The organism is Candidatus Omnitrophota bacterium (genome assembly GCA_040755155.1).
GTDB lineage: Bacteria > Hinthialibacterota > Hinthialibacteria > Hinthialibacterales > Hinthialibacteraceae > JBFMBP01.
On record JBFMBP010000127.1, the window covers coordinates 1 to 57,671 of the forward strand.

General features: G+C 50.1%; 41 protein-coding genes and 1 tRNA gene (1 of these 42 running past the window's edge). 19 read left to right on the forward strand and 23 right to left on the reverse strand.

Annotation, left to right across the window (positions count from 1 at the left end; genetic code table 11):
- Positions 1-133 precede the first annotated feature (133 nt).
- The gene (locus AB1656_18710; protein MEW6237419.1) at positions 134-400 is read right to left on the reverse strand and encodes a DUF2281 domain-containing protein; all 267 of its coding nucleotides are present in this window, start codon (positions 398-400) and stop codon (positions 134-136) included.
- 287 nt (positions 401-687) lie between these two features.
- Here AB1656_18710 and AB1656_18715 point away from each other — a divergent pair, with 287 nt between their 5' ends.
- Together AB1656_18715 and AB1656_18720 are read left to right on the forward strand one after the other, a co-directional pair.
- Positions 688-897: a hypothetical protein gene (locus tag AB1656_18715; GenBank protein MEW6237420.1), complete on the forward strand. Its 210-nt coding sequence runs from the start codon at positions 688-690 to the stop codon at positions 895-897.
- On the forward strand, positions 897-1,154 hold the full coding sequence (locus AB1656_18720) for a type II toxin-antitoxin system RelE/ParE family toxin (protein ID MEW6237421.1): 258 nt from the start codon (positions 897-899) through the stop codon (positions 1,152-1,154). The genes AB1656_18715 and AB1656_18720 overlap by 1 nt, the downstream gene beginning before the upstream one ends.
- A gap of 258 nt (positions 1,155-1,412) precedes the next feature.
- Here AB1656_18720 and AB1656_18725 read toward each other — a convergent pair whose 3' ends face one another.
- The 5 genes from AB1656_18725 to AB1656_18745 form a co-directional block, all read right to left on the reverse strand.
- Positions 1,413-1,841, reverse strand: a complete 429-nt coding sequence (locus AB1656_18725) for a type II toxin-antitoxin system VapC family toxin (protein MEW6237422.1) — start codon at positions 1,839-1,841, stop codon at positions 1,413-1,415.
- Positions 1,838-2,095 carry a hypothetical protein gene (locus AB1656_18730; protein MEW6237423.1) on the reverse strand — a complete coding sequence of 86 codons (258 nt, stop codon included), beginning with the start codon at positions 2,093-2,095 and terminating at the stop codon, positions 1,838-1,840. The genes AB1656_18725 and AB1656_18730 overlap by 4 nt, the downstream gene beginning before the upstream one ends.
- Positions 2,096-2,342: 247 nt before the next feature.
- A complete protein-coding gene (locus AB1656_18735; protein ID MEW6237424.1) occupies positions 2,343-4,211 on the reverse strand; it encodes a formylglycine-generating enzyme family protein in 1,869 nt (622 codons plus the stop codon).
- A gap of 258 nt (positions 4,212-4,469) precedes the next feature.
- Positions 4,470-4,543, reverse strand: a tRNA-Pro gene (locus AB1656_18740).
- A gap of 84 nt (positions 4,544-4,627) precedes the next feature.
- Complete coding sequence (locus AB1656_18745; GenBank protein MEW6237425.1) at positions 4,628-5,296, reverse strand: prepilin-type N-terminal cleavage/methylation domain-containing protein; 669 nt, start codon at positions 5,294-5,296, stop codon at positions 4,628-4,630.
- Positions 5,297-5,611: 315 nt separating this feature from the next.
- Here AB1656_18745 and AB1656_18750 point away from each other — a divergent pair, with 315 nt between their 5' ends.
- The 6 genes from AB1656_18750 to accC all read left to right on the forward strand — a co-directional run bounded on the left by AB1656_18750 (position 5,612) and on the right by accC (position 14,694).
- The gene (locus AB1656_18750) at positions 5,612-6,802 is read left to right on the forward strand and encodes a SpoIIE family protein phosphatase (protein ID MEW6237426.1); all 1,191 of its coding nucleotides are present in this window, start codon (positions 5,612-5,614) and stop codon (positions 6,800-6,802) included.
- A 185-nt stretch (positions 6,803-6,987) separates the two neighbouring features.
- Entirely contained in the window at positions 6,988-8,574 is a 1,587-nt protein-coding gene (locus AB1656_18755; GenBank protein ID MEW6237427.1) for a hypothetical protein, read from the forward strand.
- Between the two features lie 116 nt (positions 8,575-8,690).
- A complete protein-coding gene (locus AB1656_18760) occupies positions 8,691-10,055 on the forward strand; it encodes a beta-galactosidase (GenBank protein ID MEW6237428.1) in 1,365 nt (454 codons plus the stop codon).
- Positions 10,056-10,089: 34 nt separating this feature from the next.
- Positions 10,090-12,378 carry a GxGYxYP domain-containing protein gene (locus tag AB1656_18765; GenBank protein MEW6237429.1) on the forward strand — a complete coding sequence of 763 codons (2,289 nt, stop codon included), beginning with the start codon at positions 10,090-10,092 and terminating at the stop codon, positions 12,376-12,378.
- A 182-nt stretch (positions 12,379-12,560) separates the two neighbouring features.
- Complete coding sequence (accB, locus tag AB1656_18770; protein MEW6237430.1) at positions 12,561-13,100, forward strand: acetyl-CoA carboxylase biotin carboxyl carrier protein; 540 nt, start codon at positions 12,561-12,563, stop codon at positions 13,098-13,100.
- A gap of 229 nt (positions 13,101-13,329) precedes the next feature.
- On the forward strand, positions 13,330-14,694 hold the full coding sequence (gene accC, locus AB1656_18775) for an acetyl-CoA carboxylase biotin carboxylase subunit (GenBank protein ID MEW6237431.1): 1,365 nt from the start codon (positions 13,330-13,332) through the stop codon (positions 14,692-14,694).
- A 140-nt stretch (positions 14,695-14,834) separates the two neighbouring features.
- On the opposite strand, the gene AB1656_18780 is transcribed toward accC, so the two are convergent.
- The 4 genes from AB1656_18780 to AB1656_18795 all read right to left on the reverse strand — a co-directional run bounded on the left by AB1656_18780 (position 14,835) and on the right by AB1656_18795 (position 22,378).
- On the reverse strand, positions 14,835-16,043 hold the full coding sequence (locus AB1656_18780; protein MEW6237432.1) for a hypothetical protein: 1,209 nt from the start codon (positions 16,041-16,043) through the stop codon (positions 14,835-14,837).
- 31 nt (positions 16,044-16,074) lie between these two features.
- Positions 16,075-19,020: a hypothetical protein gene (locus tag AB1656_18785; protein ID MEW6237433.1), complete on the reverse strand. Its 2,946-nt coding sequence runs from the start codon at positions 19,018-19,020 to the stop codon at positions 16,075-16,077.
- A 259-nt stretch (positions 19,021-19,279) separates the two neighbouring features.
- The gene (locus AB1656_18790) at positions 19,280-21,079 is read right to left on the reverse strand and encodes a glycosyltransferase (protein ID MEW6237434.1); all 1,800 of its coding nucleotides are present in this window, start codon (positions 21,077-21,079) and stop codon (positions 19,280-19,282) included.
- 66 nt (positions 21,080-21,145) lie between these two features.
- Positions 21,146-22,378, reverse strand: a complete 1,233-nt coding sequence (locus AB1656_18795; GenBank protein ID MEW6237435.1) for a VCBS repeat-containing protein — start codon at positions 22,376-22,378, stop codon at positions 21,146-21,148.
- Positions 22,379-22,634: 256 nt separating this feature from the next.
- On the opposite strand from AB1656_18795, the gene AB1656_18800 reads away from it, so the two are divergent.
- On the forward strand, positions 22,635-23,405 hold the full coding sequence (locus AB1656_18800) for a ThuA domain-containing protein (GenBank protein MEW6237436.1): 771 nt from the start codon (positions 22,635-22,637) through the stop codon (positions 23,403-23,405).
- A 66-nt stretch (positions 23,406-23,471) separates the two neighbouring features.
- Here the strand turns inward: AB1656_18800 and AB1656_18805 are convergent, their stop codons facing one another.
- A complete protein-coding gene (locus tag AB1656_18805) occupies positions 23,472-26,633 on the reverse strand; it encodes a PAS domain S-box protein (protein ID MEW6237437.1) in 3,162 nt (1,053 codons plus the stop codon).
- Positions 26,634-27,224: 591 nt separating this feature from the next.
- Between AB1656_18805 and AB1656_18810 the strand changes: the two genes are divergently transcribed.
- Complete coding sequence (locus tag AB1656_18810; protein ID MEW6237438.1) at positions 27,225-28,784, forward strand: ATP-binding protein; 1,560 nt, start codon at positions 27,225-27,227, stop codon at positions 28,782-28,784.
- Positions 28,785-28,979: 195 nt separating this feature from the next.
- A complete protein-coding gene (locus tag AB1656_18815; GenBank protein ID MEW6237439.1) occupies positions 28,980-30,365 on the forward strand; it encodes a sigma-54 dependent transcriptional regulator in 1,386 nt (461 codons plus the stop codon).
- 165 nt (positions 30,366-30,530) lie between these two features.
- On the opposite strand, the gene AB1656_18820 is transcribed toward AB1656_18815, so the two are convergent.
- A complete protein-coding gene (locus AB1656_18820) occupies positions 30,531-32,561 on the reverse strand; it encodes an OmcA/MtrC family decaheme c-type cytochrome (GenBank protein MEW6237440.1) in 2,031 nt (676 codons plus the stop codon).
- 479 nt (positions 32,562-33,040) lie between these two features.
- Positions 33,041-33,499 (reverse strand): hypothetical protein, encoded by a 459-nt coding sequence (locus tag AB1656_18825; GenBank protein ID MEW6237441.1) that lies wholly within the window; start codon positions 33,497-33,499, stop codon positions 33,041-33,043.
- Positions 33,500-33,742: 243 nt separating this feature from the next.
- Here AB1656_18825 and AB1656_18830 point away from each other — a divergent pair, with 243 nt between their 5' ends.
- Positions 33,743-34,996: a hypothetical protein gene (locus AB1656_18830; protein ID MEW6237442.1), complete on the forward strand. Its 1,254-nt coding sequence runs from the start codon at positions 33,743-33,745 to the stop codon at positions 34,994-34,996.
- Positions 34,997-35,003: 7 nt separating this feature from the next.
- On the opposite strand, the gene AB1656_18835 is transcribed toward AB1656_18830, so the two are convergent.
- Entirely contained in the window at positions 35,004-35,591 is a 588-nt protein-coding gene (locus AB1656_18835; GenBank protein MEW6237443.1) for a Uma2 family endonuclease, read from the reverse strand.
- A gap of 32 nt (positions 35,592-35,623) precedes the next feature.
- Entirely contained in the window at positions 35,624-37,831 is a 2,208-nt protein-coding gene (locus AB1656_18840) for a UvrD-helicase domain-containing protein (GenBank protein MEW6237444.1), read from the reverse strand.
- A gap of 189 nt (positions 37,832-38,020) precedes the next feature.
- Here AB1656_18840 and AB1656_18845 point away from each other — a divergent pair, with 189 nt between their 5' ends.
- The 3 genes from AB1656_18845 (at position 38,021) to AB1656_18855 (ending at position 40,284) form a co-directional block, all read left to right on the forward strand.
- Positions 38,021-39,136, forward strand: coding sequence for a glycoside hydrolase family 172 protein (locus AB1656_18845; GenBank protein ID MEW6237445.1), 1,116 nt, complete (start codon positions 38,021-38,023; stop codon positions 39,134-39,136).
- A gap of 2 nt (positions 39,137-39,138) precedes the next feature.
- Positions 39,139-39,480: a preQ(1) synthase gene (gene queF / locus AB1656_18850; GenBank protein ID MEW6237446.1), complete on the forward strand. Its 342-nt coding sequence runs from the start codon at positions 39,139-39,141 to the stop codon at positions 39,478-39,480.
- Between the two features lie 321 nt (positions 39,481-39,801).
- Complete coding sequence (locus AB1656_18855; GenBank protein ID MEW6237447.1) at positions 39,802-40,284, forward strand: hypothetical protein; 483 nt, start codon at positions 39,802-39,804, stop codon at positions 40,282-40,284.
- 44 nt (positions 40,285-40,328) lie between these two features.
- Here the strand turns inward: AB1656_18855 and AB1656_18860 are convergent, their stop codons facing one another.
- From AB1656_18860 to AB1656_18870, 3 genes are all read right to left on the reverse strand, one after another.
- A complete protein-coding gene (locus AB1656_18860; GenBank protein ID MEW6237448.1) occupies positions 40,329-42,212 on the reverse strand; it encodes an ATP-binding protein in 1,884 nt (627 codons plus the stop codon).
- 95 nt (positions 42,213-42,307) lie between these two features.
- Complete coding sequence (locus tag AB1656_18865) at positions 42,308-43,177, reverse strand: hypothetical protein (GenBank protein MEW6237449.1); 870 nt, start codon at positions 43,175-43,177, stop codon at positions 42,308-42,310.
- Positions 43,178-43,509: 332 nt separating this feature from the next.
- Positions 43,510-43,941 carry a hypothetical protein gene (locus AB1656_18870; protein ID MEW6237450.1) on the reverse strand — a complete coding sequence of 144 codons (432 nt, stop codon included), beginning with the start codon at positions 43,939-43,941 and terminating at the stop codon, positions 43,510-43,512.
- Between the two features lie 342 nt (positions 43,942-44,283).
- On the opposite strand from AB1656_18870, the gene AB1656_18875 reads away from it, so the two are divergent.
- The gene (locus tag AB1656_18875) at positions 44,284-46,572 is read left to right on the forward strand and encodes a hypothetical protein (GenBank protein MEW6237451.1); all 2,289 of its coding nucleotides are present in this window, start codon (positions 44,284-44,286) and stop codon (positions 46,570-46,572) included.
- A 447-nt stretch (positions 46,573-47,019) separates the two neighbouring features.
- Here AB1656_18875 and AB1656_18880 read toward each other — a convergent pair whose 3' ends face one another.
- On the reverse strand, positions 47,020-50,433 hold the full coding sequence (locus tag AB1656_18880; GenBank protein ID MEW6237452.1) for a S41 family peptidase: 3,414 nt from the start codon (positions 50,431-50,433) through the stop codon (positions 47,020-47,022).
- 278 nt (positions 50,434-50,711) lie between these two features.
- On the opposite strand from AB1656_18880, the gene AB1656_18885 reads away from it, so the two are divergent.
- Positions 50,712-52,667, forward strand: a complete 1,956-nt coding sequence (locus tag AB1656_18885; GenBank protein MEW6237453.1) for an oligopeptide transporter, OPT family — start codon at positions 50,712-50,714, stop codon at positions 52,665-52,667.
- Positions 52,668-52,839: 172 nt separating this feature from the next.
- On the forward strand, positions 52,840-53,511 hold the full coding sequence (locus AB1656_18890) for a hypothetical protein (GenBank protein MEW6237454.1): 672 nt from the start codon (positions 52,840-52,842) through the stop codon (positions 53,509-53,511).
- Between the two features lie 224 nt (positions 53,512-53,735).
- Here AB1656_18890 and AB1656_18895 read toward each other — a convergent pair whose 3' ends face one another.
- Both AB1656_18895 and AB1656_18900 read right to left on the reverse strand, forming a co-directional pair.
- Positions 53,736-55,148, reverse strand: a complete 1,413-nt coding sequence (locus tag AB1656_18895) for a TIGR01777 family oxidoreductase (protein ID MEW6237455.1) — start codon at positions 55,146-55,148, stop codon at positions 53,736-53,738.
- Between the two features lie 380 nt (positions 55,149-55,528).
- Complete coding sequence (locus AB1656_18900) at positions 55,529-55,702, reverse strand: type II toxin-antitoxin system HicB family antitoxin (GenBank protein ID MEW6237456.1); 174 nt, start codon at positions 55,700-55,702, stop codon at positions 55,529-55,531.
- A gap of 166 nt (positions 55,703-55,868) precedes the next feature.
- Here AB1656_18900 and AB1656_18905 point away from each other — a divergent pair, with 166 nt between their 5' ends.
- Entirely contained in the window at positions 55,869-56,156 is a 288-nt protein-coding gene (locus tag AB1656_18905; protein ID MEW6237457.1) for a hypothetical protein, read from the forward strand.
- Between the two features lie 101 nt (positions 56,157-56,257).
- On the opposite strand, the gene AB1656_18910 is transcribed toward AB1656_18905, so the two are convergent.
- The gene (locus AB1656_18910) at positions 56,258-56,992 is read right to left on the reverse strand and encodes a hypothetical protein (GenBank protein MEW6237458.1); all 735 of its coding nucleotides are present in this window, start codon (positions 56,990-56,992) and stop codon (positions 56,258-56,260) included.
- A gap of 119 nt (positions 56,993-57,111) precedes the next feature.
- Positions 57,112-57,671 carry the 3' portion of an RraA family protein gene (locus tag AB1656_18915; protein MEW6237459.1) on the reverse strand. 286 nt of this gene lie beyond the right edge of the window, so only the last 560 of its 846 coding nucleotides appear in the window; its start codon lies beyond the right edge, outside the window; its stop codon occupies positions 57,112-57,114.

Below are 57,671 nucleotides of genomic sequence, written 5' to 3' on the forward strand. Positions count from 1 at the left end.
TATATTTGTATAATGAGCCTCTTGCAAAAACTCTATAATTCCTCCCCCAAGCTTGGGGGAGGTTAGGAGGGGGTTGCCTTAAGTCTAATAAAATCAACCTCCCTCTAACTCCCCCCAAGCTTGGGGGGAGAATTTAAAAGCGGATTTTATTAATTTTGCAAGAGCCTCTAATATTTGGCATATAATCTTTGAAAACTTCTAAAGGTTCGTCGAAATCCTCCGCCATTTCAATAAGACCTTTGGCGCGCCCAAACTGCGATTTCCGGCGGGATTTCGCCACGGAGACCAGCTGGATCATTTGGTTTTCGTCTTTGCGGATGAATACCGATTCCCTTTGCAAGACCTTATCCTCCAAGTCAATCCGCATGGATGGATATTCCTTCAAATCCACTTGCGCCATGATTCGTCCCTCATCGTTGGATGATGGAAATAGTATAGCCTAAAGCTCCGAATATTTCTCTCCCATATCCATTCTTTATCCTGAGCATCCTTCCATCCTGGGCATCTAGATTCGGACAACCAGTGAATTCGCAAAGGCAGACTAAAACCTTGCCTTTGCCACCCGCCGCCGGTTCGAGAGAATAACACAAGAACCCGCGAGAAGATTAACTCAACCTTGTTCTTGGCGCCCCCCGCAATGTATAATGAATAGGAACATGAAAACTCGAAAAGGAGAATCTACCGATCATGGATGCCGCTGAAATCGTGATCCAGAAAGTGCGCCAACTCCCGCCCGAACAGATGCAAAAAGTCTTGGAATTTATTGATGGTTTGGATGACGATCTCGGATTGGATGAAGATGCAGCTATAGCCGAACGGCGTTATGAAACCATGAAAAACAGCGGGGGAAAAAACCTCGTCTCATCGGATGAAATGCGCCGTAGATTGGGTTTTTGATGAGATATCGAGTCCAATTCGATGCCTCCCTCGAGCACGAACTGGCGAAGATCGACTCCAAAACCGTTGCGCGCATTTTATCGGTTATCGAATCCCTCGCCGAAAATCCCCGCCCTCCCCGTTGCCTTAAACTCAAGGGAAAATCGAATTTATATCGCGTTCGCGTTGGCAACTTTCGCGTCATTTACGCCATAGAAGATTCTCTCAACCTTGTGGCGATTTTGCGAGTGGGCGACCGAAAAGATGCCTATCGTTGATTATCGTTGTCATCTTTTATCCTGAGCATCCTTTCATCCTGGATAGCATGATTCAGACAACCAGAGAATACGCAAGGGCAGACTAAAACATTGCTTATGCCACCCGCCTTTTGCGTTTTCGTGATTCAAACGACGCGGGTAAGAGATTCCCTTAATTTTCCATTGCGCGTATTAATTTATATTACATCTCACTTATTTAACAAGATGAAAATTATTGTTGTCCAATAAATATGCGGGGAATTACGCTATTGAATAACTCTATTTCGGCGCCTTTTCCACCCAGGCGATCAAATGGGCGTAATCGCTGGCTTTTACCCGCTCGTAAAATTTCCGGTCGGCGGTAACCACCATGGCGTCTCGATCCTCGGCTAGCGCAAGATAGAAACAATCGTAAATGGCATGACCGATGATATTGGCTAATTGAAAGGCGCGATGGGTTAATGAACTGGAATCGATGAGTTCGAGAGGTATTTCCTTAATTAATGTAGAATAACAGCGCCATCCGGCTTCTTCGCCAATTTCGTTTCTGGTAACTTTTTTCTGAATGGCGGCGAGGCATTCGTAGGCGATGAAATCCGGCGCAATGCGGGATATCTCCGGATTTAGAAAGCGAATAGCTTCCATGCGCTTGGTTTCGTTTATAATCCACTTGACCGCTACGCTGGCGTCGATGACATATGTTGTCATCGGCTGTCTCTCAAGGCTCGAATATCATCGGCGCAATCGCTGGGAACGGGACCAATTTCTTCCGCGAGGGCGTTGGCTTTGCGGATAAATTCTTCCACGCTTCGTTTTCGCTTTTGCGCGGTTTCTGCGATGGCCTGGCGGGTTTGAGGGTCGATGGATACCCCGTATTCCTCGGCCACGGTTCCAAGGCGGGCTAGAAATTCGGGATCGATGGGCTGGTTATGAGCAGTAAAATGGACAGTTAATTCGTTCATGAGATTATCTTTCTCGAACAGTCTCTAAAGTAATGATATTCGTGAAATAGCGACCTGGCAAGCAAAAAACGCTTTCCAATCGTTGACGCTGGTTCGAAATCGTCCGAATCAGGATCGTCAGGATTTTCAGGATGGCCAGGATGTTGTCGTCTTTTATCCTGAGCATCCTTTCATTCTGCCCATCATGATTCAGACAAGTTATCGATGGAGTAAAATATACTGACTATCCAGTTTTTCCGTATTGTCATTAATTCCTGACAAGGCGGAAGCCTATGTCGCTGCCTGAGTAATTTGAATTTCCGGAGGATCGACGAGCTGATCGCACAAGATTCTGTGTATCATTCCAACCGCCTCCCCTTAGCACGAGGTTATCTCCACCACCTGGGCCAGTTGGATCACTAGCTGGGTTTGTAAAATAATAATTCGCATACCAATCCTGACACCACTCATACACATTCCCGCTCATATCAAAGAGACCCAGCACATTTGGCTTCTTTAATCCAACTTCATGAGATGCACTCCCTGAATTACCATAATACCACGCATATTTATCTATTTCCTTATAATTAGTATCGTCCCCCCAATAAAACCTAGTTGTAGTTCCTGCACGGCAGGCATATTCCCATTCCGCTTCCGTCGGTAAGCGGAAGGTTCCTTGTCCCAGCTGGTTCAACTTCTTGATAAAACTCTGGCAATTGTTCCAGGAAACATTTATTGGATAGTTCGGTGACTCTGGATTGCTCCCCATCACTGCCAGCCACTGCGCCCGCGTTACCTCATATTTTCCCATGTAAAAAGGCTTAGTGATATTTACTAGATGTAATGGCCCTTCGTCCGATCTTCTATCCTTCTCATTATCCGGGCTGCCCATCATAAAAGAACCAGCCGGAATGTATTCCATATACAAAGGAACAGCGCCTTCAGGAAGACTCAACGGAACGATAATTTCACCTGGGTAAAGAGTCGGAGTTGGAGTTACAGGCGGCGTTGGAGTGACGGTTGGCGTAGGCGTAACCGTCGGCGTTGGCGTAGGATTAATCACACCCCAGTTTTTGACAACCAGATCATCGACAACAACGGAAGACGACACGTTAGGGCCGCCGTTTTGCACGATGGCATGAATGGGGACGCTGGGATTGTTGACGGTAAAATCTCCGCCGATGATTAGATGCTCCGGCTCCTTGCTTTTGGCGTCGGGAATATCCTTCTCGAAGCGGTAAACGCAGAGGCTTTGAAATCCATTCGACAATACAAACGCCAGCATTCCAGCGCCGGGAGACGTTTCGCGGTAGATATTGACTTCGCCTACAAGAGTCATGGGGAAAGAGTTTTCCACGCCTTGAATGATCGTTCCTACGTTGGCGGCGCTATTCTCCGGCTCGATGGACAGGCGGATGGCGATGTCCGATAGCGATTCGAAAAAGGGAGTAATGCGCCCGTCGTCGTCGTTGATATTGGCGATTAGTTTATCGACGCCCTTTTCGAACGAACCGTCCACTTCCAACCCAACGGATTGATTGCTGATGGACGGCGCCAAAGGCTTCACGCAAAGGTTATCCACATAAACAGTGCTGGTGAGCGAGGAATAGGGATAATTCACGATCTGCACGGCGATTTGCAGCCAGCCGGATGGCGGGCGGTAAATGAGGTTGAGCGAACGGTATTGCTCCACGGGAACCTCTTCGCCGGTGATGTTCGTATAGCCCAATTGGCCGTCCACGGGACAATTCAAAGCGATGAGAGCGATGGATACGTCCTTGCTGGAAGAACGGAAAGCGCCGGAAATAACCGCTAAAGAAGGCGCTTCCATCGCCACGTTGACGACGATCCAAACCCCTTCCCCCGGCGAGACGCGCACGGCCATGCCATTACCGTCCGTATAATATCCTTCGGGAATCGCTCCGAAAGAGATTTTACCGAAGCGGAAGCCCCCAGGCGGATCGGCGACCAGTTGATTCTCGGCGAGAGTGCTTCCGTTAAGATCGATCAAGCCGCCGGAAGCAGGAGGCTTCGGCGTAGCGGTGGGCGTAGGCGTTGGAAGATTATCTTGAGCGAATGCGGCGCAAACTACAAAGAGCAAGAAGAACGTTAGAAAAGCCGATTTTTTTACGAACATAATCCCCCTCCTAGAGAAAAAGGAACGATTAGGTTAATGGAAGATTATTAATTAATAGCGCATGATGGCAAATTATACTAGTTAAAAGATTTTTTTACGTACTATATTTTTCCCCGGCATATCCTCGCGGCCAGCAACCATTGGACGCAAAAAAAAGCCCGGATGAAGACTCCATCCGGGGCGTTTTTTTTTGTTCTGAGAGTAGCTTTTTTAAAACAGGGATTTAAAGCGTTTAACGTAAGTTTAATAAAATGAGTATCGGGGCGACTGGATTTGAACCAGCGACCCACTGCTCCCGAAGCAGTTACGCTACCAGGCTGCGCTACGCCCCGAAACCGATATTTCTATGGAAATAGTATCCTACTTGCATGGCGCGGTTCCTTCAAGGCGAAGGTTCTGCGCTAGGGCGAAAAAACCTAATTCCGCATCACGATGTCGCCGTAACTGGCCAAACCGTTGCTGGAGTCGTAAGGAAATCCCATACCCGTGACGCTGTTATACGCTCCTCTGCCGCCATCGGGACCGGCGCCGATCATAATGTATTGTCCCGTCAACAACGGCTTAATGCCATGAGCCGCCGCTTCCATATTTCCCGGAACGAATGTCGACAAACCAATATCTCCCGAACCAGGAATCTCCGGATCGTCGTCCGCATACATATAGGCGTAGGGAGGAATAACGTCCTGCGAAATCAATTGGCTCATCGTATCGCGTTTGGAAGTGGCCGAAAAGAAAGGATCGACGGGAATGCTGGACATATAGGCGACCGGAGTGGTCAACGGCGCCCAAAGCCCCGCCGTACCGCCGCGATCATTTTGCGCGCTGCCGCCGACGCCTTTAAAAACTTCCACCATGCGTTTCTGGCCTTGAGCATAATCGTCATCCCAGAAATCGACCAGCATGACGCCCCTGTCCAGCCGCAGTTGTTCCAGACACGTCGATAAGCTTTTCATATCCGATTGGGCGCGGGCGATTTTGGCGCGCATCTGAGCATTGAGAAAGTTAGGCACGGCGATAGCCGCCAAAACTCCGATGATGGCGACGACGATGAGAAGTTCAATTAACGTAAATCCTTTTTTACCCATGACTTAGAATATCCTCCCGCGAAGAAATTAGATTAATGCATTTTATTTTAGTCTATAACATATTGTACGCGCAATTATGTCTCCGCATCGAGTTTCCATGTAAGAAATTGTATTGCAAATCAGCCTTAAATCAAAAATTTGGTTCATTTTAAAGGAATTATTATGACGAATTATAATAGAGATTACAATAGGTTGGGAGAAAATTATTTTAGGTTTATCGAAATCAAATGGATAATCGCCTTGCCGCCTTGCGCTCTCCAGCCTGTTTCGGTAATCTGGAAGAACGAAAGTTAAATTGAAAATCGAGAAGAAGATATGAAGAAATCCGAATCGGCGTCCAGCCTCCGTCACGAAGATATCCTCTCGATCATCCGCGTGAAGAACGAATCTTTCGCTTCGTTGCTGGACAATCAGTTGCTTTCCTTAATGATTGAGGAATCCAAGATTGTAACTTTTAAGACGGAAAATATTATCGTCAAACAGCACGATCCTTCCGATTCTCTTTACCTGATTTTAAGCGGACGGTGCACGGTTTACGTCAACGACCGGCTCATCAGCCATATCGAAGCGGGCGACCTTCTCGGCGAAATGGGCGTGATACAAAACACGCCGCGCAGCGCCACCGTCATCGCCATCGAGGAGACGCGCGCGCTGCGCATATCCGCCGATACGTTTAAAAAAATGCTGAACAATCCCAAACTCGCAACTTGGATGCTCAGTATGTTGACGGACCGGGTGCGGCGAGCCTCTACGGACGCCGCGCGCTTTCTCAAGGAGATGGAAGAAATCCGCATGGATCAGATGGAACTGGCGCGAGTGCAACGCTCACTGTTGCCCAAGGAGTTGCCCGCCGGTTCCCGCTTCCGCGTTCACGTTTTATATTCCCCCTGCGCTTATGCGGGAGGGGATTATTACGACGCCATCCTTCTGGATAAAGACCACCTTTTTCTTATCGTAGCCGACGTAACCGGACACGGGGCGCAGGCGTCCATTTCTATGGCCATCGTGCGTTCGTTCGTCCATCAATCCAACTTCGGCAAAAAGCCGGAAACGATTCTGAAAAAATTGAACCGGTACCTCTTTCAATACGGCCCTTCGCAACATTTCGTAACCGCCCAAACCGCGGTCATCGACTTGGCGAAGAAAAAAATCCATTTCGCTTACGCCGGCCATCCCCCGATGCTGCATTTGCGGGGGGACCAATGCCAATCCATGAAGGCGCCGCGATCTTTTTTTCTGCGCTTCATGATGGATGCGGATTACAAATCGGCGACGCTTACTCTCAACTCGGGAGACCGCGTCGCTTTCTATACCGATGGCGTCATCGAAACATTCAACCCCGATGGGGGGATGTACAATATGGAAGGTTTGCAATTGTATCTATCGAAAACGCATAAACGGCCGGTATCCGAAGTGCCGTCGCTTTTGGAAACCGACTTGCATAATTTCCGCAATGGCAGTCCTGTGGAAGACGATATTACATTTATGGTCGTCGAGATCGCTTGAGAGCGCTTTCTCTAATTCCATTCTCATTCCACCATTTCTTATTATGGAGGCTCTTACAAAATTGAGAAAACTGTCTTTAAATTCTCCCCCCAAGTTTGGGGGGAGTTAGAGGGGGGTTGATTTTAATGGACTTAAGACAACCCCCTCCTAACCTCCCCCAGGCTTGGGGGAGGAATAATGTAATTTTGCAAGAGCATCAATGGATATCTCGCTATTGGCAGGAACCGTTGCTCGCCGTTCTTCTTGTCTTATTCTATGGCGCCTATCTGGCTCCCCGATGTTGGCGCTATGTTTATCTGACGTGGGATTCTTTGCGCGACCTGATCGCCGCCCAGCATATTCTCGCCGGAGGCGGCTGGTTTTCCGATCCGATGCTTTTAGGGCATTCCTGCTGGTATCCGCCGTTGCACGCTCTTTTTTGCGCGGCGGCAGTCTCCATTTTTCCCATCGATATATTTCGCTTTTACGCCCTGGCGCCCGTACTTTTGAATTGGATATTCCCCGCCGCTTTTTATCATTTAGCGCGGCGTCTCTTGAGCGGAAACCGCACCGCCGCTTTTTGGGCGACGCTCGCACTCGCCGCCATGCCTTGGGCTGTTACCTATGTTCTCGCTTCGCCGACGGTGATGGCTCACGCAGCGGGTTTTGCGATTTTATTATTTATTTTCCACCTTCATCTACTGGAAAAATATTCGCAGAAAAAAAATTTGATTTTCTCCCTATGTACGGGTTTAATGGGTTTATATCACCCTCCCACGTTCTTGATTCTGACCGCCGTCATTTCCATCCATTGGCTTATTCAAGCGGCGCAAAGCAAGCGTAAGCCGTTCTTGCGGCGATGGCTGTTTTTTTTGACGCTCTCCTTGACGGTTTGTTCGCCTTATTGGCTGCCCAACCTGGCGCAGCCGCTGCGCAATCCAGCGCCGCTCGCTTATATCTCTCCGGGATTGACTCGGCATGAGTTGTTTCTGCCCGGTGCTTCCTGGCTGCTCTCGCTTCCCTTGCTTTTCCTGGCCGTCCTCGGAGTTGTTTCGCTGCTGCGCCGTTGGAAAGAAAGTCCAGTTCAATTCATCCTGGCCTTGCTCGCCGTTTCGCTCATAGGCCAGGCGCCGGGATACTTGAAGATTCTATTGGAAAAGCGCTTCACCGCCCTGGACGCATCTATCGGAGACAAAATTCCCATCCTCGTTCCCCACGAGTTTCAATTTTACTTTCAAATCGCCCTTTGCCTTTGTTTGGGAATCGGTCTGGCGCAGCTGCAAGCAAGCCAAGGCGCGCGAAAGTTGATTTATTGGGCGGCGGCGATTGGTTTCGCCGCGAGTTTGACAATCAATCTGATCCATCTTCCGCAACGCTGCCAGGTTTTCCTCTGGCCATACCGCCTTTCTGGGGAATGGAACGATCCCGTGAAAGCGATTCTCGCCCATACGGCGGTAAATGACGCTATAGCCGCTCCCAACGACGAAACCAGTTTCTTCATCATCGGCGTCCGGACGGGCCGCAAATGTCTCCTGTCTTATCCAACGCATACGAATACGCGCGCCGATCTGCCATCCAGGCGGCAAGCGCGGGAAATTCTCTTTCACTCCTATTCCACCGCGGAGGTTTTACAAACGGCCGAACGCTGGCGCGTCCAATTCATCTTATGCAAAATCAAACTCGTCTCCTCCGACAGGATTGCCTTTTTCCGCGAGATATTTCCTTCGGTTTACGACGACGGCGTCGTTTCCATTTTTCGCGTCGAGAAGAAGGGCAAGTCTTTGGACTCATAACGATTTTTTATTATAGGAATGGCCTTTTCCCTTCATGATAAATGTCTTAGGATAAACGGGGATAATGCGGATATCCCGCATTATTTCTCTAAAAAACGATTTCAAGAGGGGGTTCCATGAAAAAATACGCTTATTTCTTAATGCTTATCTTAGCTTTATCCATATCTAATAGTATTTCCGCCGAAGACGCCGCGAACGACAAGGACCGGCTCGGCGGTTGGAAGAAAATCGCTTCCGAAGCGAAGGCGTTTTTCTACGTCCAGGAGATCAGCGGCGTCTGGTGGATCGTCAATCCCGCCGGGAACGCATTTCTTTCCAAAGGCGTCAACCATATCTCCTTCTTCGCCGACAACGCTCCCCAATTGGGTTACTCGCCCTATGGCCGCGCAACGCAAAAGAAATACGGCAGCGAAGGCGCGTGGGCGAAAGCGGCGGCGGATAATTTATGGCGTTGGAATTTCAACACCGCCGGCGCTTGGTGCAGTACATCCATGTATAAACAAGAACTCCCTTATACGCCCGTTTTGGACGTCGCCAGCCGCGCGGGGGCCAATTGGCAAACGGGTATTTTCCCCGACGTGTTTTCGAAAAAGTTCCGCATGGCCGCCCGCGCCGCGATCCAGACGGCGTGCCGTCCCCAGCGCGATAACAAATACTTACTAGGCTACTTCACCGACAACGAATTGCGTTGGGGTCCCGATTGGCGCAGTCCCGACGCTTTGCTCATGGATTTCCTCCGCTTCGATCGCGAATCCGACGGTTGGAACCGCGCCGTTCAGTTTCTCAAAGAACGCTATTCCACTATCGACGCTCTCAACGAGCAATGGAAGATCAAAGCGAAATCCTTCGAGGAAGTTCCCGCCGTTGAATCCTTCCCTGCTTCCGATGCGCGATCGGAGGCGGAAGAGGCGTTCGTGAAAATCGTCGCTGGAGAATATTTCCGCGTCTGCGCCGAAGAAATCCGAGACGCCGATCCCAATCACCTCATACTCGGCTGCCGCTTTGCAGGCAAAGCCTCCGAAACTGTATTGGAAGCGATGGCGCCTTATGTCGATATCGTTTCCTTCAACACCTATAACTTCACTCCTCCCGCAGGAACTTTAAAACGTATTTTCGAAATCACGAAACGCCCCATTATGATTACGGAATTTTCCTTCAAAGCAATGGATTCCGGCCTTCCCAATACAAAGGGCGCGGGCAAGCCGGTGGCGACGCAAAAAGAACGCGCCGAACATTTCACCAATTTCATAACCCAATTGCTGCAACTGCCCTTCATCGTGGGCTATCACTGGTTCGAATACGCCGATGAACCGGCGGAGGGACGCTTTGACGGCGAGAATAGCAATTACGGCCTAGTAAATATCAAGGACGAACCGTGGGAAATATTAACCAACGAAATGGCGCGAACCAATCTCGCCGCAGAAAAGATTCACGCCGGACTCGCAGGCGGAACGGCAAACATTGACAATGCAAACAGATAATCCGAAATCGCATATGATTTCGTTAAAGAAAATCATGAAAATTATTTTTCGAAAGTTACTGGTTATCTGCGTCTTCGCAGCGGCGATTCTATTGTCGTTCCCTTGCTCTTCATCCGCTCAGATTGCGGGAAAAACGCTCTACATTTTCGACCTGGAATCTTATTTGGCCGCAAAACCGGATGATAAAGTCTGGCAATACGATGTCATCAACCTCGTTTCTGCCCTGCAAGGACTAGTAAACCGGGATGCGCCGCAACTTTATATTCTTTACGTTCGCGAACAATTCTCATATAACAAGCAGAACATCGATCGTTTCTGGCTGGATAAGTTGCGCTCCCCTGGCCTGTTTCTCGCCGATTATCCGATAACGAATGTCAAAACTCTGGAGGAATTGCTATCGATATTCCGTTCCTATTATACGGCCGTCGTTCTTTGGGACGCCAACGTTCCCGCCAGCGCCAACGCGGCATTGACGATTGCCGGATCGGACGGCTTTCTGCCCGTGCGCCTCGATAAAAGCCCCGATTCTCTCTTTACTCAAATCGTTGAGAGCGGACCGCAACTCCCTCCGCGAGAGCGATTGGCGGATCGTTTTAACGCCGTGGGCAATATCCCGGACACGCCCATAGCCTCTACGGGATACAAAAAAGGCGACGCTTATTTATGGGCCAGGTATTTCTATCTCGACAAGGGGATGTGCGCTCCCAACCACTTCGCATTTTTTCTCGATCCTTACGATTGGGATCTGCGAGTGGAAGGTTATCAATATCCCGATCTGCCGAACTGCGCCATCGTCAATCACGATTTCTATGTGAGCAAAAAATCCTTCTTTCTCGACCTGGACCCGTGGTGGGACGAAAAACCAACGGATACTCCCGGCGGCGCATTTCTGCAAGGCGTCGATTACAACCTCATTCTCAAAGACATCCTGAAATCGGCGCAAAAACACACGCCCGGCCTTCCTTCTCCTATCCTCCGTTTCGGCGGCTTCGTTCCCTGGTGGGTCAAATACACTAGCGCCTTCGAGGGAGGATTGCATAAAGAGGAAGAGACGGCGGAACGATACGCCGCCATTGTCTCCGCCTATAACGGAGTCATCGACGGCGACAGTTCGCCCTTCGGCGCGCTCGCCAATGCTTCGGTTTTTCAACACTATCCTCTGCCAGACCGTTACCAGCAGAATCCCGTCCCGCCGCCGCGGCCGCTGGAAAACAAAAATTATCTTCTTTTCGCCATCGGCAGTTTCGATTCCTCCGCTTTCCTCTATCAAACCATTCCTATGCTATGGGATGATCCCAATCGCGGCAAAATACCCCTCGCCTGGGCGCTTTCGCCCATAACCAGCGAACGCACGCCGCCCATTTTCGATTATCTCTACCAGAACCGGACGGCCAACGATTATTTCGTTTCCGGAACGGCGGGAGGCGGATACTGTTATCCCAACCGATTTATCTACAACGAAGAAACGAAACGCGAATATTCCGACCTTCCGGAAGAGATCGGCGAATGGAAAAAATTTTCAAAGGAGTTATACCGGAAATTCGATCTTCGCATGACCGTCGCCGCCGACCTGGACCGCGATCCCATTCTTCCCGTTTCTTTTACAAACCTCCTACAGAGCCATTTTCGTAGTTTCTCCCCTCATGGAGTGGGAACATTGAAGCCTTACGAAACGAATCTGGCTGACGGCGTTGCGCCATTTATCGAGGAAACGGCCTACTTCCGCAAGAAGCCTCTTGATTGGCAGGAAGCTGTTAAGACAATTTATTCCAACAGCCGCCCAGGAACGCGAAAATTTCATCTCTATCGCTTTAAACTCACTAGTCCCACCGAAATCAATTTCCTTTACGATCGGATTCGGCAGGAACATCCCGAAATGCTTTACGAGGCGCTAGATCCCTATTCTTTCTTTTATCTTTTAAGGCAGCATTACGCCAACGGCGATCCCAAAGCCAATTACTTTCTGCCCTATTTCATTTCTCATACGATTCCTCAGGAGACGAATCACGGTAAAGAAAACCGCTTTAACGCTCAGGTCGTATTGCGCAACGACGGCTGGGAAACCTGGAATTCCCCCCAAAATCCAACCAACCAAAGATACCGGCTGATCTACAACTGGCGCCAAGAGGGCGAAGACGCCGTTACTCCCTTCTACAATGCAGGCTATGTGGAAGAGCCAGTTCCTCCCGGCGTTGCGACGACGGTGAACATCCTGATCCCATCACCCGATTCGGCGGGCCTTTATCGATTGATTCTAATCTTGGAACAAGAAAACGTGCATCAATCTCCCATTCAAGAAGAGATTCTAGTGACGGTGAATTAAGGGATTCGTTCAAAATCGGCGTTGAAACCTTTTGGATTATGTAAAAAAATGCTATTTTTATTTTTTGTTCGCGGAAGAAGCCGGGGATTTCTACGTTAGCATGGCGCTCCACGTCAAAGGGGCGGGAAAGCTTCGCTTCTTTGCAGCTGCTTTGACTATCCAATCGAAAAGATATCGCCTATATGAACGAGAAGAAAACCGACGCCAAGAAGCATGGAACCGTCAAGACGCCCAGGAAGACTGTACCGAACCTGGATTTCGATTTTATCGAACGAATCGTTCGTCTTGTGGAAAATGCGGAGATCGGGGAGTTGGAAATTGAATCCCCCGAAGGATTGCGATTAGCCGTAAAAAAAGCGCCGAGCGGGATTTTTTCCTCACCGCCGGCGATGTATCCTCCGATGTACGCCAGTGTTCCCGCCGCCCATCATTCGACGCCGATAACGGAAGCGCCCGCTCCAGTCAAAGCGGAAACCGACGAATCCATCGAGATTATAAAAGCGCCCATGGTCGGCACCTTCTACCGCGCCCCGGCGCCGGATGCGCCCCCCTTCGTCGAAATGGGAGGCGCCGTGCAAAACAGCACCGTCGTCTGCATTCTGGAAGCCATGAAGGTCATGAACGAAATCAAGGCGGGCGTTTCGGGAACCGTCGCGGAGATTATGGTCGAAAACGGCCAGCCCGTCGAATTCGGCCAACCCTTGTTCAAGATCAGGAAATAGCGAATCGGCGCCGGCCAACCTTATCGCCCGAAAGCGGGGAAAATAATATCGATCCTAGAGGTTCATGTCATTTGAAGTTGTTCCCTCGCCCTCTGGGAGAGGGTTAGGGTGAGGGGGCATTTTTTATTACGCAACTATTAAAATCAATTGAAATTGACCACTTGCGCAAGGAAGCGATTCGCTTCCCTGTTTTTTCTATTATCGCAAAATCCCAGGAACGAAAACCATTATGTTTAAAAAAATCCTGATTGCGAATCGCGGCGAAATCGCCCTGCGAATCATCCGCGCCTGCCATGAATTAGGCATCGAGACGGTCGCCGTTTATTCCGAAGCGGATCGAGATTCTTTGCACGTCCGTTTCGCCGACGAAGACATCTGCATCGGCCCGCCGCCGCCTTCTGAATCCTACCTCAATATCCCCCGCATCATTTCAGCCGCCGAGATTACGGATGCGGAAGCGATTCATCCCGGCTATGGCTTTCTCGCCGAAAACGCCCATTTCGCGGAAATCTGCGAATCGTGCAATATCGCCTTTATCGGCCCTTCCCATAAAGCCATATCCCTCATGGGAGACAAAGCGGCGGCGCGGTCTACGATCGAAAAAGAAGGCGTCGGCGCCATCCCCGGCTCGCCCGGAACCGTAGATACGCAAGATCAAGCGATGAAGATCGCCCGAAAATTGGGCTACCCCGTCATGATCAAAGCGGCGGCGGGCGGCGGCGGACGCGGCATGAGAGAAGCCCATACGGACGTTAGCCTGGTTCAAGCCTTTATCACCGCCCAGGCGGAAGCGGAAAAGGCGTTTGGCGACCGGCGGCTCTATATCGAAAAACTGATCGTGGAACCCCGCCACGTCGAAATCCAGATTTTAGCCGATAAGCACGGCAACGTTATCCACCTTGGCGAGCGGGATTGCTCCCTGCAGCGCCGCCATCAGAAAGTCCTAGAAGAAAGCCCCTCTCCCGCCGTGGACGATGAGATAAGAACCAAGATGGGGGAAGCGGCGGCCAAATGCGCCAAAGCGGCGGGCTATTCCAGCGCCGGAACGGTGGAGTTTCTGTTGGACAAAGACCGTCATTTCTACTTCATGGAAATGAATACGCGAGTGCAGGTCGAACACCCCGTCACGGAAATGGTTACCGGCATCGATATCGTCAAGGAACAAATCCGCATCGCCGCTGGAGAACCTCTTGGCTGCAAGCAAAAAGACGTGAAATTTAAAGGCCACTCCATCGAATGCCGCATCAACGCCGAAGATCCCTACAACCAATTCCTACCCTCGCCGGGAAAGATCACCGGCTTTCATATTCCCGGCGGGCCGGGCATCCGCGTCGATTCCCACATTTACAGCGAATACGTCGTCCCGCCTTATTACGATTCCTTGCTGGCCAAGCTGATCGTCCACGGCAATAACCGGATGGAAGCCATCATGAAGATGCGTTGCGCCTTGAGCGAATTCATCGTGGAAGGCATCCCCACCACCATTCCGCTATTGCAGCAGATCATGGAAGATTCCGATTTCATCAAGGGCGATTTCCATACCGGCAAATTGGACGACATCCGCAAACGGCTGGATTACGATCATGCGCCGTGATTTCTATTTCCCATAAAATCTGCGCCGATTTTATGAGCATCCCAAAGCCATCATAGAATAACAGGGCATGGCGTCTCCGCCATGCCCCGCCGCCGCGCCCAACGCGCTTCGCGTGTGTTTGCACCAACTTAATTGAATATTTACTGATATGTTTTCGAATCCACGCCTGAATATAATTTCGACGGAATCCAAAGCAAGGTGCTTCCATCACCGCTGAGGAGAATATCCTGCATTGCATCGGTTCCTTCTAATTCGACTCCTTCAGGATTTACTTTTTGTTTAATCCATTCTCCCTTCGAATTTTTGATGAAAACATATAAATCGTAAGAAACGGTATATTCGTAGATTTCATTGTACCGCTTTGCTTGTCTGACGGCGATTACCCGTCCATCATCGGAGGAGTAAATGTATACGGCGTCAAGAGGCCAAGGGCGAAATTCGAAATTTCCAATATACTCCGGCTCGCTCCAAATGCCGTCTTTTTCGTGAATGGCGAGCAGATGATTTTTTCCCGTTTTATTGTATATGGTAAACTGTTGTTGCTTCATGATCGCCGTTTTTCCATCATTAGCGATTGCCCAAATATCGAATTTAAAGTCTTCGCCATCGATATTCATAGCGATATCAGGGATCTGCTTCTCCATTGTCCACCCATCAACTACTTTATCAACGTACAACCATCTATTCTTTGTTTCAGGATATCCTATTCCAAATATTAATCGATTTCCGTTATTTGCTATCATTGGTTTATGATAGTAAATATTCAAATAGGGACCAAACGTATTGCTAATATATCCATCTTCCTTACGTGAATAGATATCGAAATATTCGTACGATTTCCCAATAACAATCGTTTCACCATTTGAGCTAATTTGTGGAAAGTGAAGATCAGGTATTTGATTTATTGTAAATGTTCTTATTATTTTTTCATTTACAATATCATAAAAATTGAAGGTCGCATATCCTTCACCAGGTAGATTTATAGAAGGATATAAATAGATGAGCGTTAAAGAAACATCATCAAACCATACACCTGATATGTTATAATCATGCAAATTTTCTGTTTTTTCGATAGGTATGTCGATTGATTTTGTATTGCTTTTAATCGATTTTATCAATTTTCTATCTGAAACAATGTTGTTTCCGGAACTATCAATTGCGCTTTGGTTTTTATATAAATCGATTTTGAGTTTGGATTTTTCTGTAGTGTCGATCACGCCAATATCTTTGTTAATTTTTGTAATTTGGGTAAAATCAATATCTTTTGGGGTTAATACTAAAGGTTGAGAATAAACGGCAATAGGTAGATACGCAATTACGAGCAAGCTAAGAGACGAAAAAGTCTTCATGATAGTTTTCCTTTCTTTTAAAAATATAATGTTACTGGCTCAAGGTTACGAAGAAGGCTCGGGCGTATACGTCTCCCGATTCGGACGACGTACAATAAATGGTATGATTGCTATCAGCCAGCTGATAAGACCAGTTTGTATTCTGAGTAATTTGGCTAACGTTCGTTATGGTGTGATTGGGGAAATAGACGTATGTCGTATGATTACCGCCGTCATTCGCGAAGTTGCATAGCAACAAGAGAAATTGACTCGTTGGATTATTTTGGTTTCTTCGCAGAATAAACCGCGTACGGATGGAATGATTCGTACTTCCCGCGCTGTCATAGACGATAGCGGGTATATCCAGCGCCGGCTCGTTCATCAGATAATCCTTCATAGCGTCGGCTTCTCTTGCCATCTTATGACAAAGTGAAAACCAATTTAGGGCTTGACTATTAGGTAAATCCCAAAAAATGATTCCTTGACCGCCAACCACCCAAGAAGAATAAACCAAATAACGGTATTCATCTTCAATTACATTATTTAATGGAGGTTTTGGACTATACGTTATTCCATTTCTGGGATAGCTGCGCGCTATAGAGCAACGACAATATCCCAGATTAGTATAACGCATGGCGCATTCCGCCATATAGGCCGCATCCTGCCATGTCCCCGAATATCCAGATGCAATATCATGATAATAGGAATAGTCTTCGAAGATATAATCGAAAAATCCTAAATTTGCATTGATATTGCTGTCCTTGGCTATCAATTCGCCTTGAGTGGCATTGGATGAATATCCGTCATAAAAAGTACTAAAAACTTCCGTGCAGTAAATCGGCAGATTGTAATTATCTTCGGCGGATATGACATACGTATATTCGCCTATTTGATCGCGAATGTCGCTGAAATAATTTCCACCAAGAGATGCTCCAAAGTACTCCTCATATATGCTCCATCCTCTTACTCTTGAGTTACTTTTAATTGTACTAATTAAACTATCCAGCGAATTTTCTTCGTCTGTAAAACAGAAGTTAAACACATCGCAAGACGTCTCGGTCTTGTTATAAACTGTCGTAGCACATGAGACGCCAGAAAAAGCATACCTAGTGTAGGATTGTGGTAATCCTGTTTTTGTATAATCAAGATCTTTAATTGCAGTAACAACCGATGGCAAGGCGTAATAATTACGATTGTTAATATTATTCACCTCGCTTATCGTCGTAAGCACTTCCTGGAAATCGTTGATTTCGCTGTAATTAATGGGGAAACCACCTTCTGCTGTCGGACAACCCCATATCCCATTAACATTGACATCATCGCATTTATTACGCCGTTCACCCCATGGATCGAATAAGAAGAAATTGTAAATATTGACATCGGAAAAAGTATCAGTACCATCATTATACCCATTCGCAAAGTTCGTAATATCGCCTTCCGGATATTGAGCCGTACCCGACAAATGGTTTTCGATTCCCGTATACCACCCAATCGGGAACCAGCGGTCGCTGGCTGTGTATTTGTCTCCGTCGCGGGTTTTCAGAAAGGGGCGAAACCAGACCGACTGCGTGCGAGCATCGGGGTAGTACGTCACTTCGATCGACCAGCGGTAATCTACATTGGGGTATTCCCTTGAGCGAAATGTCAATTCCCCGTTGATCCCATAACTCTCGATTTTAAAAAGAAAGCCTTTGGGATTGATCTCGTCGAAGACGGAATAGCGCGCATTGACCGGCGTCGTCAAATCGACGTAGCGCCAATCGTTCGCCGTCAAAAAATATCCCTGCGCACCGAAATTTTCCGTCGTGTAAGCCCCGCCGTTCGTCCACGATCCGCCGGTTCCGCTTTCATACCAGTCCACGTTCGCTTCCGACCACGGCTGCGTAATATTATAAGCGCGATAATACACCAAGCCGCATGAATTCGAGTCCGCAAAAATTTTCAGCCGAATGTTAGTAACGGCTTTATTATATCCCAGTCCTGACAAGTTGCACATAAAGACCGCTCGATCCTGCGGACTTAACACAATCGTACTGTTGCCTCCCAAATTGCTGGACGAATTGTAAGCCAATTCGGCGTCGGCGTTGTTCGAATTGTAAGTTACGAAATAGGACGTCGGATCGATGACCACGTCGCCGTCCTTGGCGGCGGCAAGATCGCCGAGATGCGCCGACATTTCCGCTTCGCCCGTAGCGTCGCGCTGCAGACGCCAAGACTGCGCCGAACGAATGACGGGAGCGCTCTCGTCCAATGGCATTCCCGCTTCGTCCGCCAGGAATGTCTTTACGGGAAGCAGCTTGTGCAGTTCTTTCCCGTCGCGTTCGAAATGCAGCGGTCGATCCAATGGTAGTTTCTCCCCATACAAATCAGCCGCCTCGCCGTTTTGCTTGGCTTGCGTCGTAATCTGCACGGATGGAATATCGAAGCGGGCGGAGAGATACTCGTCCGAGGGCAAGATACCCGTTTTCACCTGCTCGCGCAGATTGCGCATGAACGCCTGCTTCAACCGCACATCCACCTTGAGAATATCGTGGATATAGCGCACCGTCACGTCCACATTGGGCAGAACCTCGGACCAACGCACGCTATCGCCCACGACGCTTAGATTCTCCCAGTTGAGTTTTCCCAACTCCAGGGGCTTGTAGTTCGCGCCGCGGCCTACGCCCAATCCGGCAAAGCGGTAGGTGAAGATGTCGCCCTCGTGGCGCGCCTGGAACGTTCCGTCGGCGCGTACGTAGAGCTGCCAAATCCCCGCCATGACCTCGTAATCCCACTCGCCGCTTTTGGATGGAACGAGGTTGGGATTGACCAACTCCAGCGCCCCGTCCGCAAGTTTATAATACTTGGGATAAGCGAGAAACGTCATCGTCCCCGGCCCCGTCTTCTCCGCGTATTCGGAAACCGGCGCCGGATACGATTCCTGCGTCTGCGGTTGAGACTGCGTCATCGGCGCTGTCAATACGCAGACTGCGAGCATAATGATACTAGCTACACGCATAAGCATCATCCTTCGGTGAAATATGTAGTTTTGGAATAGCGCCCAACATCATTCGCTGAAAAGTAGTAAATCACAAAAGTGATCCGTTGTCAACAAGAAACACATAAATAATCAAAAAAATAAAAATAACAGAAAAATCTTGCCAAGTACGGAAGGCTTGAGAAAAAAAACACCCGCCTTAATTTTTCTTATTACCAATATAAGCCTGCAGATAAGATACTTTGAGAACTTATGGAATGCGTTTAATAGGAGGAAATGGCTATTTCTCTATCAAGTTATAAAACAACTCGCCCAGCCATTGCGCCCGATGCTCATAAGTATGGCGGGACATAACCTTGAGCCGGGCGCGTTCGATGCAGCGGCGGCGTTCTTCTTCATGAGCGAGAAAATATTCCACGAGATGCTTCAATTCCTGAAGCGAACGATAGAAAAAAACTTCCTGCGCCGAATTTTCATCCAGCGGCAGATCGTCCGCGAATCCCGGCGCATAAATTTCATCCGCCTTGGGCAGCCAATCCGACAGTAAAAAACCGCCCGCCGCCGGAACGTCGAAATCTCGCACATTCATACACGTGTAGGATTGCAGGCTATGAATGTTGAGAGTGATCTTGGCGTTGCGATACGCATCGAACAAACGCTTGAAAGGCAAGACGCCGCGATAGCAGCGTTGCGCCGCATCCGGCGGCAATAGCGCCTGCCAATCCGCATTGCCGTAAATGCGCAGATCGCAATCCATCAGTTCCCGCACTACGCGCAGGCGGAATTGCGTATTCGCCTCCCATAACAATTTCTGGCGGAATTCGTCCAAACGGTCGGAGGGCAATTCTCCCGGCATGGGGAATTGCGCCATAACCTCGCGCACTTTCTTGCGGGGAAAGCGCAATTTTTCCTCCACGACCTGGCGGCAATATTGCTTCCATTCGGGCGACAACTGGCGAAAAAAGGCGGACTGCTCGCGCACCTGCCCTACGAAAATAATCTCGCAGCCACGCACGCCGCGCTGCTTGCCGCGCCGGACGCGGGTGGCGGCGCCGGGCATATATCGCGGCGCATCCGCTCCGTTTTCGATCAGTGGAGCAGCCCATTCGTAATCGGCAATCAGGTAAGTTTCATCGGGCGAGGTTTTATGCCGCCGCAAGAGATGCTCGCCATAGATGGGATCGTCGGCGAACCAGATTACTTTAGGAATGGGCAGCGATCGGCTAAGTTCCTCTCCCAAAGCCGATTCGTAGGCGGGCGCTTCATTGCATAAGAATATTAAATCCGGCTCGAATTGAGCCATTTTGAGAATGCGGTAATAGGGCGGATAGTACTCCCCATCCTTCAGCGCCGTATACTCCGTTTTGAAACCGAGACGGCGCAAATAATGCAAAAGAGTGCGCAGGAGCACATGCTCGATCAGGGAATATTTCGCTTTGTTCCGCAAGTCTTCATACGTCCAAACTCGAGGCGGCGAATTGTCCTTTCTCTTGCGTTTTAGAATAGCGGGAAGGTCTTTCAACCTCTGCGCCAGCTCTTTTTTCCGGCGACAGCCTTCCTCTTCTATAAAGCGAATGAGAGAGACGAGATCGTCTCGATTCGATTCGCCAAAATCGCCGCGAACGATTTTCGGTTTGGCGGCGGCATAGCAAAGCGTCTCTTCCCAAATGCGATCAATTTGCTCTTCGATATTCTTCCCAACAGCCCAAAAGATTCTTCGCGATGCGAGCAATTCCCTAAAATCGAAAATCGCCAACGCCGCCGCGAATTTATTCGGCAAAGGTTCTATAACCAAAACGCCTCGATTGCCTTGGATGATCTCGGGTGCGGCCTTCGCGAGCAGGCTTCCATCGCCAAAACCCGCGAGATACAGAAAATCCATGCCTTCGGCGAGCGCAGCGAGAATGGATTCCAGGCATTCTTTCTTTCTTGAATCATCGATATCGATTCGATCGCATGTTATAGAAGAAATCGGAATGGATTCCACCTCCGCGTAAAGAGAGGGATGGCGCCTTCTTAACGCCGACAGATTTTTGTAAAGAATTACATTCGATCGGTATCTTTCTGGAATCGTTTCCATACTGCATTCCATTTCGAATCGGCGTTTCGATTTTAGTTCGGCGATCTGGTTCGGACGCGAGAACAGTCATCTCTTCGCTGAAGGATTCAGGTTAAACCAAATATCCAGACGCGGGGTTTCCCATCCATAGGGCTTGCCCAAGATGTCATAGTCGCCATCGCCGTCCAGGTCGGCGATCTTGGATTCATGAAGGCCGAAGCCTGTAGATGCATGGACGGTTTTGAAATTCCCTTGGCCGTCGCCCAAAAGGATCAAGTTTTTCGCATCGGGATTGCCCCCATTCAGACGCATCTCCGCGTTGAAAACATCGAGGTTTCCGTCGCCGTCGAAATCGAGAACCGCTAGCGAATGGCCGCAATCGACTTCGGGCAAAATTTCTTTCCCGGCCCAGGTTCCTTTTCGCCATTCGTACATTATCATCGGCGCGACGCCGTCCCCCACGACAAGGATGATTTCAGGCCTTCCGCCTTGGATAAACTGGCCCGCCGCCGCTCTGGTGAAGCAATACCCCGCGTCGACGATGTTCGGCATATACTTGGTTCCATCCAGATGCTTGAACCAGCGTCCGCCGCCGACGATGTCGAGTTTCCCGTCGCCGTCGATATCCGCTTTCGCCAGCCCTTCATGCTCGTTCACGGCTTTGAAGCCGGGATAAGTTCCCCGCTGCTCCATTTGACTGTCGGCGCTCCAGGAATAGATTTCCGCGCACTCCCAAACACCCGCGTTGCGGGGATCCTTGGGAATCTCGGCGATATAGAGTATGCAAGCGCCCTGATTCCAGAAAACGAGTTCGGTTTGGCCGTCGCCGTCGAAATCGCCGAAGAGTTGATCGTGATGCTTCGTCTTGCCGAAATTCTTTACGATATGGCGCTTCCAGGGCGTTTCGGCTTCATAATGGGGATAGGGATTTTCCCACCACCACACATTATTGCTGGCCCAGTCGCCACCCAGAACGATGTCGAGATCGCCGTCGCCGTCGATGTCATAATAATCCGAACCAGCTTCGATATGCAGAGGTTCGTTATCCACGGCGTACTTCGCCCACCCTTTCGCATCCCGATGATACCAAACAACCGACGGAGCTTTAGTGCGTTCCGTAATCACGAAATCATTGACGCCATCCTTATCGACATCCAAGACCAAGCTGGAGGTTTGTTCCTTGCCGGAATTGGGAACGGGAAGATCGCCCGCCGTGGTGGACAAATGCTTCCAGGTGATTTCCTGAGCAAACATACTTGGCGAAAATAAACCTAAAACCGCAAGAAAAGCAACCATAGCGATTAAGTTTTTTATCATCATTAAACTCCTGGAAAGGGATTTTTTTATCTTGATAGGAAAATGGTGGGCTACGCATCGCTTTGAGCCCACCCTACGCAACTACTCTGCGCAATCTCCAGAAAACCATACTATGATCGAATTCGCAAGCCGTTCATAGACGATCGCAGACATGATCTATTGCATGAAGAAATGGAAGACTGCCATTTCCCGCAGAGATGCTTTAGAATCGAAATGAATTTATCGCAGGCTAATCGCCAAGAAATGGAGGATTCATTCTATGCCAAGATTAAGATTTTTTATCGCTGCTACGCTGCTTTTGGGATGCTTAAGCAGCTCCTTCGCGGAGGAAAAACCGATCCGCCTGCTTATCGTTACGGGAGAAGATTATCCGGGTCATAAATGGCGGGAGACGACGCCTGTGGTTAGGTCTATCCTCAGCCAAAAGGATTATTTCGATGTCCACGTCTGCGAGGATTTCGAAATATTCGCATCGGCGCCCGAACGGCGATACGACGCCGCCGTGGTTCATTTTTGCAATTGGGAAACGCCTATGCCCAGCGCAGCGGCTCGGGAAGGCTTTGCGCATTTCGCCGCCAGCGGCAAGGGACTCGTGGTTCTACATTTCACATGCGGCGCCTTCCGCGAATGGCCGAACTACCAAACGCTCGCCTGGCCGGAATTCGAAAAGATCGCGGGAAGAGTATGGGATACGAGCAAAACTCACGATCCCTATCAAAAATTTCAGGTAAAAGCCGTCAATAAAGAGCACCCTATCACGAAAGGATTACAGGATTTCGAAACGATGGACGAACTCTATTTCTGCTTGCAAGGCGCGCCCAAAATCGATGTCCTGCTAACCGCCCATTCCACCGTCACGAACCAGGACGAGCCGATGGGTTTCGTTCTGAATTATGGATCGGGCCGAGTGTTTCATACGCCTCTAGGGCATGACGCGCGCAGTTTTCAATCGGTGGGCGTAGCGGCGTTGCTCCAACGCGCCTGCGAATGGGCGGCGACGGGCGTCGTTGAGCGCTACAAACCAGAGTAACATGGATCGGAAGGGACGCCCCCCGCATCGCCCTCCCTTGCTGCCATGAATTTGGCGTTGCTGATTTTATGCCATCGCTTTTTGGATCGCCCGATCCAACTCGTCCAATTTATAGGGTTTGCCGATAACCCCCGCGAAACCGTAATCTTGATAGTTGGCCATTACGGGATCGCTGGAGTATCCGCTGGAAACGATGGCTTTTACTTGCGGATGAACTTTTAATAATTCCTTAATCGTCTCTATCCCTCCCATGCCGCCAGGGATGGTTAAATCCATAATAACGGCATCGAAAGGTTCGCCCTTCTCCAACGCCTGCTGGTAGAGGAAGATGGCTTCCTGGCCGTTTTTGGAAAATTCTGGGCTATAACCGAGATGAATGAGCATATTCCCTGCAGTTTCCTTGACGAAATCCTCGTCATCCATTACCAGAATTTTACCCGTTCTCGTCGGAGAGGAAATCGAGTCCCGCTCATGGTCTTCCGAGAGTATCGTTCCGGCGTAGGCGGGAAGATACACGGAGAATATCGTCCCTTTCCCAGGTTCCGATTGAACCATAATGATTCCACCGTGCTTCTTCACGATGGAATACGCCGTAGCCAAACCCAATCCATTCCCATTTTGTTTCGTAGTGAAATAGGGATCGAAGATTTTGGATAGATGATCGGCTGGAATGCCGATTCCATGATCTTCGATCGTCAATTTTACGTATTCGCCCAAGGAAAGAGCGGGAAAATCCCTCCCTTTAGCCGAGCCGATGCGAACATTCTCCGATCGAATATGGATCGTTCCGCCTTCCGGCATAGCCTGTTCGGCATTGAGAATCATGTTATGGATTACTTGTCCAATTTGGCCTTTATCCGCAAAAACCGGTAAAAGATCGTCCGCAAAATCATATTCGCAACGGGTGTTGGAACCGCTAAGAACGAATGAGGCGGTTGTGGAAGCGATATCGGCGATGGAAGCAAGTTCCTTTATTGGCGCGCCCCCTTTGGAGAAAGTGAGCAACTGTTGGGTTAACCGTTGAGCGCGCAGGGAAGCTTTCTCCGCCTCCGACAAACGTTTATAGATTTTTTCCTGGGGATTGATGGAGGACTTCGCTAAAGAAATATTGCCCAATATCGCCGTCAACAGATTATTGAAATCATGGGCGATGCCGCCCGCCAGCATTCCCACCGATTCCAATTTCCGGGCATTGAACAACTCGCTCTCCATCAACCGCTTTTCCGTTACATCGCGGAATACGAGAACCACTCCGATAATGCGGCTGTTTCGATCGCGAATGGGCGCGCCGCTGTCGGCGAGGATGCGTTCCGTTCCGTCTTTGGCGATGAGGATGGTTTGATTGGCGAGATCGACGATTTTTCCCGATTTCAAGACCAAATCCGCGGGATTCTCGCAGCGTTTCCGGGTTATTTCGTTAATAATATGAAACACTTCCTCCAAACGGCGGCCCAGCGCTTCGCTTTCCGTCCAGCCGGTCAATTTCTCGGCGATGGTATTGATTAAAACGATGATCCCGCCGGAATCCGTCGCGATGACGCCGTCGCCGATGCTGTGCAGCGTCACTTTGAGCCGTTCTTTTTCTGTGGCGAGCGCTTCCTCCGTTCTTTTTCGCTCAGTGATATCTTGCAGAATACCGAAAGAACCAATGACTTTTCCATTATCGTCCCGCACTTGTACGGCGGAGTTGGCGATCCATTTTTCTTCTCCCGAGCGCATTTTGACGCAATAATCCGCCCGCCAGCTGATCCCTTCTTCTCCCCGCGCTTTTCGGACGGCTTCCTCGACGGAAAGATTTTGCAAGCCACCAAGAAGATGGATGTCTTTTTCTAACAGCATCCACGCTTGCGGCGTAAATTCTTGGGGAGAACAACCGATCAAATCCTGAATTCCTTCTCCAACGTAATCGTAAGTATTCGTTAAATAATTCTGATAATATGGAACTGCGCCTGCCAATTCGATGGCGTCTTTATAGATGCGTTCGTTTTCCTCTAACGCCTTTTCTATTCTCTTGCGATCCGTAATATCGAACGCCGTGCCCAATATGGCGGATTCGCCCTTATAGTCGATAAGGCTGGGCGTAAAATCGAGCCATTTTACCTGACCGTCTTTCGTCAGGATTTTCATTTCGTACCGCGAGGGAGGATAGCCTTCCTTCCGCAGCCTCGCCGTTGCGGCGGCGCGAACGAATTCCTGCATATCGGGATGAACGAAACCCCAAGGATAGACCTTTTGCGCTTCTTCCCAGTCGTATCCCCATATTTTCTGACAGGCGGGATTCATATAAATCAACCGGTCAATGCGTCCAATGAAGATAGCGGAGGCGGTGGTTTCCGCCAATGTGCGGAATAGATTTTCGCTATTTCGCAACGCCTCATCCGCCGTCTTGCGTTCGGTGATATCGGTTGAAATGCCATAGAGGGCGATAGGACGTCCTTCCTCATCCCAAAGCACGCGCGTACGGCAATCCAGGATTATCTCTGATCCGTCGGATGCGTAATTGACGACCTCGCCCCGCCATTCCCCTTTCGCCCGAGTCATCTCAATAATCTGGCGCTGCGTCGCTCCTCGCGTTGGATCCTCGCCATAAGACTCCACGGATTGGCCGATCAATTCTTCGCGCGGGAGCTTCAAACTTCGGCATTCGGCCTCATTGACATATGTGATGCGCCCGTTCAAGTCGGTTACGGTTACGCGATCCTGAATTTGATCCAGCACCATCGCTTTCAGACGCAATTCCTCTTCCGCCGCCTTGCGATCGGTGATATCGAAAGCGTTTCCGAGTAGAGCAGGCTTCCCCTCATACTCGATAATCGTGGGCGTATAATCGAACCATTTGATTCGCCCATCCCTGGTAACAACCTTCACCTCGTAACGCGAAGGAAGGCCGTTAATGTTTTTGAGTCTGTTGAGAGCGCGTTCTTTAATGAGTTCCTGCATCTCCGGATGGACGAAGGACCACACAGGCATCGCCAAAAGCTCTTCCAAAGAATAACCTCCCAACTGAAGACCAGCGGGATTCATATACAACAACCGATCGTCCCGCGATATGAAAATCACGGAGGGAGAGGATTCCGTCAGCGCACGGAATTTGGTTTCGCTTGCCCTCAACGCTTCCTCGGCCCGCGAGCGATCCTTTTCCGCATGTTCGAGTTCCGCTAGGCGTCGGCGTAATAACGCGAGTTCCTCGATGAGTTGTTCTTTCGTCTTTTGCTCGTCATACATCATCGGACAGGAATCCCTCCCTGCAAACAACCTCTTCTTATGGGCATAATATTGTCAACTCGCGTACATCGAATCCTATTTTTCGATCGCCAATCGGATTTGACATCAACGCCATTGTCAAACGCAACAATAATAAAATTGGATGAAATTTGTTAAACAAAACTCGAAGCAAATTAGTTCCTTTTTAATATTATCTACTCCCCCAACGAATCCCCAAAACAGAACAAGAGTATTTTACCGGAAATTACTGTTCTCCATAATCCGCATTCATCGAATTATCAAATTTATTCCATTTTGCGTCTAGCGTTTCGAATGTTTTATCTCTTGGATCGTCTAAACTTACATTCTGATTTCCACTCGCATTCGCCGCTTCCTCCCTCCCTATATCGTTCTCGTTGAAATCTGGCTGGCAAAGAAGCGAGTATTCTATGCGATTGCCCCCAAAATAGTGGCGCCAGCAATTCCTTGCCGCCAATCTCCAGTTCCTGTATTCATAAGTTTTGGACAAACATCCTTTCCCTGAAGATTGGAAAAACCGTTCTATAACGATACACTTATCGGCTAACGGGAATTTTCGACGAAAGAATCGAATTCATGTTCTCTTCGCATTATCGAACGATACAGCAGTCCATCCGGTTGAAAATCTGGATCGCCATCCAAATCACTACGTTAGCGATACTCTGCTTATTTTTCTTTATTCATTTCGTCATCGAAGCGAAAACGACCAACGCCATCGTCGAACAACAAGGCCGTCTGCAAGCGTTAGGAATTATCAATGATTCGTTCCATCAAATGGAGAATCTCAAAGAAAACGAGTCAGCCCATTTCATCCAACCCAATAACCTGCCGCAAGAAGTCTTGTCGCTCGATATTGCGGATAACAATCATATCATCCGATTTTCCAACCTGCCCGATAGGCTTGGCGCCGAAGTAATGATCCAGCAAAAACAAGAAGAACCGAAATATCGAAATCCGAGGGAAAACGACGCTTGGCGTACGCGAGTGGAAAAAGGAGAGTTGATTCTTACCACTTCCTTGAAAAATGAAAATCGCTGCCAACGCTGCCATACCGCCGATCCGGCTATTTTAGGCTACGCCGAAGTCCGTCTTACCATACGCGATATCAACCAGGTATTTTGGAATGCCCAATGGTATCACATGGGAGCGACGGTTAGTCTCTTTTTCGGTTTTTCCGTGATCATTCTCTATATGACCCGCCGCCTCTTTCTCCGCCGCATCGGCGTCTTGGCTTCCGCCATGCGGAAGATATCCCAAGGAGATTTCAAAACGGAACTTCACGACGGCGCCTTGGACGAGATCGGCGAACTGAGCCGGTCTTTCAATACGATGGTGGAGGAAATCTCCGCCGCCCGCAAAAAGGAAGAAGAACAACACCGCCAGGAAATTCACCAGTTCGACCGCCTGGCCGCCATCGGCGAATTGGCCGGAGGATTGGCTCACGAAATCCGCAATCCCATCGCGGGCATCCGGGCCGCCATCCAAACGCTATCCCGCAACATTCCTTCTTCCGATCCTACCGCCCTGGTTTATCAGGAAATCCGTACTAACGCCGACCGCCTCGACGCTTTAGTCCGCAGCCTGCTTTCCTATGTGCGCAAAGAAAAACCCCAATTGGCGCCAACGCAGATCAACGGCGTCATCGAACAATCGCTTACGATCTTCCGAAACCAATGCAGCCGGGATATAACGATTCGCGAAAATCTGGCTTCCGATTTGCCCCCGATTCCCGGCGACGCCAAACTCCTGCAACAGGTCCTGCTCAACATCTTCATCAACGCGCTGCAAGCGAAAGAGAACGGTCTCGAACTGACCGTGGAATCGAAATTGATCGATCGCAAAGCCGCCGTACACGAAGCGGCGAATATCGTTCAAGACAGGCCATTCCGTTGCCAGAACCAAGTCATTCAAATCCGCATCCGCGACAATGGTCCCGGAATTCCCGAACAGGATATTCTACGGATATTCCAACCCTTCGTCAGCACGAAAAAACAAGGAACGGGGCTTGGTCTTTCCATCTCGACGCGAATCGTGAGGGAACATAACGGATGCCTGTTCGCCCTGAACAACGAGGGTATAGGATCGACGTTCGTTGTTTGCCTGCCCGTCAAGTCCGATCTCGATCCCATCTCCTGAAACGCTCAAGTTTTCAAAATGTCGATTCCCATTTCTTTTCATCGTCGAATTTCATCGATATAGTTAAAGATAGAAAGTAAAGCGAAAACAAAGCGATTTTCGGCCTGGTAATTGCGAAACCAACCATCGACTCCACACACTATGATCGATGGACTCGCACTCATGGCCGACGAATCGCTTTCCAATGGATATCTAATGAGCAATCATGCAGGCGCCAATATTATGGTCGTCGATGACGAACAATTGGTGCGGTGGTCGCTGGAAAACGATTTGCAGCGGGCCGGTTTTTCCGTAACCACCGCCTCCTCGGGCGAAGAAGCCATTGAAGCTGTTCGCCGCAACGAACCCGATCTCATTCTCCTGGACATTCGAATGCCGGGTATGGATGGCATTCAGGTGCTCCATGAATTGCGCCGCTTAAACAGCAACAGCATGGTCGTCATGCTTTCCGCCCTGGCGGATGTCGAAAACGCCGTAACAGCAGTACGCGCGGGCGCTTACGACTACATCCCTAAACCGTTCGATCTGGACGACGTTATTCTACGCATCGATAAGGCCCTCGATCATCAAGTACTGGAAAAGGAAGTGCGGCGGTACCGCAGCCAGCAAACCGACCGCGAAGGCCTGCAGAATATCGTCGCCGTGAGCGAACCAATGCGCCGGATCGTGGATTTCATCGCCCGCGTCGCCCAACAAGGAAGCAGTACGGTTCTCATCCGGGGGGAAACGGGAGTGGGCAAGGATGTTCTCGCCCGCGCCGTCCACGCATTAAGTCCTCGCGCTTCCAAACCGTTCGTGGAGATCAATTGTCCCTCCTTTCCGCCCCATCTCCTGGAAAACGAACTCTTTGGACACGAACGAGGCGCCTTTACCGACGCTCGCTCCCAAAAGGAAGGATTGTTGGAAATCGCCCATCAAGGCGCGGCTTTCTTGAACGAAATCGGCGACGTCGATCTGACGGTGCAAGCGAAATTATTGCAATTTTTGGAAAAGAAAGTATTTCGCCGCATTGGTTCGACGAAGGAACGATCCATTGACGTACGCATTATTGCGGCGACGAATCACAATTTGGAGAAAGCCGTAGAAGAAGGCCGCTTCCGCCGCGATCTCTATTATCGCCTGAACGTTATCTCCATCGCCGTTCCTCCCTTGCGCGAGCGCGTGGAGGATATTCCCGCACTCATCGAACATTTCTTGGAACAATTCCGTTCGGAATTTTCCAAACCCAATTTGGACATCGACGGCGAAGCTATCGCCGCTTTGATGCGTTATTCCTGGCCGGGCAATGTACGAGAACTGCGCAACTGCCTGGAACGCGCCGTCCTCTTAGGCGGGGACGAGCCGATTTCTCTGGCTTCTCTCTCTTCTGAAATCGAACGGCACAGCCAAAGCGACCTCTCCTGCTCGCTCGAATCGGGCGAATCGGCGTCGCCGTTGATCGAACAGGAGAAACGGTTGATTCTCGAAGCTTTAGAACAAGCGGAATGGAATCAAAGCCAGGCGGCGCGCATTCTCCGCATCTCCCGCGATACGCTGCGCTACCGCATGAAGAAATACGCCATCGCTCCTCCCTCGGAATAATCCTAAGGAAAAATGACGAATGATGGGTCAAACGGCGCGCCCCATCTTACGCTTTTTTTTTCATCATTCATCATTCATCACTCATCATTAAAAAAAAGGGCGGACGCCTTGTCAGACGTCCGCGCGAATGGCTTGACTCGGAAATTCATTCCGAGAAAGGGGGGATTAATGAATCATCCAGCTTTTCACAAACGTGTTAGCTGGAGCGATTGCCTCGATAACATTCAGGAATTCGCTTTGCGCGTGTTTCACGGCGATGTCTTCAGCCTGTCCGGCGCCGTGGCAAGCAAAGCAGGTTTCTGTACCCGTAGAAGCGAACATTTGCGCATGTTCGGCGGGTTCCGCCCCGTCATGGCACGAAAGGCACGCGGCGGCGTTAGGAGCGATTTTAATCTGTACGCCTTCCTTATTTACGAAATCGATGGGAGCGGCGTCGCTGGAAAGCGGCAGAGAAGGAACGCCGTTCTTATGGCAAAGGTTGCAATCCTGTCTCTTGCCGGGGAAGAGGAAGCCATTGTAATTGTGAGTACTAATCGAAAATGGTTGTTCCAATTCTTCGCCGGTATGAATTTTGTGAATCATATAACCAAAGCTAATGGACTCGCCGCTGCCCTGACTCCGCGCGACATCGTTGTTTTTCGTATTATGGCACGTTACGCAGAAGTCCGTTTGCTTTCTTTGAGAACCGTGGAAAGCCAGTTTATTGTGGCACACATTGCACTTGTTGATATCGACGATTTCCCGGCGGGGAGTGATGGCCTCGTTCGTTACCGAAACGAGTTTCATCGTATTGTCCGCCCCTTCCGTAACGGTGATATCCGTTTGACCTTCGGGTTTATCCACTAAGGTAACGTTCCGCCGAGCTTCCATCGTGAAGGAATAGGTTCCTTTTGCGTCGTCTGGGACTTTGCCGACGAATTGGTAAGTGTAAACGCCGCCGCCTATCACAACCGACTTCGTGGTATCCGCCACTTCTCTGAGGTAGAACAGATACTCTTTCACGGGACCGGCAAGCGTAATATTGACGGAGCGCATTTTAGCTAAATCAATAGCCGTTCCATCATTTTCCTTCAGCGAGAAACGAATATTTGGCGCTTGGCCAGGCGCAGCATTGGTAATTTCGAGAATCTCGGCATTGACGCCTTTCAGACTCTTAGACTTCGCGGGAACCGTATGCGATCCGGAAACCGACCGGTCGAACTCTTGGCCGTCGGCGGGATGGCATACCGCGCACATGGAATCGTCCGCTTGCGGAATGCCGGAAGAATGCCCTTCGCCGGTTTGGAAATTGACGTCGTCATGGCAGGAGCCGCAGACCGCTCGGCTGGGCGCCTTCTTGAAAATATCGCCTTGTTCACCATCATGGCAAGTGGCGCAGTTGCGGTTATCCTGGGGAAATTCCACATGGGAATAATCGGCGACGCTTTGCCGATAACCAATGATTTGATACGGCTTCCCCGCCTTGACGCTGGGAAGATCGGCGCCCATGTGGATTTTATGGATCATGACGGACATGTCGACGGTATTGCCCGTATCTGGGTCCGTCGTCTGCGTGCTATGGCAAAGAATGCAAAGCCCCACTTCGCGCCGTCCGCCGCCATGCAAGCCAAGACCGTCATGGCATTTATTGCAACCTTCCGTCGTAACAACCTTGCGCAAGGTTACGACTTCGCCGCCGTTGGGTACGAAATGATAGAGGGGATTGGCGATATGGCGCGGACCTTCATTATTGGGGCGAACGCGTTCGATTTGCGCGGAAACCGTATGGGTTTTCGTTTGATCGTAATCGGCGGGAAGAACGGTTTTAAACGTATAAACGTATTTTCCAGCTGATACTTCAACCGTGGTTCCGCCGGAATCATAAGTCGCTTGTTCCGCCGTAGCGCCGACAAAAGGCGATGGATCGGTCGCTTTCGCAATCGTTTTCGAATAGCTCCAATAGCGAGCGCTGCCTTTCGCCGCATCGAGCAAGTCCAACCGGGCGAGAATAAAACGAGGCGCGGAAATATCCGTCAACGCCAAAGGCGCTCCCGCGTTATCTTGCAGCGTAAATGCGACCTGGGGTTTAAGATCGGCTCCGATCGTTACTTTTTCAATCTTGATCTGAAGACCTTCAGCTCCCCAGCCGCTCAAGGCGCAGCAAAAAAAGGAAAGCGCCAATACGGACATCATAGTTTTTCTTCTGCTTTGCATCATGTTGACTTCTCCTCATTACATGAAATCGCGAAAATCAAGGATTTGGGAAGCAAAGACTGTACCTTAGTTTTTCAATTCGGCCATCAATCAGCTTTCTGGATATTATAGAGGCATAAAAAAGGATAACATCCTGAATTAAAAGGCGATAGGCAAAGTTGAATTTTTTCTGGAAAATTACCCAAACTACGAAACAGTAAAATTATCGCCGCCGCCGATGCCAAGGTGGGTTGTATAACCCACATTCATCCGAAGGATTGGGTGAAATAACCCAATCGAGAGAAAAAGAATAAAAACAACTTATTAAATCATATACGCGCTTAGGAGCGCGGGCATCCCGCCTGCGTTATTATTCGCCCGGATTCACAGACGCGATACATATTATTAATGGATTTGGAATAGAGATTGGATTATGACGCCGCGAGTGGAAAAATCGATTTTGATTCTGCCGCTTTTGGAAGAGGATGCGCTCGAAACGAAGACTATCGCTTTATATACATGCCAATTTTAGGTTTTTTAGGAGAATCGGAAGATAAGGAGGGTTTTCCGGCTCCCTTGATTTCGCTCATTCCCATACAATTGGAACATTTAGTCCGTCCGGCGAGAATAAGTACGCCGCAAGACGAGCAGTAGCCGATTCCGGAAACATTCTTGAAATCGATCATCTTCAAGTTGATCCAGCGCAGAACGCGCAGCGTCAGTTCCCGTATTACGCCCTCATAATCGTAATTGTCGATGTTATCGTCTCTTTCTCTTAAAAAATTCGCCAAATCTTCATAGAGATATTCCGTGATATCATCGATTCCGCATTGCCGGTCCTTAAAATTGCGCAAGTTCCCTTTGCAACTAATCAGGAGGGCGGCGTCTTCTTCCTTGCAACAGATATCGCCGGTTTGCTTCCCCATCGGCCCTCCGCATATGACGCATACTCTTTCAGCCATCTTTTCTCTCCTTGATCGGTCTCGCCACGCCGAGCAAGCGCGTTTCTTAGGGTATTATAATGCCAAACTAAAATATTTCCTACTCAAATTTGACATTAACTAAATATTGTGTTCCAAGATAGATAATATTGTCAATAGGATTTCTTGCAATCTTCGATCTTTTCCATAAAGACAAGACGTGCGCGTAACAATTCGGGACCATGAGCGTTGTAATAAAAAAGGCACTAAAGGAGGAATCCGATCATGTATTCCTGCTCAATAAGAATCCCTGCGCCGTCCGCTTCAAAAATTTTTCTCTTCTTTTTATTCTTCTCTCTTTCTATTATACCGCCGGTTTTCTCTTTTGCTCAGACAAATTCGCAGGAGGGCGTTTCAAGCGCCGCTTTAGCCGGAGCTACGAAAAGCCGTCTCGACGACAATTATCTACGGGAAATGTTCGGCAAGCTGCTTCCCAAATTGGAATCCGCTCTCGAAATGAAAGATTTGCACGAAACGTTGCCCAAGCGAACTCTTATTTACGGCAAAGACCAAAAAACGAACCAAGAAGAAATCAACGTTATGCTCGACCAGGCGATCGAAGTCCTCAACATCTCCGATGTGAATGAGGATCGCGTCGCCATCCGGGATTTGCAGAAACGCATCAAGGAAGCCTATATCTCCATCGCCAGATATCGAGAGCAGCGCTTATCCGCTCCCCCCAAGGAAACTTTAGGAATGCTGGGAAAAATGAATCCTCTGCAAAAATCCAAGGAGGATTACGACGCCTTAATCGCCGGCGAAGAAGGAAACATCGCCGGATATCAAGAGAAGATCGGCGAGATTAAATCCAATTTCACCCGGAAACTGCAAGAAATCGGCCTTTCCATCGCGGAAGAAGGCGTGAACAGCCTTCTCGATTCCGTTGTAGGAGACGATTTCATAAAACTATGCAACGTTTTCGATAACCTCAAAAAAGTAGTGGCTCAGTTGCAACAGTTGACGGAAGATTCCGGCGAATCGCTCGAAATCGCCAAACGCTATTACGGAATGTACGTCATCCTCAACGAAATATTGGATCGAATCCAGAAACAATACATTGGCTCCATCACCGGAGAATACATACCCGCTTTGCAAGAATTTATCCAAAGCGCCAAAAACAATATCGAAGAAGCCAAGCGGCTCGCCGCCGAAAACGGCGAATACAAAGAGCGGTTGAATACCAATATCGATTCCAACCAACTGACGATCGAAGCCTCCGAGAAGTACATCGATTACCTGCGGCGGCAAGCAGACGAAATCGCTAAAGAGAACGCCGAAGTCGTCAAGAACGCCGCGCTGGCCAACAATACGTATAAGACGGTCAAAGTCAGCGGCGGCGTTGCCGTGCTCATCCAGGACGGCCGCCAATGGTTCGAAGCGTTGATGAAACTGAAAATGCCCGAACTGCGCGGATTCGAAAACAAGGTATTGAAACAAGAGTTCCTGCGGCTGACGGAAGAGATGCGGGAGATGAGGTGATATCCATTTACGATTCGAGCGGCGGCGATGCGTCTTCCCGCTTTACCTCGAAGATTTCCCAGAGATTGATCTCGACGCTTTCTAGTGATTTAAGAGTTAACGTCTCTTGGGAATCGAAGACTTGTCCGCGATCGAATCGCCGCTCTTCGGTCAATAAGTATCTTTCCGCATATAAACCTTCGGGATCGACGATAAGATACTCCCGCACGCCGTATTTTTTATACAGATACTTTTTATCCCACCGGTCTTTTTTGGCGGTATGGCCGCTTAGAACTTCAATAACAAGGTCGGGAGCGCCTTGGATGTTTTTATCCTTTATTTTGCTCCGGTCGCAGACAACGAAGGCATCGGGTTGAACAACATCATATTCGGAAAGGACGACGTCCGTAGGCGCGACAAAGGCGACGCAAGATTTCCCTTGCAAAAGAAGGTCGAAAAACGATCCAAACCGCAACGCGACTCGCTGATGCTTGGTCGATGGAGCGGGAGACATATTGTATGGTTTCCCGTCAATCAATTCCCAACGCTCATCGTCCGGCCATTGAAGATAATCGGAATAGGTATATTTCTCCGTTGATTTTCTTTTGCTAATCACTCGTCACTCGTCACTTATCACTGTATTTAGAATTATACTTTTTCCAACCGCGCATATTCTTGAACCAGCGTTCTTTTGCCCATTTCTTGGAAATCGACGGTGATTCGCGCGCTTCCGCCCTCGCCGTCCACGGCAAGAACTACGCCGAAGCCGAAAGAACGATGGTTGACCATATCGCCCGGCTCAAAGTCAACCTCCGCCTTATGCTTCAATCCTTCAGATCGCCCCATCGCCCATTCCGCTGCGGCGTTATGTCCGCGCCATAATAAATTTTCCTTGTATTGGCTGGGGATTTCGTCCAAAAAGCGGCTGGGCATGTGATAATTGATCGTATTATACATTCGCCTCATATCAGCATGAGTTAAGTAGAGCTGCTTCTTGGCGCGAGTGATTCCGACGTAGCAAAGCCGCCGTTCTTCCTCCAACTCTTCCTTCGAATTCATCGATTGCTTATGCGGCAATAGACCATCCTCCATCCCCGCCATGAAGACGCAGGGAAACTCCAATCCCTTGGCGCTGTGCAAGGTCATGAAGACGAGTGCGTCCGCTCCTTCTTCCATTTCGTCGATATCCGATTTCAGCGTAATATTCTCCATGAAGGCTTCTAAAAGCGTCAGCGCATCGAGCGGAGCGGAAATCTCTTTCTGCAATCCTTCGCCGAATTGCCCGGCGGCGTTGACCAGTTCTTCCACGTTTTCGAGGCGGGATTGATTTTGGGGATCGGCTTCTTTTTCCAACATGTCGCGATAGCCGGATTCCTTCACGATGGCGTCCATCAATTTCGATAAGGAGGACTTACGATATTTCTTGCGCCAGAGCGCGAAGAGCTGCGCAAAAAGAAAGAAAGCCTCGCAGGTCGCCGCTCTCATATCCGCTGCTTCCGGCTCTTCCCGCGCCATGCGGGCGGCTTCCAATATCGGGCGCTGCGTCCGGGCGGCGTAATCAAGCAGTTTATCCACAGACGTTTCTCCCAGTTTGCGCTTGGGAAGATTGACTGCGCGCTGAAACGCCACCGTATCGGCGGGATTAAGCAACAGGCGGCAATAAGCCAAAACGTCCTTAATTTCCTTGCGCTCGTAAAAAGCCGTGGCGCCGACGAGTTGATAGGGAATGCTGCGCTGGATGCACTCCTCCTCAAAAACGCGGGACTGGGCGTTGGTGCGGTAGAAAACGGCCATATCGCGATAGGGGATATTCTCCTCTTCATGCAGACTTTGAATCCTATCGCCGATCCAGACGGCTTCGGATCGTTCGTCGGAAAGTTGAACGACGCCGATCTTTTCCCCGGCCTCGCCTTTTGTCCATAACGTTTTTTCATGGCGGCCTTTGTTATGTTTCACCAATTCGGAAGCGGCGGCGAGGATGGTTTTCGTCGAACGGTAATTTTGCTCCAAAAACACTTTGCGCACGCCGGGAAAGTCGCGCTCGAATTCCAGGATGTTGCGGATCGTGGCGCCGCGCCAACGGTAGATGGATTGATCGTCGTCGCCTACGGCGCAGATTTGCCGATGCTCCATCGACAATTCGCGCAAAAAAAGATATTGCACGGGATTGGTATCCTGATATTCGTCCACCAAGATATGTTGAAATCGCTTGCGGTAGACATCGCCGATTTCCGGGCGCTGGGTCAACAGCAGGACGGTCTCCATCAACAAATCGTCGAAGTCGAGAGCATTATTGGCTCGCATAATTTTTCGATATTCTTCATAAAGGCGGGAAACCAACAACTCGAAAGCTCCGCTGGCGGTTTCCTGATATTGCTCCGGCGTTTGAAAACGGCTTTTGGCTTTGGAAATGGCGTTGAGCGCGGCGTTGGGTTGAATCTTCTTATCGCTAATCTCGCAGACGCTGAACGCCTGCTTCATCGCCGCTCCCTGATCGGAGCGGTCGTAGATGACGAAGCGGGGATCGATGCCCGCCGCGGCGCCATCCTTGCGCAATATGCGGGAACAGATGGAATGAAACGTCCCGATCCACAAGCCGCGCCCCTTTCCGTCTTGGATGGCCGCCACCCGCTCGGCCATCTCCCCCGCCGCCTTGTTGGTGAAGGTCACGGCGAGGACGTTCCACGGCGCCAAACCATGAACGGCCATGAGATAGGCGATGCGGTAAGTGATGACGCGGGTTTTGCCGCTGCCCGCTCCCGCCAGCACCAAGAGCGGGCCGTCCGTATAGGTAACCGCTTCCAACTGTGGCGGATTCAATTCCCGCTGCAATTGTTTTTCAAAAGGATGTTTCATGGCTCTCTCTGAGGATTAATCGTTAAGGTGGGCTACGCTTCGCTTTGAGCCCACCCTACGAAAGAATATGAATTTCATTGAACACGAATTCTTGGCGAATCGAAAGAGCCGAATTGCTTGGACGATCTTCACAAGCGGCATTGGCGAGATACGATGTATGCATCAAAAGATTCCGGGAGGAAGTGAATTATGAAAATGACGATTATGGTTATCCTTACGGCGGCGGCGTTCGCTGTTCCACCGGTTTCGTATTCCCAAAACGTATTTTCGCTTGGCGGAGACATTCATTCGCTCCCATTGATAATAAATGCGGAAAGCCGCGCTATTACGCAGGAAAATCCGCAAGGGCTTCCAGGCGCGGGCGGCAAGGAGAAAGAGGGACGCAAAGGAGCGCCTTGCTATCGCGATCTGGCGCCGGGAAAAACTTTCGCCCTCATGGATATTCCCGGCTGCGGCGTTATTCGCCATATCTGGATTACGGTCCGCCCCGATAAAGACCACTACCGCAACGCCATCCTGCGCATATATTGGGACGGATCGGACGCTCCCAGCGTCGAAGCGCCGCTGTTGGATTTCTTCGGAGAAGCCCACGGCGTCAATAAGCCCTTAGCCTCGTCTTTGACAACGATTACCGAAGGCCGCGGCTTGAATTGCTATTTCCCCATGCCCTTCGCCAAAGGCGCGAAAATCACCTTGGAAAACGATAGCGAAAGCGGCATCTCCAGCATCTATTATCAAATCGACTACGATCTTTTGCCTTCCCTGCCGGAAAATACGGGCCGATTCCACGCCCAATTCCGCCGCCAAAATCCCACAGTACTAAAACAGGATTATGTGCTCGTAGACAACATCGACGCGCCAGGCGTCTATATCGGAACCGTCATCGGCGTCCGCGCCAAAGGGACGGATTGGTGGGGCGAAGGCGAGATGAAATTCTACGTCAATGGCGACGACGCCTATCCCACCATCTGCGGCACGGGCACGGAAGATTATTTCGGCTCCGCCTGGGGATTGGGGACGTATCAGACGCTCTATCATGGATGTACGCTTACTATGAAAACAGACGAACCGGCGAACTATATATCGCTCTACCGCTGGCACGCCGCCGATCCCATCCGTTTTAAATCCTTACGCAAAGTAACGATCCAACAAATCGGTTGGAGCGATAACGGCCTCTACGAACGTTCCGACGATTGGTGCAGTATGGCTTATTGGTATCAAATCGGAATCAACAAGCATTTCCCCAAGCTGCCCAGCCGCCAAGAACGCTCCGCCGATTTGCCAGCCCCAGAAAAGGACGAATAATCATGAACATGCTGGAAACCTTCGATAACGCCTACGCGGGCAGGCGCTACAAAATCCAAATTACCTGCCCCGAATTCACGTCCGTATGCCCCAAAACCGGCCTGCCCGATTTTGGAACCATCCGCATTGAATACATCCCAGATCAAAAGTGCATCGAATTGAAATCGCTCAAATACTATCTTCTCGAATACCGCAACCAAGGCATTTTCTACGAATCTGTCACCAACAAAATACTGGATGATCTCGTAGAAGCCTGCGATCCCATCTGGATGAAAGTGGAAGGCGACTTCACGGCGCGCGGAGGCATCAGCACCACCGTCAGCGCCGTATTCGAGAAGAAATGAATCCCAACCTCAATTCTTCGGCCAGTTCATAACGGACGAGGAAGAGTGACGCAGCTATAGCATGGACTCCATAAAATCATTGTGATATCCCTCAACCCGAAAAGTAGAAATTATGAATGAAAACGATTTCTCTTTACGGTAGAGGGATTTTTTATTTGAAAAAAGGGGCGCCCTTTCTTCCGGATTCACGCTTTATCTACTCAAAACTTCGTACTCTCCAGTACCCATTAATGGCTGGGAAAAAATTGCGCTTTGTGGTCGCTTCGTCCACCTGAATTTTGGGCTAATTCTTTCCCATGAAGATCGGTGATGAATAAAAATATGAAAAAAGCCCTACTTTTTCGTAACTCCCTATCGGTCGCCTTGTTATCCACCGTAATGTTCATTATCGCCTATGGAATTCTATGGGGAGAGCGTTATTATGGCCCCTTGGTTCTCGCTTCCACCATCGTCCCGGTTCTGTTCGCCAAGATAGGGCAAATGGAAATCAAGGGATTGTTGCCCGACATCCTTTTTGGAACGATCGACACGGGATTATTGACGGTCGCGGCGTTGATCGGCGCGGCGGAATTTGGAGTGATTGGAGCCATTGTCGGCGGCGTCATCGGCGACGCCGTTACCGACGGCATCGCTGGATTCTTCGAAGGCAGCCTCTCGGAATGGCTGCGCCGCCGAGGGATCGACGAAAGCCGAACCGCGCTCGGCTCCGCCTACGGCAAGATGGCTGGATGTTTATTGGGAAGCGGAGCGGTTTTGTCGCTAGCGGCGTTGATGGGCGTCGAGTTATCATCGATGAAAGGTTGAGCGGCGCGCAGTATACAAAACGTATGACTCGAAAATCAATCCCCTTAACTTGTGATTCCATCCAATGCGTTTCGAATCGCCAAGGCCAGATCGCTTTGAATAATGGGCTTATAAATGCACTTTCTTAATCCCATTTCCTTGGCTTTGGCTTCGTTGATCGTTTCGCTATACGCCGTGCATAGAATAATGGGAATATCCGGGCGAATCCGCATCATCTCCCGCGCCATTTCCGAACCAGTCAGAAACGGCATGACCTGATCCGTAACCACGGCGTCGTAGTGGATGGGATCGGCGCGAAAGGCTTCGAGGGCTTTTCCGCTATGAGTGAAAAGGGAGACGCGGTAGCCTAAACTCGTCAAAGCCATTTCGCCCAATTGAACAGCTTGCTCTTCATCGTCCACGAACAGGATATTCTCTTGTCCTCTTAATCGATTCCAATCAACGGACTGATTTCTTGCCATCCCTTCATCATGGGCGATCATAGGCAAATAGATTTCAAAGACGGATCCCCGTCCCGCCTCGCTATCCACCCAGATTTCGCCGCCATGGCTTTTTACGATGCCATGAACGGTGGATAGGCCCAGCCCTGCGCCGGCATTCTGATTTTTTGTCGAGAAATACGGTTCGAAAATTCGTTCCATCGTTGGCCGATCCATACCGCATCCCGTATCGCGGACGGATAAAACGGCGTAGGAGCCAGGATTCAATTTCCGAATATTCTTCGCTTGTTCCGAAAGAGGCTCCCGCTTCTCCAAACGAACTTCCACCACGCCTTCCTTTTCGCCTATGGCTTGGCAAGCATTCATGCAAAGGTTCACTACCGATTGTTGAATTTGGATGGGATCGGCAAGGATGAAACCGATCTCTTCCTCGATATAAGATTGAATATCGATGGTCGGAGGAAAAGAACTGCGCAGCAATTTCAAGGATTCTTTAATGATGGGATGAAGTTCGATCGGCTTTCGTTTTTGTTCCGCCTGGCGGCTGAAGGTAAGTATCTGATCGACGAGATCCGCCGCCCGCAATCCCGCCTTTAGGATATGTTCCAAGTTTTGATATACGGGATCGGTTTCCGGCACGATTCTCATGGCGATCTCAGAAAAACCCAAAATAACGCTTAGAAGATTGTTGAAATCGTGCGCAATCCCGCCGGCTAAGGTTCCTATGGCTTCCATTTTCTGCGAAAAGCGAAGTCGTTCCAACAAATCCTCTTTTTCTTCTTCCGCTCTCACTCTTTCCGTCACGTCCCGAAAAATGAGACTGACGGCGAATATTTCTCCCGCCGCGTCGCGGATGGGAATATAGGAAGACTCGCTATAAATTCGTTTCCCGTCGCAAATAACTGCGTCGTTCCTTTGGATCCTTTCGCCGGTTTTCAACACATCGCCGATTCGCGATGCGCATAATTCCATGAAGGCGGGAAGATTTTGTAATCCTTTGCGGATATGGACTCCAATAAAATCTTCTCCCGATTTTCCTGCGAGCGATAAGGCGGCCCGATTGGCGTATAGATTCACGCCATTTCTATCCCAGATGGTGATGCCGTCGCCGGTGGATTCGAACACGGCGCGGAAGCGTGATTCGCTTTCGTGCAAGGCTTTTTCCGATTGGCGAATCGTATCCATGAGCTTCCGCTCCATGGATTCCAGGTCTTGCAACAAATTTTTCCGAGTCAATTCCACTTCGGCGGACAATATCCGGCGATCCAATTCGAAACGAAGGTTTTGAATCTCTTCCCCTTGAATTTCCAGCAGTTTTTTTGCATGGCGATCCTTTTTTACTAATTGCCGATTGCGATAAAACAAATAAAAATTGAAAACAGCCAACGCTATCAGAAATAGTATAAAAATCCCTTCCGTAAGAAAAAAAAATCCTTCTCCCTCCTCGCTGTACGAAGGAATTCCCCAAACGATAAATTTGAAAGGCATTTTCATCTTCTAACAACCAGGAAAGGAATTTCCACCGATCCTTGCCTGCCAACGCGCGAAATAGGAAACGCCCAATTTCGGCGTAAGTCGACTCGCTATTTTTGGAAATACTTTGGCGTAATATGCATTCCCGATTGCATACAATGTTCTTTTTCTTGAGTGGCATGCGTTGGATAGATTTCATCCCAGGTTTTCAAGTCCCCGCTTGCTTCGCTCAGCTGACGCAAGACAGTTTTGATTTCGTTTTGCTCCTCGTCCAGAAGTTGAAGATCATGATAGGTTCGTTCGATTTCTTCGATTCCTTCCCGGAGTTTCCTTCTTAACTCTTCCGGCGATGGCTCAAGCATCGCCGGCGATTGATAAGGCGGCAGAGATAAATGGAGATTTTTCAATATAGATCGAATGCCGTCGATCGTCCTATCGTCTTGCAACACGATCGCTATAGCCGTCAAATGCTGCGCCAGAAAGATTGTATACTCCACCATGATGCTTCGGCGTATCTCCGCGATCTTATGCCAAATACCTCCCATTTCGATGCGATACTTTAACGCTTGACAAATATCCAAACGAATTGAGGCTGCGATTTTCCTATGTATGGGAGCAGCTGAGCGTATGTTTTGTTCGTCCATATAATCCATTCGAGCAAGGATCGAATCCTCGCGGCGATATTTTTTTAGTCTCTCGCTGTATTGCTTCAGGATAGGATCGGCATTCATGTTCTTTTGGATTTTTCGATCCGCTTGCATCAGCAATGCCATGATATTGGTAGTTTTTGTCATAGCGCCGGCCATCAAGCTGGCGTAATGGCTTATTTTTTCATCTCCTATCGCCCTATACGATTTTGCTTCGTCTAACTTCGCCGCAGTCTTATCGGATTCGTAACTTATGGCATCCCGAATTTGCTGAGCAACGCCCGATATCAGCGTTCGGGACGGATTGGGCGGTAAAGAGCCAAAATTATTCATAATAGCACCCTATGTCGATTCGATGCTCTCCCAGCGTTTTAGCCGACAGTTCCTCCGCCTTCCCACTCTATCTGCGCAATGACGGCAAAACGACATCGCCATGCGCTTCTTTTGAAACGACTCGGAAATCGTTGGGGGGGGAGCGAAGCAATTCCCGGCAATGTCCATGAAATCCCCCCCTTCCGCCAATATAGACTGTATTCAGCAGGCAGGATGCTCCTCATCAATATCAACGTACCATCGCTATCAATATCATCGCTTATTATATGTCGAAGAACAACAATAATAATAATAACAACAACTTTTTTACTATTCGAAAAATTTCGCTGCGGTTATACTATATCTTCATCGTCGGCGGGAGAATCTTGCGCCTCGATCGACGGAGCGGGTTTCCGTCTTACATCCAATCGATTTTGGGCGGCTTCGAGTTTGGTTTTTACTTTACTCATTAAATTGTTGATGTCGTTTTGATAGGAATATTGCTTGAGAAACTCTTTTTCCTTCGTTTCGATCCGTTGCAAGATTTCCGAAACCTTATCCGCATTCCGGTCCGATTCCATCAACAATTCATGAGCTTGCATCAATTGGTTGATAATATTCTTGATTTTGTTTTGCGTCGCTTTGGAATGGCGGACGGGGGCGCGCTTCTGAGTCAATCCCATCTTTTTCGCCAAAATAATAAAAACCAATAGGAATATAATGGAAACAACGAAAATGACTCCCAACGGAAGCACATTTTTTACAATGCTATTAAACTGATCCATAGCGCAAAGTTCTCCCCATTTTTACTCGCTCATTCCATTTTGCCCTGCATACCTATCTTGGCATTGCAGCCCATTTGTATATCGCCTTACGAGTAAATTATACTCTTATTTCCACAAAGGAGACGAAATCAAAGAGAAAACGGCTGAAAAATTGCGATAAATTCCTCCGGCGCATCTTCCATTCCGCTTAGCCAACGACAATTACGATCCTATCGCGCTGCGCGGCGGCGGCATCCGCAAGAGCGAGCCGGAATTCATGAGCAAAAAAACGATTCTACGATTTGCATTTAAGCCGCCTTTGATTTATCCTACAGCCACTCATTATTAAAGGATATCGCCGCTATGAAAACCTTGAAAAGAAAATCGTTCTTTATCTACGTCATTACAAGCCTGCTGCTTTATTTCTGCGTTGCGCCGTTCGAACTTTGGGCGGCTCAACGCGCGGGGAGCGCCTATTTTCAACAGGATGTCCGCGCCGCCGCAAATGCGCCGTCGCCGATCGACGGCGAGATGAAATTCGCCGCCGTAGCGCCAATGGGAGATGTATTCGTCGCCACGGAGCGAAGCATCTACCGCCGAAGCGGAGATGCTTGGATGAAGATGGAACTGCCGCGCGAACCTCAAAACATCAACGCCATGACGTGCGGGCCGGATGGAACAATTTGGATCGCGGCGGACGGCTTCCTAGCCTCCATTTCAGAAAAGATAACAGTTTTCGATCTCAAAGGAAAAGAGACGCCCCATTTCCTATCGGCGGGCGCGGAGGATTTACTCGTAGGAACATCTTCCGAACTATATCGCCTTCGCAACGGAAAAAGTGAAGCAATCGCGCCGCCGTCTCATTCCAGTTCTCTGACTGCGCTGGCGGCGTCGCCGCATTCTCGCGATATAGCCGTCATGTATTCCCAGCATTTATTTTTCCAGCCGGAAGGCCAAGAGTGGATGGAGATTGTTCCCCGCAACGCAAAACATTCTTGGAGTTGGCCGGAAACGGAGACAACGTTTATTGCATTCGATGCTAGTGGAAGCCTTTGGTTCGCCACATCCATAGGCGCAGGCTGTTACGATCCATCCAACCGGCAATGGACGCTCTACGACGGAAACGATGGACTTCCTTATAACGAATTCACCTGCTTGACGCCGGGATGGAATGGTGAAATCTGGTTCGGAACCAAGCGCGGCGCTATTCGATTTCAGAACGGCGAATGGTCCTATCGCTCCGGCCAGCGCTGGCTGCCGGGAGACGAAGTACGTACTATCGGCGTTAACCTGCAAGGGGTCGCATGGATCGTAACCAATAACGGCTTGGGCGTCATCGAACGCAAGCGCCTGACTTTCGAGGAAAAAGCGGCTCATTTCGAAACGCTCACCAACGAACGCCATGTGCGCTATGGCTACGTCAGCGATTCGCGCCTGCGCATTGCCGGCGATTTGAATTCCTTCGAACTCACGGACAGCGACAACGACGGCTTATGGACGGCCATGTACGGCGCGGGAGAATGCTTCCGCTACGCCGCAACTAAAGATCCGCAAGCCAAAGCGCTGGCCAAGCGATCCTTCGAGGCGCTCAAGTTTCTCAGCGGTGTAACCGGCATCCCCGGCTTCCCCGCTCGCACGATTCTTCCAACATCCGGCCCCGATCCTAACGAGCAATATACGCCGGAGAAGGATCGGAGAGCGCAAAACGGAGATCCATTATGGAAAGTGATGAATCCGCGCTGGCCGAAGAGCGCCGACGGCAAATGGTATTGGAAATGCGATACCAGTTCCGACGAAACCGACGGGCATTATTTCTTCTACGCCGCATACTACGATCTCGCCGCCGAGACGCCGGAGGAAAAAAAGGCGGTGGTGGAGGTGGTGCGCGCCATCACGGATCATTTTCTGCGCAATAACTACTGCCTGGTGGATCACGACGGCAAGCCGACGCGCTGGGCGGTTTTCAATCCGGAAAATTTGAACTGCAATATCCTCTGGTGGGAAGAGCGCGGGCTGAATTCCCTCTCCATGCTCAGCTATCTCAAAGTCGCCGAGCATGTAACGGGAGACCCCAAATACGCCGACGCGGCGAAAACATTGATTGACAAGCACGGTTACGCCCAAAACGTCATTCTGACGAAAACCAATTTTCCCAAAGAGTGCATCAATCATTCCGACGACGAGATGGCGTTTATGTGCTATTACAACTTGTTGAAATACGAAAAAGACCCGGATTTAAAGCAATATTACTTGGCGGGATTGGAACGGTCATGGCGCTTCGAGATTCCCGAACGCAATCCGCTTTTCAATTTCATTTACGGCGCCGTCAGCGAAACAGAAAGATTCGGGCGGGATGACGCCATCGATACGTTGCAACGCATCCCCTTGGACTTCGTAACCTGGAAAATCGCTAATAGCCATCGGCTGGATATTACTCCGCAGCCCGCTCAAACCGGCGCCTACCGCGAACGAGCCGCCTCCTCCGGAGGAGGCGTCCTGCCCATCGACGAATCGCCGCTCTTGCGCTGGAACGGCAATCCCTTCCAACTGGACGGCGGCAATGGCGGCTACGAAGAAGAAGACGGAGCCTTTTTCCTATTGCCTTACTGGCTGGGGCGATATCACGGCTTCATTGAAGCAGCGAATAAGTAAATCGAATTTATCTATGAAGCAATTACGGCGAAACTCGCTTCGCTCGCTCTAAAAGACAACGCCCCAATTGCTATTCTCCGCGATTGGGGCGTTTTCTTACAGATCGCAAACCACTGGCCGCTGCATTCGATTTACTTACTCAAGTTACGCGCGAGAAAGAGTTAAAAGAACGATCCACAATTACATTCGAATATCGTAGACGCTAAAGGAAAAAGAAATACGCATAAAAGGAATCCATTCCTCAATCCGCCGTTGAAACGGCGGGCTATTACCGTTTGCCCCTTTAAAGGGGCATTTGATAATAGCCCAGCCTTTCAAGGCTGGGAGAAGATATTTCGCGGCATTCGACTCTTTTCGCGTTTCAAAAGAGCCATAATCATGGAAACCTCAATCCCTCTTTTGAATGATATTTCCCATGGCCTGAAAGTTCGAGCTGCGTAATATGAGTTACTTATCTTCTTCCCTAATGCCCATGCCGCTGCGGTTGGGATAGGCGGGACGGGCGGGCGGCGTATAGGGATGCGTCTTGATCTCTTGGATCATCAATTCGATGGCGGCGTCCAGTTGGGGATCGCCGCCGTTGACCATGAGCGACGGATCGTCAACCACTTCGATGTCGGGATCGACGCCATGCCCCTCGATGCCCCAGGTTCCGTTCTTTTCATAAAACGCGAAGGTGGGAACAACGACCGAGCCGCCGTCGATAAGGCTGGGATTGCCTGAGAGTCCCACAAGGCCGCCCCAAGTCCTCATGCCGATCAGCTTTCCCAAACCCGCTTGGCGGAAATAGGCGGGGAAAGCGTCGCCGCCGGAAGCGGACATTCCGTTAATCAACATGCACTTGGGGCCTTGATGCGAGTCTGGCGGCCAAGGCCAATCCTTGCCGTCGCGCCGCGCCCAATAATTGACGATGGGCCGGTTTAGCAATTCGATGAAGCGAGTGGGAATCTGGCCGCCGCCGTTCCAACGCTCGTCGATAATCAATGCTTGTTTGTCGATCTGACCGTAGAACTGGCGCACGAGATCGCTTTGGCCGTCGACGCCTGTGTTGGGAACGAAAATATAGCCCACTTTGCCGTCCGTCTTTTTATCGACATAAGCGCGGTTCTTTTCAATCCAGGCGCGGTAACGCAAATCGTGATCGCCGTCCAACAGTTTAACCGCCGCATCGCGGGCGGTCGCATCGAGGATAGGCTTGTCGCTCACCGCGAGCGTGACGGTTTGATTCGCCAGACCGACGAAAGCGGCCCACGGATCTTTCGATGCATCGATGGGAACGCGATTGACCGCCAACAGGTAATCGCCGACTTTGACTTCGCCCTCTTTCAGGCAACTTAAAGGATTGCGTGCGTCCACGTCCCAGGCGGCGCCTTCGTAAATTTGCGCAATGCGGTAAGCGCCATTGGCTAATTCAAAATCCACGCCCAACAGGCCGACGTTTACGCTCGGTTCGTCTTCCATATCGGGATTGCCCCGGTTGTAGGCATGGCCGACGTTCAATTCGGATATCATTTCGTCGATGACGTAATTCAGATCCTCGCGGGAATTGCAATCGGGAAGCATTTGGGAGTAATGATCGCGCATCCCCTTCCAATCGACGCCGTGCATATTGGGATCGTAGAAATAATCCCGCATCACGCGCCAACCGTCGTTAAACATTTGCTTCCATTCTTCGCGGGGATTAATCATGGCGAATAAGTTGGAAGTGGAAATGGCGTTTTCCAGTTTTTGATCCGCCGCCGCGTCGATGACGTAGAATCCGCCCTTATCGACTAATAGTTTTTTGCCATCCGCCGACATAGCGAAGCGTCCCGCATCCGATAGAACGGTTTTCTCTTCTTTTTTCTCGTCTTTGAGATCGAAGATTTTGATCTCGGTCTTTCCGCCGCTGCCGCGCGGCGCTTCGCGCACATAAATCAACTTGCCCTCATGGTTGACGGCTAATCCGCGAAAACCGCCTTTGGGGATGGGCAGTTGGAAGGCGCGCTGCTCGAAGCCATCGAGATCGATGACGAGAGGTTTTGCGGCTTCTTTATCGCTCTTGGCTTCTTCCTTCTTTTCGCCTTCTTTATTCTCTTTCTCCTCGCTATCTTTCTTATCAGCTTCCGACGATTCTTTCTTTTCTTCTTTTTTCTCTACTTTTTCTGCTTCATCCTTTTTCTCGTCCTTATCTTTGGATTCCTTCTCGTCCTTCTTCCAGCTTTCTTCATCGCTCTTATAAATATAGGGATTCTCCACATCCTTGCGCAACGGAACCGTAATCAACACGTCTGTATCCGCATAAACGAATGAAGTTCCGACATCATCGTAGATGGGTGAGGAAAAATTACGGTTGCTGGCAAAAAAGAGAAAATCGCCTTTGCGGTCGAAGGCGGGCCAAGTATCGCCGAACAGGCCGCTAGTAGCCGGATGCGTCTTTTGCGTTTCCAGATTATAGAGCCAAATGGAGCTGCGGCGATTATCGCCGTTCTTGGTATAGGCGATCCAACCGGAATCATGAGACCAACTGATGGTTGGCCGATCCGCCCACGGATCCTTATCAATAAATTGCGTTTCCTGGCTTTTCACTGTAAGCAGGAAGAGCGAACCGGTCTTATCCGTGAAGGCGATATGCTTCGAATCGGGCGACCAGACGGGATTAAAGCGCCACGCCTTGCCTCCCGACGTGAGTTGGCGCGGCTTTTCCTTGCCATCCGATTGCATGATATACAATTCGTATTCGCCGCTCTCGTCGGAGAAATAGGCGATCCACTGGCCGTCGGGACTCCACGAGGGATCGCGTTCGGCGAAGCCGCTGGTGCGAGTCAGGTTTCGGTCGGAGCCTTCCTTGGCGGGAAGCGTCCAAATCTCACCGCGCGCTTCCATGACGATGCGCTTGCCAGTGGGAGAAATATCCCATCCGGCGATGCGGTCTTTCAAATCGATGCGCTGCTCGCGGATTTTAGGACGGTCGCCGGGTATCGTGACGGATATGTTTTTGGTTTCGCCGGATCCCAGATTGAGCAGAACCAAAGCGGCGCCGTTTTGCAAAACAATCTCGCCTTCGCCGTTGGGGCCGGGGCCGATGGCGGGAAATTTCACGTCGAAATCCTTAAAATTCGTGATCTGGCGGCGCTCTTCATTGGCGGTATTGTAAGACCAAATATTCAGGCGATGATTCGATCCCTCGTCGGAAAGATAATAGAGCATTTTTCCATGCCACATGGGAAACGTATCGGTGCCTTCCCACGATGTAATTTTTTTGGAGGAATAATTTTTCAAATGGAAGAGCCAGATATCCGACGCCCAGCCGCCGCGATAGCGCTTCCACGTGCGAAAATCGCGGCTGATGGGCGTATAGGCCAGCCATTCGCCGCTGGAATCGATGGCGCCGTTGGTTCCATAAGGCAGAGGCAGTTTTTTCGGCAGCCCGCCGGAAGGCGAGACGGCGAACAATTGATCCTGGCGGATTTGGCCGGCGAGAGCGTTGGAGAAAAAGAGAATTTGATTTCCCGCCGTCCAATCGCAAAGCATCTCATTGGCGGGGTGATAAGTAACGCGGAAAGGCGATCCACCCGCCGTGGGCATGACGTAGACATCGCGATCGCCGTCGTAATTGCCGATGAAGGCTACGGATTGGCCGTCGGGGCTGAATCGGGGAAACAGTTCCGGCCCCGGCGGACTGGCCAAGGGTGAAGCCGTACCGCCTTCGCGGGAAACCAGCCATAGATCGTTGGCGTAGACGAAAACAATATGGCTCGCGCTCACGTCGGGATAACGCAGCATCCCCGCATGAGGCTGGATTTCCGCTTCGAGATCGCCGATTCCCACAAAAATGGAAACGGCGAGCCATATTCCCATAGTTCCGAACCTTTGCAACATTTCTCATCCTCCTTCGCGTTTGGAATGGCTTTTAATGAATGTATAATACCAATCTGCGTTAAAATTGCAGCTTATAAATTCCATCGCCCTTTGGGTGAGGGTTAGGGTGAGGGAAATATAAGCCTAATAATATCAACCCTCACCTAACCTCTCCCAATCTTGGGAGAGGAATTTTGAAAACAACAATCTCAATGCATGTTGGTATAATCGCTCTTCACGATATCATTTTCATGCCCTAAACAAAAGATCGTAAATGTCTATAGGGAAAGGATGAACTCATGGCGCAAACAAATACCGATGGCGCCCCCGCTGTTAAAACTCGAAAAGAATTTTCCTTCGTCGCCATTTTTCTCGGCGTCGTTTTATCGGTGATTATGGGCGCGGCGAACGTTTATCTCGGCCTGCGGGCGGGGATGACTGTTTCCGCTTCCATACCCGCCGCCGTGATCGCGATGGGCTTTTTGCATGGCGTATTGGGACGAAAATCGGTGCTCGAATCCAATCTAGTGCAGACGGGCGCGTCGGCGGGGGAATCGCTGGCGGCGGGAATCATATTTACCATGCCCGCCATGATCCTGGCGGGATTGTGGAAATCCTTCGATTTCTGGACTACGACGTTCATTGCGCTGGGAGGCGGACTGCTGGGCGTGCTTTTCATGATTCCCATGCGGCGCGTATTCATCGTCGAAAACAAGGAATTGAAATTTCCCGAAGGCGTAGCCTGCGCCGAAGTGCTGCGCGCGGGAGAGAGTGAAGAAGAAGGAGGAGACTCCGGCGCTAAGTTGGTGTTCGCCAGCGCGGCCTTGGGCGCTTTCTTTAAATTCTGCGCTTCCTATTTGGGACTGATGAGAAGCACGGCGGAATGGGCCGTCTACGCCTCCTCCCGCGTTATCTATTTCGGTATGGATATCTCCCCGGCGCTGGCGGGCGTGGGCTTAATCGTAGGTTTGTCCATTTCTCTGCAAATCTTTCTCGGCGGCGCATTGGGTTGGCTGATCGCCATTCCGCTGATGAAAGCCGATCCCGCTTCCGGTTCGGCTTTGGACGCCGCATGGGATTTGTGGGATCGTCAAGTCCGATATATTGGAGTGGGCGCGATGCTGGTGGGCGGCGTCCTTTCCATCTGGCAGGTTCGAAGCGGCTTAGTTTCCGCCGCGCGCGAAATGTTAGCGTCGCATCGTCCGGCGAAGAAGCGTTATCCCTCCGCTTTCTCATCCTCCAGCGAACCTCTCGCCATCCCGCCGGAAGAACAAAATCTCAGCGGCGCGTCGATCGTTATCTTTTCCTTGATCTGCATCGTCCTTATGGCGGGCGTCTATTTCGTTTCGCTCAACGAACATTTCGGCATTACAGCGCTGATTACCGTCATAATGGTTCTCATGGCCTTTTTTTTCACGGCGGTAGCCAGTTACCTCGTGGGATTGGTGGGAAACTCCAATAGCCCCGTTTCCGGCATGGCGATCACGGCGTTGTTGGCAACGGGAGCAATGATCCATGTTTTTGGCTACAGCGGGACGGAAGGAATGATCGCGGCGTTGGGAGTGGCGGGCGTGGTCTGTTGCGTCGCCTGTACTTCCGGCGACGTCTGCAACGACCTCAAAACCGGCCACTTGGTCGGAGCCTCCCCGCGCTATCAACAGATCATGCAAATTCTCGGCGTCATCGCCGCCGCATTCATTATGGCGCCGATTATGACCGTGCTGCATGAAGGTTCGATCAATGACGGAACCGGAGGCATCGGCGGACGAGTATTGGCTGCTCCGCAAGCGGCGCTTTTCGCCTCGCTGGTCAACGGCTTCTTCGGCGACGGCCAACTGCCCTGGAATATGGTTTATTGGGGCTTAGGCATCGGCGCCCTCATCATTGTCATCGACAAAATTTTATACCTGTTCCAATGCGAATTCCGTTTGCACGTCATGGCGGTGGCTGTGGGCATCTATTTGCCTTTCGGACTCTCGACGCCCATTCTGCTCGGCGGCCTGCTCAACGCCATGATGAAAGGCGCAATAAAGGATAAGATTTCGGGAATGCAAAAAAGAGGCGTTCTGGCCGCTTCGGGAATCATCGCGGGGGAATCGCTCACCGGCGTGCTTCTTGGTTTTTTGACGTATATGGAGTACAAATCGCAAAACTGGGGAGAATTTCTGGGCGGAGGCGGGATGGATATTTTATCCGTTATGGGGATGTTCGCCATTCTTTTTTGGATGCATCGCCAATCGTCACGCGTCCAATGATTTTTGCATAAAGAATTGCAAATTTTATGAGATTGTGTTATTGTATGTTCAATCTTTTTCGATAAGTTTTTATTAAAGTGAATTTTTGTTCATGAAGGTATTAGGATCACAATGGCGTAGTTTCGAATCGGTTTCGCTTAATCGCTTGGGAGAGGGAACATTTTATTCAATAATGACTATTATACGAGATATTCTCATTCCACTTGGTTCAGGCCTGCTTACCGCCGCAGGCGGTTGGCTTATCTACCTTTTCTTAAAAACGAAAGAGCGGAAAAAGCTGTTTATGGCGCCAGGCGCCAAAACCTTCGCCACGGAAACGGATATGGATAATTTGATTGTCGATCCGGAAGACGCCGCCGCTATGTTAAGGCAAATCCAGCGCGATATGGCGAAAGCTTTCGGATTTATTCTCCATACTCCCATCTCTGCGCGGCTTATCGGTTTGGGCGATCTGCGCCGCAAGTGCGATTATCGCGGCAATCCGCTGGGCATGTTCACTTTCGAGGATCACCGCATCACGATTTACATCCTGTTCGGGATGCCCCGCGCCCGATTTTACGCAACGCTGGCGCATGAATACGCCCATGTCTGGCAAGCGATGGAGGGATTCCTGACAGGAACGTTGGAGCATAACGAAGGCTTCGCCGAATGGACGGCGTTGGTTTTAACCCAAATGGCGGGCTTCGATACGAAGGAAGAATTCGACCGCGCCAGTTGGGACCCCTATGGAACGGGAATGCGCAAATTCATCACGCTGCAAAAAATATTCGGCGTACGGGAAGCGGCGCAATTGGGCAAACGGCGGCGGCTCAATCTCAACATGCTGCGGGGTAATTATAATTAATGACGAATGAATAATAAGTAGGATGGGTCGCGTCGTTTGACCCATCAATTGCTCCATTTCAAAAAGATCGATGGGTCAAAAAACGCGACCCATCCTACATTTCTTCAAATTCAAATCATTTTTGAAACTTGTGATTTGTAATCAATCGTTCCCTTCTACTTTGCCCAGCAGAAAGCGCAGTCGCGTAGGGTGGGCTCAAAGCGAAGCGTAGCCCACCATTATCTTTAAATGAAGAACGTAGAGCGTAAATCGTTTTCACCCTTCCCTCTTTTTTTCCCTAACAGAAAACATAAAGCGGCTTCTAAATTTTCATGGCGAAAAACAAATCCCGATTTTTGCAGTTGCGCGGGAATCGCCCGCACTCCCGATAACAACAATTCTTCCCCCATTTCCCCAAACAATAACCGAACGGCAAAAGCGGGCAGCGGCAGAATCGCCGGGCGATGCAACACCTTCCCCAGCGTTCGGACAAACTCGCAGTTGTCAGCGGGGCGGGGCGAAACAGCGTTGACCGGCCCCGCCAGCGAATCCGTCATCAAACAGTGTAGAATCACGCCCAACGCGTCATCCAACGCGATCCAACTCATATATTGCCGCCCATCGCCGATGGCGCCGCCCAATCCCAGCCGAAAGGGCGTCAGCATCGGCGCCAGCGCGCCGCCCGCTGGAGTCAAAACGACGCCGAAGCGTAAATGAACCGTCCGCATCCCGGCGCTTCTCGCCGCAGCGGCGGCCTCCTCCCACTCGCCCACGACTTGCGCCAAAAAGCCCTCGCCCTGGGAACTGGTTTCATCGACGGCTTCCTCCCCGCAATCGCCGTAATAGCCGATGGCGGAAGCGCAAACGAGAACCTTGGGGGGATTTGGCAGCCGGGCGAGCGATTGGCAGAGAAACCGCGTTCCCTCTACGCGGCTGTCGCGGATGCGCCGCTTTTTCTCCGGCGTCCAACGCCCCGCGATATTTTCTCCCGCCAAATGAATTACGGCGTCAAAGCCTTCCAGGCGAGATAAGTCCAATTCCCCGGCGGCGGGATTCCAATGAATGCAGCGGTTATTTTCGGAAGAAGGCGCGCGAGTCAACATGAATACGTCATGACCCGCCGCCGTAAGAAAAGGAACCAACTGCGAACCGATCAAACCCGACGCGCCGGTAACGAGAATTTTCAAGGAACGGCGCAAATGCCGCGAATGAAATTCCAAATCCCCCGCCGCGACGGCGTGACGATAACCAAATAGGCGGCGCAATTTTTTTTGCGCCAATTGCTCGCCAACGATTTTTCCCAACGCACCGAAAGGGAGAGCGTATTCGATTCGATCTTCCAAAAAACAAGCGCTAGATCCATCCGGCTCGAAAAGATAAAGATGATCCCAATGAGCGAAGGGTCCATCAATTTGAACATCGCGGAAGCTACGGCCTTTTTCATAATCGCGGCGTTCCAAAATCCAACGGCGCCGAAAGGGACCGAAAGGGATATCCAACGTCATACGCGCTCCATCCCGAATGCCGCCGGAACGTTCCAACACTCGCACGCGCTCCCAAGGAGGACGCAAGCGCTCGAAGGCGCCCGGCCGCTCATGCCAAGCGAAGACATCCTCGGCGGAAATTTCGATGCGAGTGCGATAAATGAAAGTATTCATAGTAATAATCGTATATGATGGGGAATCGTATTTGTTTGTTTTACTCACTCATGTTACGCAACCTGGGAGCGCAGGCATCCTGCCTGCCTGTTGCAATCATCATCCTAGGGCGGCGAATGGGCTTTATATCTTTTGCGTTTTTAAATCGCGAAAGCAAGGAATAAAACAAATTCTATGAAGTTTCTCATCCCAGCCTTGAAAGGCAGGGCTACTTTAAATACCCCTTTAAAGGGGCAAACGACACTAGCCCGCCGTTTCAACGGCGGGTGAACGAATGGATTCATTTTGCGTGTTTTTCTTTTTCATTTCGCGTTTTCGTGATTCAATCGAGGAAGGTAATAGATTCCTCTAATTTTCTATTGCGGGTAACATGAGTTACCTCAACAGATATTTAAGAATCGAGGATGCGCCTCAAGATAAAGTTCGATTGCCTCCTTCATATTCGACAGCAGTTCTACCACCGTATCGCCCTGGCTTACGCAGCCGCGCAACTCCGCCGCTCTTCCAACATAGATTCCATCTTCATCCCGTTCGATAATCACTTGATATTTTATCCTCTCTCTTCCTTTTTGTTTCGCTATTCTTCGATGCGCACAGAATGCCCAGAAAAAAATCCCTGCCGGGCTATGAAACTTTTTCCCTTCCGATGCGTATTATAGATTAAAGAACATTGAGACGATCAATAGAAATTACTCATGAATGCGAAAGAGGTTGTAAGAAATGAATGCCTTATTAAGCGCGATATTGTCCGATCCCCAACCAGAATTGCAATGGATCGCCGCCAGCGCGCTCGGATTGTCGTGTATATTCATCCTGTACGCTTATCTTCACCGGCGCAATGAGAAGAACTTTCCTTCCAACAAGCCCCGGAATCCGGCGAAAGCCATGATAACGCCTTCCCATCTTCGCGAGGAAGAAAGGCAATTGCTAAAGTATTATTCTCAGCCGCGGCGCGTCAAACGCGAGGCCTATTATCAATATCTAAATCGCAACGCGAGGCTTTTTTAGCCGCATCCCGCAGGAAAATTTTCCGAAAAGGAAACAGCGTGAGAAGAGATCGATAACGAAATCAAGTCCGTTGCAACGCCGGCGGCGAAGAGGGAATTCATCTACGGATAAAGTTCCCAATCTTCGACGCCGGCGTTTTCTATTTTGCCCCATACGCGGATATCGTCGAAATTCCCCGTATCGTCGAACGAACCGAGGCCTAGGCGGCCCGCCGTGAAATGCGAATCCACGGCGCGCATAATGGGATTGGGAGCGTTGTCGAAAAAGACTTCGATAGTTCCCTTCCCCGCGTTGCGTTCGATGCGGACGTCGTGATATTTTCCGTCCACCCAAGCGGTTCCCGCCGTTCTTTCCAATGCGATGGAAACGCGCGGCTCGCCATTGACGATGAAAATGGAATTGGCGTAGTCGTCGGCGGCAGGGGCAATATGCGCATAGTAGAAATGCGATGCGTCGATCCAACCGAAAATGAAGCATAAATCGCGGTGTTCGTATTGGCGGCTAGTCTGTTTGGCTTTCACCGTCCAAACGAAATCGGAAACGGACAGGTCTTTGACGAGGGATATGTTATACGGAGAGCGCACCGGCGGTTCGTAAGTGCTTTGAACGAATTGAGAATAAACATGGTTGCCGTTTTCGTCCACAACCATCCAAGCGTTGGGATCGAGAGGCTGCCAGCGATCGGCGCCGCTTTCGAAATCTTCCGAAAATACAAGCGGCAGTTCCTGCAATTCCTTTGCGGAAACTTCCGATAAAAGAAAATCGGCGCTAAGCAGATAAAAGCATAGTATTGGTAACAATTTCCGCTTCTTTAGCATTTTTTCTGAATCGCTCATATTACGTATTTCCATTCCCTCGCCCTCTGGGAGAGAGTTAGGGTGAGGGGACTTTTTCAATAACGCTACTATTATATTCAAATGAAAAAAACTACTGGCCCCTAATCGCTGTTTTAAGATTATTTGACGGAATCGTCTTCCGGCAGATTCAATTGCTTATAGAGGCCGCGCCGGCCTTCTTTGTCTTGCTCCAAAATCAGGCGGGCGTATTGCGCAACATCCTTGGCGTGCTCGCGGGGAACGACGATCACGCCTTCGCCGTCCGCCGCAACAATGTCGCCAGGCATGACCAGAACGCCGCCGCAATTGATAGGCCGGTTGACGGATTCGATCTCGTTGCGGCCCGGACGGATGCCGCGCCCTATTTTACGGAAATAGAGAGGAATCTTTTCCGTAATAATCTCGTCCGTATCGCGGGCGCAGGCGTCGGTAACCACGCCCGCCATGCCTTTCGCCTTCCAGCCCATAATATTATTGGAGCCGATGGTGCCAATATCCTTATCGTCTACGTCGTCGATGACCAACACCGTTCCTTTGCGGATCAATTTCATAAACGGTTCGGACGAATATTTGCTGTAGAATTCGCCTTCCCAGCGATGAAATTCGTCCGGCGTTATTTTGGGAAGCGGCTTATTTGTAGGCACATAACGGGCGGTAACGGCGACGCCCACGATGCGAT

Coding starts and splice junctions, on each gene's coding strand:
- AB1656_18845 (MEW6237445.1), top strand. CDS start 38,021: ATGAAAATGACGATTATGGTTATCCTTACGGCGGCGGCGTTCGCTGTT.
- AB1656_18790 (MEW6237434.1), bottom strand. CDS start 21,079: ATGGAAACGATTCCAGAAAGATACCGATCGAATGTAATTCTTTACAAA.
- AB1656_18765 (MEW6237429.1), top strand. CDS start 10,090: ATGAAAATTATTTTTCGAAAGTTACTGGTTATCTGCGTCTTCGCAGCG.
- AB1656_18825 (MEW6237441.1), bottom strand. CDS start 33,499: ATGGCTGAAAGAGTATGCGTCATATGCGGAGGGCCGATGGGGAAGCAA.
- AB1656_18820 (MEW6237440.1), bottom strand. CDS start 32,561: ATGATGCAAAGCAGAAGAAAAACTATGATGTCCGTATTGGCGCTTTCC.
- AB1656_18885 (MEW6237453.1), top strand. CDS start 50,712: ATGGCGCAAACAAATACCGATGGCGCCCCCGCTGTTAAAACTCGAAAA.
- AB1656_18815 (MEW6237439.1), top strand. CDS start 28,980: ATGAGCAATCATGCAGGCGCCAATATTATGGTCGTCGATGACGAACAA.
- AB1656_18860 (MEW6237448.1), bottom strand. CDS start 42,212: ATGCCTTTCAAATTTATCGTTTGGGGAATTCCTTCGTACAGCGAGGAG.
- AB1656_18715 (MEW6237420.1), top strand. CDS start 688: ATGGATGCCGCTGAAATCGTGATCCAGAAAGTGCGCCAACTCCCGCCC.
- AB1656_18800 (MEW6237436.1), top strand. CDS start 22,635: ATGCCAAGATTAAGATTTTTTATCGCTGCTACGCTGCTTTTGGGATGC.
- AB1656_18780 (MEW6237432.1), bottom strand. CDS start 16,043: ATGAAGACTTTTTCGTCTCTTAGCTTGCTCGTAATTGCGTATCTACCT.
- AB1656_18735 (MEW6237424.1), bottom strand. CDS start 4,211: ATGTTCGTAAAAAAATCGGCTTTTCTAACGTTCTTCTTGCTCTTTGTA.
- AB1656_18805 (MEW6237437.1), bottom strand. CDS start 26,633: ATGATGTATGACGAGCAAAAGACGAAAGAACAACTCATCGAGGAACTC.
- AB1656_18870 (MEW6237450.1), bottom strand. CDS start 43,941: ATGGATCAGTTTAATAGCATTGTAAAAAATGTGCTTCCGTTGGGAGTC.
- AB1656_18855 (MEW6237447.1), top strand. CDS start 39,802: ATGAAAAAAGCCCTACTTTTTCGTAACTCCCTATCGGTCGCCTTGTTA.
- AB1656_18830 (MEW6237442.1), top strand. CDS start 33,743: ATGTATTCCTGCTCAATAAGAATCCCTGCGCCGTCCGCTTCAAAAATT.
- AB1656_18785 (MEW6237433.1), bottom strand. CDS start 19,020: ATGCGTGTAGCTAGTATCATTATGCTCGCAGTCTGCGTATTGACAGCG.
- AB1656_18865 (MEW6237449.1), bottom strand. CDS start 43,177: ATGAATAATTTTGGCTCTTTACCGCCCAATCCGTCCCGAACGCTGATA.
- AB1656_18890 (MEW6237454.1), top strand. CDS start 52,840: ATGACTATTATACGAGATATTCTCATTCCACTTGGTTCAGGCCTGCTT.
- AB1656_18720 (MEW6237421.1), top strand. CDS start 897: ATGAGATATCGAGTCCAATTCGATGCCTCCCTCGAGCACGAACTGGCG.
- AB1656_18795 (MEW6237435.1), bottom strand. CDS start 22,378: ATGATGATAAAAAACTTAATCGCTATGGTTGCTTTTCTTGCGGTTTTA.
- accC (MEW6237431.1), top strand. CDS start 13,330: ATGTTTAAAAAAATCCTGATTGCGAATCGCGGCGAAATCGCCCTGCGA.
- AB1656_18905 (MEW6237457.1), top strand. CDS start 55,869: ATGAATGCCTTATTAAGCGCGATATTGTCCGATCCCCAACCAGAATTG.
- AB1656_18750 (MEW6237426.1), top strand. CDS start 5,612: ATGAAGAAATCCGAATCGGCGTCCAGCCTCCGTCACGAAGATATCCTC.
- AB1656_18710 (MEW6237419.1), bottom strand. CDS start 400: ATGGCGCAAGTGGATTTGAAGGAATATCCATCCATGCGGATTGACTTG.
- AB1656_18725 (MEW6237422.1), bottom strand. CDS start 1,841: ATGACAACATATGTCATCGACGCCAGCGTAGCGGTCAAGTGGATTATA.
- accB (MEW6237430.1), top strand. CDS start 12,561: ATGAACGAGAAGAAAACCGACGCCAAGAAGCATGGAACCGTCAAGACG.
- AB1656_18810 (MEW6237438.1), top strand. CDS start 27,225: ATGTTCTCTTCGCATTATCGAACGATACAGCAGTCCATCCGGTTGAAA.
- queF (MEW6237446.1), top strand. CDS start 39,139: ATGAACATGCTGGAAACCTTCGATAACGCCTACGCGGGCAGGCGCTAC.
- AB1656_18760 (MEW6237428.1), top strand. CDS start 8,691: ATGAAAAAATACGCTTATTTCTTAATGCTTATCTTAGCTTTATCCATA.
- AB1656_18875 (MEW6237451.1), top strand. CDS start 44,284: ATGAAAACCTTGAAAAGAAAATCGTTCTTTATCTACGTCATTACAAGC.
- AB1656_18730 (MEW6237423.1), bottom strand. CDS start 2,095: ATGAACGAATTAACTGTCCATTTTACTGCTCATAACCAGCCCATCGAT.
- AB1656_18745 (MEW6237425.1), bottom strand. CDS start 5,296: ATGGGTAAAAAAGGATTTACGTTAATTGAACTTCTCATCGTCGTCGCC.
- AB1656_18910 (MEW6237458.1), bottom strand. CDS start 56,992: ATGAGCGATTCAGAAAAAATGCTAAAGAAGCGGAAATTGTTACCAATA.
- AB1656_18880 (MEW6237452.1), bottom strand. CDS start 50,433: ATGTTGCAAAGGTTCGGAACTATGGGAATATGGCTCGCCGTTTCCATT.
- AB1656_18895 (MEW6237455.1), bottom strand. CDS start 55,148: ATGAATACTTTCATTTATCGCACTCGCATCGAAATTTCCGCCGAGGAT.
- AB1656_18840 (MEW6237444.1), bottom strand. CDS start 37,831: ATGAAACATCCTTTTGAAAAACAATTGCAGCGGGAATTGAATCCGCCA.